The organism is Arthrobacter sp. BPSS-3, from assembly GCF_044628475.1.
Classification (GTDB): domain Bacteria; phylum Actinomycetota; class Actinomycetes; order Actinomycetales; family Micrococcaceae; genus Arthrobacter.
Map to the genome: position 1 here is coordinate 222378 of NZ_JBIMMV010000005.1, position 45497 is coordinate 267874.

44 protein-coding genes and 1 rRNA gene (1 of these 45 only partly in view) are annotated in these 45497 nt (G+C 70.1%); 24 read left to right on the top strand and 21 right to left on the bottom strand.

Going from position 1 to position 45497, the window contains the following annotated elements; translation table 11 throughout:
• The 9 genes from ACFVY3_RS10265 to ACFVY3_RS10305 form a co-directional block, all read right to left on the bottom strand.
• Positions 1–852: the 5' portion of an ATP-binding protein gene (locus ACFVY3_RS10265; protein ID WP_400159629.1), read on the bottom strand. Its footprint begins 462 nt before the window's first position; only the first 852 of its 1314 coding nucleotides appear in the window; it begins with the start codon at positions 850–852; the stop codon falls past the left edge of the window.
• Positions 853–918: 66 nt separating this feature from the next.
• Complete coding sequence (locus ACFVY3_RS10270; RefSeq protein WP_400159630.1) at positions 919–2472, bottom strand: amino acid permease; 1554 nt, start codon at positions 2470–2472, stop codon at positions 919–921.
• A 28-nt stretch (positions 2473–2500) separates the two neighbouring features.
• Positions 2501–3913 carry an aspartate ammonia-lyase gene (locus tag ACFVY3_RS10275; RefSeq protein WP_290257251.1) on the bottom strand — a complete coding sequence of 471 codons (1413 nt, stop codon included), beginning with the start codon at positions 3911–3913 and terminating at the stop codon, positions 2501–2503.
• A gap of 8 nt (positions 3914–3921) precedes the next feature.
• Complete coding sequence (locus ACFVY3_RS10280; protein ID WP_400159631.1) at positions 3922–4965, bottom strand: asparaginase; 1044 nt, start codon at positions 4963–4965, stop codon at positions 3922–3924.
• Between the two features lie 48 nt (positions 4966–5013).
• On the bottom strand, positions 5014–5721 hold the full coding sequence (locus ACFVY3_RS10285) for a FadR/GntR family transcriptional regulator (protein ID WP_400159632.1): 708 nt from the start codon (positions 5719–5721) through the stop codon (positions 5014–5016).
• A gap of 74 nt (positions 5722–5795) precedes the next feature.
• Positions 5796–6758 (bottom strand): L-lactate dehydrogenase, encoded by a 963-nt coding sequence (locus ACFVY3_RS10290; RefSeq protein WP_400159633.1) that lies wholly within the window; start codon positions 6756–6758, stop codon positions 5796–5798.
• A gap of 27 nt (positions 6759–6785) precedes the next feature.
• Complete coding sequence (locus tag ACFVY3_RS10295) at positions 6786–7529, bottom strand: SDR family oxidoreductase (protein WP_400159634.1); 744 nt, start codon at positions 7527–7529, stop codon at positions 6786–6788.
• A gap of 114 nt (positions 7530–7643) precedes the next feature.
• On the bottom strand, positions 7644–8261 hold the full coding sequence (locus ACFVY3_RS10300) for a uracil-DNA glycosylase (RefSeq protein ID WP_400159635.1): 618 nt from the start codon (positions 8259–8261) through the stop codon (positions 7644–7646).
• A 397-nt stretch (positions 8262–8658) separates the two neighbouring features.
• Positions 8659–10167 carry an HNH endonuclease gene (locus tag ACFVY3_RS10305; RefSeq protein ID WP_400159636.1) on the bottom strand — a complete coding sequence of 503 codons (1509 nt, stop codon included), beginning with the start codon at positions 10165–10167 and terminating at the stop codon, positions 8659–8661.
• A 349-nt stretch (positions 10168–10516) separates the two neighbouring features.
• Here ACFVY3_RS10305 and ACFVY3_RS10310 point away from each other — a divergent pair, with 349 nt between their 5' ends.
• Positions 10517–11038: a hypothetical protein gene (locus tag ACFVY3_RS10310; RefSeq protein ID WP_400159637.1), complete on the top strand. Its 522-nt coding sequence runs from the start codon at positions 10517–10519 to the stop codon at positions 11036–11038.
• On the opposite strand, the gene ACFVY3_RS10315 is transcribed toward ACFVY3_RS10310, so the two are convergent.
• Positions 11022–12545, bottom strand: a complete 1524-nt coding sequence (locus tag ACFVY3_RS10315) for an amidohydrolase (RefSeq protein ID WP_400159638.1) — start codon at positions 12543–12545, stop codon at positions 11022–11024. The genes ACFVY3_RS10310 and ACFVY3_RS10315 overlap by 17 nt on opposite strands.
• A 408-nt stretch (positions 12546–12953) precedes the next feature.
• Between ACFVY3_RS10315 and ACFVY3_RS10320 the strand changes: the two genes are divergently transcribed.
• From ACFVY3_RS10320 to ACFVY3_RS10345, 6 genes are all read left to right on the top strand, one after another.
• Entirely contained in the window at positions 12954–13286 is a 333-nt protein-coding gene (locus ACFVY3_RS10320) for a hypothetical protein (RefSeq protein WP_290257260.1), read from the top strand.
• Positions 13283–14338 carry a zinc-dependent alcohol dehydrogenase family protein gene (locus ACFVY3_RS10325; protein ID WP_400159639.1) on the top strand — a complete coding sequence of 352 codons (1056 nt, stop codon included), beginning with the start codon at positions 13283–13285 and terminating at the stop codon, positions 14336–14338. Before ACFVY3_RS10320 ends, ACFVY3_RS10325 begins: the two co-directional genes overlap by 4 nt.
• The gene (locus ACFVY3_RS10330; RefSeq protein WP_290257262.1) at positions 14335–14775 is read left to right on the top strand and encodes a flavodoxin domain-containing protein; all 441 of its coding nucleotides are present in this window, start codon (positions 14335–14337) and stop codon (positions 14773–14775) included. Before ACFVY3_RS10325 ends, ACFVY3_RS10330 begins: the two co-directional genes overlap by 4 nt.
• Complete coding sequence (locus ACFVY3_RS10335; protein ID WP_400159640.1) at positions 14772–16385, top strand: DUF4389 domain-containing protein; 1614 nt, start codon at positions 14772–14774, stop codon at positions 16383–16385. The genes ACFVY3_RS10330 and ACFVY3_RS10335 overlap by 4 nt, the downstream gene beginning before the upstream one ends.
• 122 nt (positions 16386–16507) lie before the next feature.
• On the top strand, positions 16508–17227 hold the full coding sequence (locus ACFVY3_RS10340; protein ID WP_290257264.1) for an SGNH/GDSL hydrolase family protein: 720 nt from the start codon (positions 16508–16510) through the stop codon (positions 17225–17227).
• Positions 17228–17278: 51 nt separating this feature from the next.
• Positions 17279–18160: a cytochrome c oxidase assembly protein gene (locus tag ACFVY3_RS10345; protein ID WP_290257265.1), complete on the top strand. Its 882-nt coding sequence runs from the start codon at positions 17279–17281 to the stop codon at positions 18158–18160.
• 45 nt (positions 18161–18205) lie between these two features.
• Here the strand turns inward: ACFVY3_RS10345 and ACFVY3_RS10350 are convergent, their stop codons facing one another.
• The 3 genes from ACFVY3_RS10350 to ACFVY3_RS10360 all read right to left on the bottom strand — a co-directional run bounded on the left by ACFVY3_RS10350 (position 18206) and on the right by ACFVY3_RS10360 (position 20250).
• Complete coding sequence (locus ACFVY3_RS10350) at positions 18206–18661, bottom strand: DUF4282 domain-containing protein (protein WP_400159641.1); 456 nt, start codon at positions 18659–18661, stop codon at positions 18206–18208.
• A gap of 163 nt (positions 18662–18824) precedes the next feature.
• Positions 18825–19829: an aldo/keto reductase family protein gene (locus ACFVY3_RS10355; RefSeq protein ID WP_290257267.1), complete on the bottom strand. Its 1005-nt coding sequence runs from the start codon at positions 19827–19829 to the stop codon at positions 18825–18827.
• 40 nt (positions 19830–19869) lie between these two features.
• Complete coding sequence (locus ACFVY3_RS10360; protein ID WP_400159642.1) at positions 19870–20250, bottom strand: hypothetical protein; 381 nt, start codon at positions 20248–20250, stop codon at positions 19870–19872.
• 203 nt (positions 20251–20453) lie between these two features.
• Between ACFVY3_RS10360 and ACFVY3_RS10365 the strand changes: the two genes are divergently transcribed.
• The gene (locus ACFVY3_RS10365) at positions 20454–20852 is read left to right on the top strand and encodes a YchJ family protein (RefSeq protein WP_400159643.1); all 399 of its coding nucleotides are present in this window, start codon (positions 20454–20456) and stop codon (positions 20850–20852) included.
• Positions 20853–20880: 28 nt separating this feature from the next.
• On the opposite strand, the gene ACFVY3_RS10370 is transcribed toward ACFVY3_RS10365, so the two are convergent.
• The 3 genes from ACFVY3_RS10370 to ACFVY3_RS10380 all read right to left on the bottom strand — a co-directional run bounded on the left by ACFVY3_RS10370 (position 20881) and on the right by ACFVY3_RS10380 (position 24467).
• Positions 20881–21621: a hypothetical protein gene (locus tag ACFVY3_RS10370; protein WP_290257319.1), complete on the bottom strand. Its 741-nt coding sequence runs from the start codon at positions 21619–21621 to the stop codon at positions 20881–20883.
• A gap of 433 nt (positions 21622–22054) precedes the next feature.
• Positions 22055–24073 carry an acyl-CoA dehydrogenase family protein gene (locus tag ACFVY3_RS10375; protein WP_400159644.1) on the bottom strand — a complete coding sequence of 673 codons (2019 nt, stop codon included), beginning with the start codon at positions 24071–24073 and terminating at the stop codon, positions 22055–22057.
• A gap of 64 nt (positions 24074–24137) precedes the next feature.
• Positions 24138–24467 carry a hypothetical protein gene (locus tag ACFVY3_RS10380; protein ID WP_290257270.1) on the bottom strand — a complete coding sequence of 110 codons (330 nt, stop codon included), beginning with the start codon at positions 24465–24467 and terminating at the stop codon, positions 24138–24140.
• A 286-nt stretch (positions 24468–24753) separates the two neighbouring features.
• On the opposite strand from ACFVY3_RS10380, the gene ACFVY3_RS10385 reads away from it, so the two are divergent.
• Genes ACFVY3_RS10385 through ACFVY3_RS10395 form a run of 3 tightly spaced genes read left to right on the top strand, consistent with a single transcriptional unit; the run spans position 24754 to position 30631 of the window.
• A complete protein-coding gene (locus ACFVY3_RS10385) occupies positions 24754–26202 on the top strand; it encodes a DUF3375 family protein (protein ID WP_400159645.1) in 1449 nt (482 codons plus the stop codon).
• Positions 26203–26204: 2 nt separating this feature from the next.
• Positions 26205–27152, top strand: coding sequence for a DUF4194 domain-containing protein (locus tag ACFVY3_RS10390; protein ID WP_400159646.1), 948 nt, complete (start codon positions 26205–26207; stop codon positions 27150–27152).
• Positions 27149–30631 carry an ATP-binding protein gene (locus ACFVY3_RS10395; protein WP_400159647.1) on the top strand — a complete coding sequence of 1161 codons (3483 nt, stop codon included), beginning with the start codon at positions 27149–27151 and terminating at the stop codon, positions 30629–30631. Before ACFVY3_RS10390 ends, ACFVY3_RS10395 begins: the two co-directional genes overlap by 4 nt.
• A 56-nt stretch (positions 30632–30687) precedes the next feature.
• Here the strand turns inward: ACFVY3_RS10395 and ACFVY3_RS10400 are convergent, their stop codons facing one another.
• Entirely contained in the window at positions 30688–31182 is a 495-nt protein-coding gene (locus tag ACFVY3_RS10400; RefSeq protein WP_290257273.1) for an FBP domain-containing protein, read from the bottom strand.
• 438 nt (positions 31183–31620) lie between these two features.
• Here ACFVY3_RS10400 and ACFVY3_RS10405 point away from each other — a divergent pair, with 438 nt between their 5' ends.
• The 6 genes from ACFVY3_RS10405 (at position 31621) to ACFVY3_RS10430 (ending at position 37591) form a co-directional block, all read left to right on the top strand.
• The gene (locus ACFVY3_RS10405; protein ID WP_400159648.1) at positions 31621–32733 is read left to right on the top strand and encodes an iron-siderophore ABC transporter substrate-binding protein; all 1113 of its coding nucleotides are present in this window, start codon (positions 31621–31623) and stop codon (positions 32731–32733) included.
• An 8-nt stretch (positions 32734–32741) separates the two neighbouring features.
• Positions 32742–33752 carry a FecCD family ABC transporter permease gene (locus tag ACFVY3_RS10410; RefSeq protein ID WP_400159649.1) on the top strand — a complete coding sequence of 337 codons (1011 nt, stop codon included), beginning with the start codon at positions 32742–32744 and terminating at the stop codon, positions 33750–33752.
• 38 nt (positions 33753–33790) lie between these two features.
• Positions 33791–34783 (top strand): FecCD family ABC transporter permease, encoded by a 993-nt coding sequence (locus ACFVY3_RS10415; protein WP_400159664.1) that lies wholly within the window; start codon positions 33791–33793, stop codon positions 34781–34783.
• 1 nt (position 34784) lies between these two features.
• On the top strand, positions 34785–35615 hold the full coding sequence (locus ACFVY3_RS10420) for an ABC transporter ATP-binding protein (protein WP_400159650.1): 831 nt from the start codon (positions 34785–34787) through the stop codon (positions 35613–35615).
• A gap of 53 nt (positions 35616–35668) precedes the next feature.
• The gene (locus tag ACFVY3_RS10425; RefSeq protein WP_400159665.1) at positions 35669–36664 is read left to right on the top strand and encodes a siderophore-interacting protein; all 996 of its coding nucleotides are present in this window, start codon (positions 35669–35671) and stop codon (positions 36662–36664) included.
• A gap of 105 nt (positions 36665–36769) precedes the next feature.
• Positions 36770–37591 carry an SGNH/GDSL hydrolase family protein gene (locus ACFVY3_RS10430; RefSeq protein ID WP_400159651.1) on the top strand — a complete coding sequence of 274 codons (822 nt, stop codon included), beginning with the start codon at positions 36770–36772 and terminating at the stop codon, positions 37589–37591.
• Positions 37592–37600: 9 nt separating this feature from the next.
• Here the strand turns inward: ACFVY3_RS10430 and ACFVY3_RS10435 are convergent, their stop codons facing one another.
• Entirely contained in the window at positions 37601–37888 is a 288-nt protein-coding gene (locus tag ACFVY3_RS10435) for a YciI family protein (protein ID WP_400159652.1), read from the bottom strand.
• A 94-nt stretch (positions 37889–37982) separates the two neighbouring features.
• Here ACFVY3_RS10435 and ACFVY3_RS10440 point away from each other — a divergent pair, with 94 nt between their 5' ends.
• From ACFVY3_RS10440 to ACFVY3_RS10450, 3 genes are all read left to right on the top strand, one after another.
• A complete protein-coding gene (locus ACFVY3_RS10440) occupies positions 37983–38480 on the top strand; it encodes a MarR family winged helix-turn-helix transcriptional regulator (protein WP_290257278.1) in 498 nt (165 codons plus the stop codon).
• A 49-nt stretch (positions 38481–38529) separates the two neighbouring features.
• A complete protein-coding gene (locus ACFVY3_RS10445; RefSeq protein ID WP_400159653.1) occupies positions 38530–39291 on the top strand; it encodes an SGNH/GDSL hydrolase family protein in 762 nt (253 codons plus the stop codon).
• 67 nt (positions 39292–39358) lie between these two features.
• Complete coding sequence (locus tag ACFVY3_RS10450; RefSeq protein WP_400159654.1) at positions 39359–40747, top strand: GH1 family beta-glucosidase; 1389 nt, start codon at positions 39359–39361, stop codon at positions 40745–40747.
• 12 nt (positions 40748–40759) lie between these two features.
• On the opposite strand, the gene ACFVY3_RS10455 is transcribed toward ACFVY3_RS10450, so the two are convergent.
• Genes ACFVY3_RS10455 through ACFVY3_RS10465 form a run of 3 tightly spaced genes read right to left on the bottom strand, consistent with a single transcriptional unit; the run spans position 40760 to position 43567 of the window.
• Positions 40760–41518, bottom strand: coding sequence for an FAD:protein FMN transferase (locus tag ACFVY3_RS10455; protein WP_400159655.1), 759 nt, complete (start codon positions 41516–41518; stop codon positions 40760–40762).
• A gap of 40 nt (positions 41519–41558) precedes the next feature.
• Positions 41559–42128 (bottom strand): FMN-binding protein, encoded by a 570-nt coding sequence (locus ACFVY3_RS10460; RefSeq protein ID WP_400159656.1) that lies wholly within the window; start codon positions 42126–42128, stop codon positions 41559–41561.
• Positions 42125–43567 carry a ferric reductase-like transmembrane domain-containing protein gene (locus tag ACFVY3_RS10465; protein ID WP_400159657.1) on the bottom strand — a complete coding sequence of 481 codons (1443 nt, stop codon included), beginning with the start codon at positions 43565–43567 and terminating at the stop codon, positions 42125–42127. The genes ACFVY3_RS10460 and ACFVY3_RS10465 overlap by 4 nt, the downstream gene beginning before the upstream one ends.
• 462 nt (positions 43568–44029) lie before the next feature.
• On the opposite strand from ACFVY3_RS10465, the gene rpmB reads away from it, so the two are divergent.
• The 4 genes from rpmB to ACFVY3_RS10485 form a co-directional block, all read left to right on the top strand.
• Positions 44030–44266: a 50S ribosomal protein L28 gene (gene rpmB / locus ACFVY3_RS10470; RefSeq protein ID WP_056737118.1), complete on the top strand. Its 237-nt coding sequence runs from the start codon at positions 44030–44032 to the stop codon at positions 44264–44266.
• Positions 44266–44433, top strand: a complete 168-nt coding sequence (rpmG, locus tag ACFVY3_RS10475) for a 50S ribosomal protein L33 (RefSeq protein WP_290257284.1) — start codon at positions 44266–44268, stop codon at positions 44431–44433. Before rpmB ends, rpmG begins: the two co-directional genes overlap by 1 nt.
• A gap of 4 nt (positions 44434–44437) precedes the next feature.
• On the top strand, positions 44438–44743 hold the full coding sequence (rpsN, locus tag ACFVY3_RS10480; RefSeq protein WP_043485315.1) for a 30S ribosomal protein S14: 306 nt from the start codon (positions 44438–44440) through the stop codon (positions 44741–44743).
• Between the two features lie 668 nt (positions 44744–45411).
• A 16S ribosomal RNA gene (locus tag ACFVY3_RS10485) occupies positions 45412–45497 on the top strand; the annotation flags it as partial.

Sequence of the window (45497 nt, forward strand, 5' to 3'; positions counted from 1 at the left end):
CAGCTCGTTGGTCACGCCCTGCAGCGGCGACGGCGGATCCCCCGCGCGCTGGGAGGCGATTTCTTCCACCTCGTCGATGAAGACAACAGCGTGTTCCAGCTCCGCGATCTCCAGGAACGTCTCCCGCAGCGCCCCGGCCAGGCCCAGCGGGTCCGCGGCCAGCCGGGACGGGAAGACCTCCACGAAGGGCCACTCCAGCCGGGACGCGATCGCCTTGGCGAAGGTGGTCTTGCCGGTGCCGGGCGGGCCGAAGAGGACGACGGCCCGCGGCGGGACCACGCCGAACTCGTCGGCCAGCTCGGCTTCCGCCAGCGGCAGCACCAGCCGCCGCTCCAGCAGCTCCTTCTCGTTGCGCATCCCGGCGACGTTCTCCCAGAGGTCCCGCGCCAGGATCCGGCCGCCCAGCTGGCTCAGCGGCTCCAGCTCCTGGCGCTGGACCGGGATCCGGCGCTCGAAGTACCGGAGGTTCTTCTTCAGCACGAACCCGCGGCCCAGGAACGCCTCCACCCGGGTCTCGGACTCCGGCATGAGCGCGGAGAGCTTGTTCAGCCCGTGCGGGGCCATCCGGTTTTCCACCGCGGCCAGCAGCGAGGTGCCGATGCCGCGGCCGCGGTACTCGGGCAGGGTGGCCAGGAAGACGATCCAGCCCTGGTCGTGGGCGGCGCGGCCGACGGCGGCGCCCACCACCTGCTCGCCCTGCACCGCCACCACCGCGTGGTCCTTTTCGCAGGATGCGAGGACCTCGGAGAGGGCGTAGACCGGCTCGACGTTCGAGGCCTTCAGGGTCTCCCACAGGTGCAGGATCCCGTCCAGGTCCGCGGAGTGGAAGTCCCGGATGCGCCAGCTGGTCATGTGTCTCTCCCGGTGGATCGTCGTTGAGCCCGAAGGAATGCCTGGTCCGAGCTTAGGCGATCCGGCCTAGACGCTCCCGCCGCCGGCCCCCGGACCCGGCCGGTTCGCCACCAGCGGGGCGGGGCCGGTGAAGCCGTCACGCACCGCGGCGATCTCCAGGATGCGGTGCTTGCAGAGGCGCCAGCCGAGCATCAGGAGCGGGATGATGACCACCAGGGAGGCGATGGTCCACGTGCCCACGGGCGAGTCGAAAGCCATCAGGACCAGGACGGCCAGCAGGAACGCCAGGGTGATCCAGCCGGTGACGGGCGCGCCGGGCATCCGGAAGGAGGGGCGGAGGAGTTCGCCGCGGGCTGCGAGTTTCGCCAGCTGCATCTGGCAGAGCACGATCATGCCCCAGGTGCTGATGATGCCCAGCGACGCGACGTTCAGGACGATCTCGAAGGCCTCGGCCGGGACCACGGCGTTGAGGATGACGCCGAGGACGGCCACGCCGGCGGTCAGGGCGATGCCGCCGTAGGGCACGCCTGCCTTGTTCATCCGGGCGGCGAACTTCGGGGCCGAGCCGGAGACGGACATGGAGCGCATGATCCGGCCGGTGGAGTACAGGCCGGCGTTGAGGGAGGACAGTGCGGCGGTGAGGACCACCAGGTTCATGATGGCGTCCACGCCGTCGACGCCGATGGAGCCGAAGAAGGTCACGAAGGGGCTCTCGCCGGCCTTGTAGGCGTTGAAGGGCAGCAGCAGGGAGAGCAGGATCAGCGAGCCGACGTAGAATACCGCGATCCGCACGATCACCGTGTTGATGGCCCGGGGCATGATCTTCTCCGGGTTCTCGGTTTCACCGGCGGCGGTGCCGATCAGCTCGATGGAGGCATAGGCGAAGACGACGCCCTGCATCACCACGACGGCGGGCAGCAGCCCGTTCGGGAAGAATCCGCCGTTGTCCGCGATCAGGGTGAAGCCCACCTCGTGGCCGGGGACCGGGGTGCCGAAGATGACGAAGTAGATCCCGACCAGCAGGAAGGAGACCAGGGCCACCACCTTGATCAGTGCGAACCAGAACTCCATCTCACCGAAGACCTTGACGCTGATCAGGTTCAGGCCCAGGACCAGGATCAGAGCCGCCAGGGCCCAGGTCCACTGCGGCACGTCGGCGATCGGCGCCCAGTACTTCTTGAAGAAGTTCATGTAGAGCGCGACGGCGGTGATGTCCACGATCGCGGTCATCGCCCAGTTCAGCCAGTACAGCCAGCCGGTGACGAAGGCGGCCTTCTCTCCGAAGAATTCGCGGGCGTAGGAGACGAAGGATCCCGAGGAGGGCCGGTGCATGACCAGTTCGCCGAGGGCGCGCAGGATCATGAAGGCGAAGAAGCCGCAGACGGCGTAGCTGATGATCAGGGCGGGTCCGGCCGCGGCGAGTCGGCCGCCGGCGCCCATGAACAGGCCGGTGCCGATCGCGCCGCCGATCGCGATCATCTGGACCTGACGGGGTTTGAGGCTCTTGTGGTAGCCCTGGTCCTCGGCATGCAGGGCCGCCTCGGTGGCGTGGGCGTGCAGCGGGATGGTGTGGTCCGTGACCGTGGGCTGGGGGGAGCGTGCTGTTCCGGGAGATGACATGGGGGTCCTTATGGGGATTCGGGGGACGCTATTTGCTCAGGTTGGCCAGGCGCTGCGGGCTGAGGAGGTCGGCGAGCTGCTCGGCGGTGAGCAGCCCGTGTTCGAGGACCAGTTCCGCGACTCCCTTGCCGGTGGCGAGGGCTTCCTGGGCGATGGCCGTGGCGGTCGCGTAGCCCAGGTGCGGGTTCAGTGCGGTGACCAGGCCGATTGACTGCTCCACGGTGAGGCGGAGCCGTTCGGTGTTGGCGGTGATGCCCCGGACGCAGCGTGCCGTGAGGGTGCGGCAGGCGGCTTCCAGGTGCGAGATGCTCTTGTGGAGGCTGTGGACGATGATCGGTTCGAAGGCGTTCAGCTGCAGCTGACCCGCTTCGGCGGCCATGGTGATGGTGACGTCGTTGCCGATCACCTCGTAGGCGACCTGGCTGACCACCTCGGGGATGACCGGGTTGATCTTGCCGGGCATGATCGAGGAGCCGGACTGCACGGCGGGCAGGTTGATCTCGCCCAGGCCGGCGCGGGGGCCGGAGGAGAGCAGGCGGAGGTCGTTGCAGATCTTGGACAGCTTCACGGCCACCCGCTTGAGCACGCCGGAGAGGTGCACGAACGCGCCCACGTCCTGGGTGGCCTCGATCAGGTCGACGGCGGTGACCAGCGGCAGGCCGGTGATCCGGGCGAGGTGCCGGCAGGCGGCCTCGGCGTAGCCGGCCGGGGCGTTCAGCCCGGTGCCGATCGCGGTGGCGCCGAGGTTGATCTCGTGGATCAGCAGGTCCGCCTCGGCCAGCCGGAGCCGGTCCTCGCCGATGGTGACGGCGTAGGTGCCGAACTCCTGGCCCAGGGTCATCGGGACGGCGTCCTGGAGCTGGGTGCGGCCCATCTTGACGACGGTGCGGAACTCCATGGCCTTCGCGGCGAACGCGTCCTCGAGTTCGGTGAGGGCCTCGAGCAGTTCCCGGGCGGCGAAGATGGTGCCGAGCTTCACCGCGGTGGGGTACACGTCATTGGTGGACTGGCTGAGGTTGACGTGGTCGTTGGGGTGAAGCTGCCCGTAGTCGCCCTTGGGGTAGCCCAGGATTTCCAGCGCCCGGTTGGCGATCACCTCGTTGGCGTTCATGTTCGACGACGTTCCGGCGCCGCCCTGGATGACGTCGACGACGAACTGCTCGCTGAGCTTGCCGCTCATGACGTCGGTGCAGGCCTCCTCGATGGCGTCCGCGCGGCGGGCGTCCAGCAGGCCCAGCTCGTGGTTGGCGCGGGCGGCGGCCAGTTTCACGGCGGCGAGTCCCCGGACCAGGTACATGTTCGAGGACAGCGGCTGGCCCGTGATGGGAAAGTTCTCGACGGCGCGGAGGGTGTGGACGCCCCAGTAGGCGTCGGCGGGGACGTCCCGGTCGCCCAGGAGGTCGTGTTCCGAGCGGAAGTCTGCGGTGGCGGGGGTGGTCATGGCGTTCCTTAGCGTGCGTCGGTGCTGGGGGTGATGGAGGAGAGGAAGTCGGTGGCCTGGAGCAGCCCCACGGGGTGGCCGCCGCCCAGGACGGGTGCCGTGGCGAGGCCGGACAGGGTCTCCGCGTCGACGCCGAAGGCCGTCAGGATCCGGACGGTGACGGGCATGCGGGCGCGGTCCCCGCCGTCGGAGATCTTCACGGCGACGCCGCGGCCGTCCGGAAGGCCAGCGAGCTGGACGCCCTCGAAGCCGTCCTTGGCCACCAGGCCGGGGACCAGGCGCATCAGGGCGGTGACGTCCCGGTCCCGGCCGGCCACCATCTCCGGGTGGCGGCGCATCGCGACGGCCACGGCGGCCTCGGCTGTGTCGCTTTCAGCGGTGCCGGTCCCGGCGGCGATCCGACCGAAGGCGCGGGCCATGCCGCCGAGAGTCAGGGCGAACAGCGGGGTGCCGCAGCCGTCGGTGGAGGTCCGTTCCGGTTCCTCGCCGGTCAGTTCCACCACGGTCCGGGCCACCTGCTGCTGCAGCGGGTGGGCGGGGTCGAGGTAGCCGGCCACGGGCCAGCCGTTGATAACGCAGGTGGCGGCCATCGCGGCGTGCTTACCGGAGCAGTTCTGGGCCAGCTGGGTGGCGGTGCCGCCGGCGCGGAGCCATTCCTCTCGCTCGCGGACGCCGTAGGGCAGGTCGGTACTGTTTTCCAGCGCGTCCGGGCCGAGGCCGTGCAGTTCCAGGATGCGCAGCGCGCCGTCGCGGTGCTCGGGGCCGCCGGAGTGGCTGGCCGCGGCGAGGGCCAGGAGGTCGGCCGGGAGTTCGAGGCCGGCGCGGACCATGGCCACCGCCTGCAGCGGCTTCAGGGCCGAGCGGGGGTAGAACGGGGCCCGCGGGTCGCCGGCGGAGAGCAACAAGGAACCGTCGGCCGCGGTGGCCGCCGCCGAGCCGTAGTGGATGCTTTCCACCAGCCCGTCGCGGGTCTGGGCCGCCAGGGCGGCGTGCTGAGGCAGGCCGGCCGGGTCCAGGCGGTCCGGGGCGAGGGCGGGGGAAGGCAAAGTCATGGTGTCCTTTGGATCGGGTGGGCGTGGGTGGTGCCCGAAGGTGGCCGGTTAGACGGCGCTGGTGGGGTGCAGGATGGAGGCGAGGGCCTCGCCGACGGCGTTCAGGTGCTGGCTCATGGCCACCCGGGCGGTCGCGGCGTCGCCGGCCTCGATGGCGGCGAGGATCTTACGGTGCTCGTCGTTGGAGGCGTGCTGGCGGTCGGCCACCATGTTCAGGGTTTCCGACTGGGAGGCAAGGGCCTCGCGGATCTCCGCGACGACGTTCTCGAAGACCTTGTTCCGGCTGGCCTTGGCGATCAGGGCATGGAAGTTCGAGTCCAGCCCCACCCATACCTCGGGATCGTCCTCGCCGGCCATCTCGGCGACGATGTCCCGCATGGTTTCCAGCTCCTCGGCGGATCGCCGTTCCGCGGCCAGGCCGGCGGCGGGGACCTCGATGTGGGGCCGGGCCTCGGTCAGATCCAGGGCCGAGTACTGGCCGAGGACCAGGTCCGTGGCCACGCGGTCCGCAACCACGAAGGTGCCGCGCCCGGTGCGGGTCACGGTCAGGCCCAGGGCGGTGCAGGAGCGCAGGGCTTCCCGGACCACGGAACGGCTGACGCCGTACTGCTGGGCGAGGGTGGCCTCGGAGTTGAGTTTCGCGCCGACGGGGAGCTTCCCGGATTCGATATCCGAGCGGAGGACGTTGAAGACGGCTTCGGCGGCGCTAAGGCGGGCGAGAGGCTGTCCAGCTGTCCGGCTGTCTGACAGGTTCACACTTCAAATATGGCAGGGGTCACATCGGGCTGTCAATACGCGGGGCCGGATGACGAGGGATCTGCGGCGGGACCCTAGATCCCCAGGGAAGCCAGGCTCTGCCGCAGCGTCTCGGCGCTGTGGTGCAGCGAGGCGATCTCGCCGTCGTCCATGGGCGTCTCCAGCACCGTCCGCACGCCGCCTCGGCCCACGACGCTGGGCAGGGACAGTGCGACGCCGGTGATGCCGTGCTGGCCGTCCAGCACCGTGGAGACGGGCAGGACCGCGTTCTCGGAGCGGAGCAGGGCCTCGACGATCCGGGCGCCGGAAAGCCCGATCGCGTAGTTCGTGGCGCCCTTCCCGGCGATCACCTTGTAGGCCGCCTGCGTGACCTCCCGGGCGGTGTCGGCGAGGGAAGCGTCGGTGAAGACGCGGGCGCCGTCGACCGTCCACTCCCGGATGGGAACCGGCCCGATTGTGGCGCCGGACCAGACCGGGAACTCGGTGTCCCCGTGTTCGCCCACCATGCTGGCGTGGACGCTGCTGACGGAGACGCCCGCCCGGTGCCCCAGCAGCCACCGCAGCCGGGAGGTGTCCAGCACGGTGCCGGAGGAGAAAATGCGCGACGACGGCAGGCCCGTGATCTTCCGGGCCGCGACCGTGAGCACGTCGCAGGGATTGGTCACCAGGACGTAGACGGCGTCCGGGGCGTGGTCAATGAGCCGGGGCATGAGCCGCTCGAGGATCCGGACGTTGGTTCCGGCGAGGTCCAGCCGGGTCTGGCCCGGCGACTGCTTCGCCCCGGCGGTGATGACCACGACGTCGGCGCCGGCCACCGCGGCGATGTCCCCGCCGCCGTCGACCGTGACGGCCGCGGCCGAAAACTGGGTGCCGTGGGCCAGGTCCTGGACCTCCGCCTCGGCCTTCGCGGCGTTGACGTCGTAAAGCGCGACGTGGCTGGCCGAGCCCCGGATCAGGGCGGCATAGGCCAGCGAGGTGCCGACGCTGCCGGCGCCGACGACGGCGAGTTTGGTGCCGGAGCGCGCTGTGCCGGACATGGCTGCCGGGGGCGTTGCCATGGGCGGTCAGCCGGCCGGGGTGACGACGGTGCCGGCGGTCTCGCCGCCGTCGATGACGAACTCGGCGCCGGTGACGTAGGAGGACTCGTCGCCGGCCAAATAGACGGCCAGGTCCGCCACCTCCACGGGCTCGCCGATCCGGTGCAGGGCGACGTGCCCGGTGTCGAAGGTCATGCCGTCGGTCATGGGGGTCCGGACCACGCCTGGATGGATCGAGTTGACCCGGGTGCCGTCGCGGCCGAGGTCCAGGGCCGCGGCCTTGGTCAGGCCGCGGACGCCGAACTTGGCGGCGGTGTAGCCGGGAAGGTTCTCGTAGCCGCGGATGCCCGCTATCGAGGAGACGTTAATGATCGAGGAGCGGCCGGAGCGGGCGAGGGCGGGGGCGGCGGCCTTGATGCCGTTGAAGACGCCGGTGAGGTTGACGTCGATGATGCGGGCCCACTGCTCGTGCGGGTATTCGTCGATGCGGCCGAAGTTTACGATGCCGGCATTGTTGACCAGGATGCTGAGGCCGCCGAAGGCGGTGACGGCCTGGTTTACGGCGGCGTCCCAGTCTTCGGGCCGGGTCACGTCGAGGTGGACGTACCGCAGCCGCTCGCCGAGCCCGGCCGCCAGCGCGGCGCCGTCGTCGTCAAGGACATCCCCGACGACGGCGCTGGCGCCCTCCTCGAGGAAGCGCCGGGCCATGGCCGCGCCGATGCCGCGGGCGCCACCGCTGATCAGGGCCACCTTGCCGTCCAACCGTCCCATCCCGCACCCGCCCTTCCGGCGCCGTCCGGCCGCCACTGTGGACCGGCCGCGCGGCCGGCCCTCCCAGCATGCCCGCCGGGGGCGGGACGGGGGAGGGCCGTTGTGCCCGGGGGATCAGAGGTGCTGGATGCCCGCCCGCTGCATCGCGTCCTTGTAGACCGCGACGTTCTTGGCGAGCAGTTCCTCCTGCTTGGCCGGAGAGACGGCGAAGGCGCGGCCGCCGAGGGCGGTGGCCTTGTAGATCTTGATGCCGCGGTTCTTCAGCGAGGAGTGGTACGTCTTCTCGAAGAGGGTGAGGAAGGAGTGGGCGTCGGCGCCGTGGGCAATGACGGCGGAGGCGCGCTTGTTGACCTTCATGAACTGGCGGAACGGGCGGAGGCCATCGGTCTTTTCCTGGACGTTGAGCGCCGTGGGAAGGCCGGGGTCGCGGACCCAGGGGTAGGCGTTCCAGGGCATGACGTAGCGGGGGTCGAGTTCCACGGCCTCGTAGATGGACGTGGCGCGCTGGGCGGCCTCATCGTCGTTGAAGTGGGAGAGGAAACCCGATTCGCAGCCCTTGCCAGGCGAGATATGGAGGCTGACGATCCGGCATTCATCCTCGTCATGGACGGGGTCGATATAGGGGACCACCGAGCCCGGCTTCTTCTCCCTGAGCTCATCACAGAGTTGGGTGACGGCGGCGATGTTCGGTTCCTGCAGCAGGGTCTTCTTCTCGTCCCAGTCAATCGTCACGATTTCTCCCTCAGCACTTGGCGTCCAGAATCAGGCGTCTCTGTCCACTCTACGCCGCTAGGCTGGGAGCCATTTCCCGGGGCCGGGCAAGAGTCCACGGACCCCTTGGCCCCGGGTTCGACGGCGGCGTACGCTTTAAGTGCCTGCAGGTAACCATCTGATTTTCACGGGCCGTTCAGGGCATTTCGATTCCCGGGCCAGCTCATAGCGAGATCGCGAAGGTACCTGCAGGTTCTGCGTTTGAGGGGTGCTTTCCCCGGGCCGGGGTACCTCACGCGGCTGCCGGTGTCCGGTCAGGCACCGCGCGATCGACTCCGCCGGGCACCCGCACCAGGTTCCGCCGCCCGCCCGACTCTGGCCGAGCCCGCCAGGCTGCCTGCGCCAGGCTCGTTGCGGCTCAAGCCGGCACCTTTTTCTTCCGCCCGAGCCGTCGTGCTCTCATTCGATGTCGCTCCGCCCTCAACTCCGGCTCTCCCAGAGACCGGGAATCATGGGCGTGATCCGACGCGGCCTCCGTTCCCTGTCCTGATCTGCCCCACGCTCCTTTTCCCGTTGCACTGCCGGGAAGAGGTGGCGCAGTTGAGGTGTAGGTGTGACCGGTGGGGGTGGTGAGTTCCAGGGTGTGGAGGCCAACTTGGAATTTGCCGCCGGGCTTGCCTCCCTGGTTCGCTCCGGGTTCGGCGGCCGGTAGGGCCCTGGTTAAGGTCGCGGTCCGGTTTCTCGGTCCAGCACGGGTGACCGATTCTGTCCTATCTACGGGCTGGGCGGTCCAGCCGGGGGTTTCTTTGGTGTGGTTGCAGGCTTCGCAAAGTCCGGCGCCGTTGGCTGCGGTTGTTTCTCCGCCCCGGCGCCAGGGAACGATGTGGTCGAGGTGCCGGATGGGTGCGTCGCAATACGGCGTGCGGCAGGTGTCGTCGCGGGTTTCGATGAACCGGCGCAGCCCGGCGGGGAAGAGCCGGGCCCGGGAGTCCAAGCCGATGAGTTCGCCGGTGCTGGGCGCGGTGTAGAGCCGCCGGACCCAGGTCGTGAACTCTGGATTGTCGCCTTTGCCGGCCACGAGTTCCCTGGCCCATCCGGCCGGCACAATGCCGTAGCCGGCGAGCCTGGCTGGTTCACTGTCGCCGGCGAGGAGGGTCCGGTCGGTCATGACGAGCTGGATCTCGATGCCGGTGATCCCGCCGGGTGCCCCGGTGACCCGCTCAACGAGGGCGTCGGCCATGAGTTGTCCGCGGGACCTGGGGTCTCCGGTGGCGCGGGCGGTGTCAGCGTGCCGGGTCAGGGCCGCGTAGGCGGCGACTCCGGCGGCGACGGGGAGCAGAGCGGTGAGGTAGCACATGGTGTCCGGGGCCGGGCGGAGACTGACCGTCCGTTCGGTTTCGGCGTGAGCTGCGCGTTGGGTGACGGAGCGCGGGTCGTGCCGGTAGGCGGCGGCTTTGGCGGCGGAGATGATGGCCCGGTCGCCGGCGCCGTCGAAGGTGCCGGTGTCGGCGGCGAGTTCCCCGTCCACGGCGGCCCGGTCGGCGCCGTCCAGGCAGGCGGTTTCCCGGACCAGGAGCGTGGCGCGCCATTCGTTCAACTGACCTTTTTCGAGGGCGGCCAGGGTGTGAGGCATCTCGGTCACCAGCGCCCGGGCCAAACCCAGCAACCGTGAGCCTTTGGCCGGGGATTCCCGCCGCGCCAACGCGACCTCCGCCCCCACCCCGGCGCCGAGCTGATCAGCGGGCAAGCCAAGCGCGGCTTGTTCCCGCCGCCGGACCAGGTCCAGCGCCACGGCCAACCTCGCCTGCCGGGCTGAGATCGCCGACTTCCGGTCCTCCAGCGCACGGAGCTCATCGATGATCGCCGCCGCATCTCCCACCAGGTCCGCGGCGACCACATTCTCGAAAAGCTTCCGACTGCCTTCCATGAACCCATTCAATCGGAAGGGTCTGACATTTAAAGGCAGAACGCGGAGAGATCCCTAGCGGCGAAGGGAACTACGCGAATGCCGCCGGTGGAGCACTTCCGGTCCGAGGCGCAGGACGGGCGCGCGTATCGCCGTCGTCCGTTCAGGCGCCCGCTGGCCGCGGGGCCCGAAGACCAACCGCCCCAGCGCCTCTCGTCATCTGTACGGAACGGGGGTCCCGGCCGGTGCTCCGGGAGAGCATGCACGGCCCGTGGCGCCGTCAGCCGTCAGCCTCAACCCCGACTGCACCCGCAGCACTCCCACCGTTCATACTGGAACTTGCCGTATCCAAGCACTCCCCGAGGAATCCATGCCCCTGAACAGAGCGTCACTGAAGCGTGACGGCTTCACCGGATTTCGGCCCCTGGGCGAGCTTGAGATCAACCGCATCCCGCAGAAGCCCGGGATTTTCGCCGTTCTACTACCCGCGGGCGGCCAGGAGCCAGTCGAACCACAGTTCCTCGCCAAGAGCACCGCTGGAGTCTTCAAGAAAAAGAACCCCGGCCTCCCGCAGGAAACACTGAAGGCCGAGTGGGTCGAGGGCGCCGATATCCTCTACCTGGGCAAGGCCGGCCCTGGCAGCAAGAGCAACCGGGGGCTCCGCCGGCAAATCCAGGAATTCGTCGACTTCGGCCGGGGCCGGCCGCCCGGTCACTGGGACGGCCGGCTCATCTGGCAGCTGGCGTCCGCGGACCGGCTCATCATCGCCTGGCGCGAACTCCCGGTCGACGAGTTATCCCCGGCCCTGGCCTCCTACCAGGCGGCCTTCGTCGAGGAGTTTGGCCGGCTGCCGTTCGCGAACCTGGTCCAGGCGCCTAGCCGCCGAAGCTGAACCGGCCCGCCACCAGCGTCGCGGCCACCGGCATCGCGGCGAATGCGGCGTCGTCCACGGTGAGCGGATCGCCCTCCAGGACGACGACGTCGGCCGGGTCGCCGACGCGGATGCGGCAGCGCCCGCGGGCTGAAGCCGCCAGTGCCTCCCGCCGCGTCAGCGCCTGCTCCGGATGCCACGGCTCCCGCCCGTCGCCGCGTGCCCGGGTGGTCGCGGCGGACATCGTTGTCCACGGCTCCAGCGGGGCCACGGGCGCGTCCGAGCCGAGCGCCAGCGTGGCCCCAGCGTCGAGCAGGGACCGCAGCGGGAAGGCCCGGTCCGTCCGACCCGCCCAGTTGGCGTCGGCGGCGTCGCGGTCATCCAGCGCGTGCGCCGGCTGGACACTGGCGGTCAGCCCCAGCTCGCCGAAGCGCGCAAAGTCCTGCCGCCGGACGAACTGGGCGTGTTCGATGCGTCCCTTCACGCCCGCGGCGGCGAAGGCGTTCAGCGCGACCTCGTTGGCACCGTCGCCGATCGCGTGAACCGCGGGCACGAACCCGGTATCACGGGCCCGCACCAGCAATTCCAGCAACTCCGACTCGCTCACCGTCAGCAACCCGCGGCCGCCGTGCGGATAGGGGTCCACGCAGTACGCAGTGCGAGTGTTCAGGGACCCGTCGATCAGCACCTTTAGCGGCCCGGCGCTGAGCAGGCCGGCGCCGCCCGGAACCTGCTGGCCGGTCCGCATCCCCTCCGCCACGGCCCGGTCCAGGTCCTGCGGGTATACCCCCGCCTCCACCCGGAACGAGTCGAACCCGTCGGCGATCCGGCGCAGCCAGGGATCCCGGTTCCACACCATCTCGAGGTCCACGATCCCCACGATGCCCCGTGCCGCGGCCGCCGCACCCGCGGAGCGGACCAATGCGTCGACGTCGGAATCCGGTAGGCGGCCCAGCTCGCGGGTCAGCGCGAACGCCGGCTCCTCCCGCAGCAGTCCGTCTGGGCCCGGGTTCACCCCGTAGCGCACAGCCGCGGCGGAATTCAGCCAGACGCAGTGCAGGTCGTGGCTGATCAGCGCCACGGGGACACAGCCGGTCGTCCCGTCCAGCAGCTCCAAGCTGGGGGCGTCGGCCCAGACGGCGTCCCGGAAGCCGACGCCGACCAGCGTCCGGCCGCCGGAGGATGCGCCGCCGTCGCGCACGCCGCCGTCGCGCACGCCGCCAACGTGAGCCCCGACGACGGCGGCGGCCTCCCGCGCCGACGCGGCCCCCGAGAGATCCACCCTGCCCAAGGTCAGCGCCCACTGGTTCATGTGCACGTGCTCGTCCCACAGCCCGGGAATCACGAACCGGCCGTCGAACTCCACCCGCCGTGTCCCGGGCGGAACCATTGCGTGGGACCCCGCGGGGGCGATGGCCGCGACCCGCCCGCCGCTCAGGAGGATGTCACACGGCGTCATATCGTCCGGCTGGTGGACGCCGGTGAGAAGAAGGTCCGGCGCGCCGCCGTCGGGGGCTGTTTTAGGCATAGCAGCAAGGCTAAAGGGGTCCCCGGACGGCGGCAATCCACGTAGCAACAGCCACACAACGCACACCCGTATCAGCACCCGCCGGCGGCGGCAGTCCAAGGGACCTTTGTCCCCTTGCCCGGGCAGAACGGCACCCTCACTCTGGGTATGAGGCGAATCCAGCACGGCAATTTTGGGGAATTGGGGAAGCGCCTGCGAGGAAATTTCGGTCTCGCTATGACCCTGGGGTGAGGAAATGGCAGTTGCACTTTCCAGCTTGGGCAGGAAAGGCAGGAGATCCGCCATGGTGAATGACCGGCAGCAGGAGACGCGGCAGCGGGGACCGGCGACGCCGGGCTTCGCGGGGAGCGCTGAGGCGCCATGAGCCCCTTGGGACACGCTCATCACAGCAGCCGCGCGAGGTCCTTTTTGGCGCATCCGTCCCACGGGGACCCGCGCATCAAGGTGGTGCTGCACGCTGACCCGGCGTCCGAGACGGTCCGGGTGGACGTGCGCGGCGTCGTGACGACGACGAACATCCGCGCGCTCTATGTCGTCTGCCGGCGGGTGGTCGCCAAGTTCGTGGGCTTCGAAATCGTCGTGGACCTCGGCCATGCCCGGGTTACCGCGGCCGCCTTCGACGAACTCCGCGAGCACGCCCGCCAGTCGATCGTCTCCTCGGGGATCGATGCCTCCGTCACGCCCTGCCGCCTGCGGATTGTCGATCCGCCGGTGGTCCTTCGAGTCAAGGAGTCTGCATGAAAGCCCTCGTCTATGGCGGCCCCGGCAAGAAATCCTGGACCGACGTCCCGGATCCGGTGATCACCAACCCGAGCGACGCGATCGTCCGGGTGGACACCACCACCATCTGCGGCACGGACCTGCACATCCTCAAGGGCGACGTGCCCGCCGTGACCGAGGGGCGGATCCTGGGTCACGAGGGCGTCGGCACCATCACCGAGGTGGGGTCCTCGGTGACCAGCCTCAAGGTGGGGGACCGGGTGATCATCTCCTGCATCAAGTCCTGCGGGCATTGCGCCAATTGCAGGACCGGCCTGTACTCGCACTGCCTGGGGGACGAGGGGAAGTCCGGGACTGGCTGGGTGTTCGGGCATCTGATCGACGGAACCCAGGCCGAGTTCGTCCGGGTTCCCTACGCGGAGAACTCGCTGCACCTGCTGCCGGAGGGCGTCAGCGACGAGGAAGCCGTGATGCTCTCCGACATCCTGCCCACGGGCTTCGAGATCGGCGTGCAGTACGGCCGGGTCAAGCCGGGGGACACCGTTGCGGTGATCGGGACCGGGCCGGTGGGCCTCGCGGCGATCGCCACGGCCGGGCTCTACGGGGCGGCCACCATCATCGCCGTCGACCTGGACGCGAACCGGCTGGAGAAGGCCCGGGAATTCGGGGCCACCGACGCCGTCCTCTCCAGCGACGTCGACTGGAAGGACCAGGTCCTGGCCCGCACCGACGGGCTGGGCGTGGACGTGGCAATCGAGGCTGTTGGCGTCCCGGCGACCTTCGGCATGTGCACGGACATCGTCCGTCCCGGCGGCACGGTGGCCAACGTGGGCGTGCACGGCAAACCCGTGGAACTGCACGTTGAGAACCTCTGGATCCAGAACATCAACATCAGCATGGGCCTGGTGAACGCCAACACGACGCCCATGCTGCTGAAGCTGGTGGCCCGGCACAAGATCCCCGCGGCCAAGTTCGCCACCCACCGGTTCCGCTTCGACCAGTTCCTGGACGCCTACGACACCTTCGCCCGGGCGGCCGACACCAAGGCGCTGAAGGTGGTGATCAGCGGATGAGGGCCCACGTCGTCTACGACTCCGCCTACGGCAACACCAAGTCGGTGGCCGAAGCCGTGGCCGAGGTCTTCCACGCGGACCCCATCCCGGTCACCGACTTCCGGCCCTCCGACCTCCTGGCCGGAGACCTGCTGGTCCTGGGCAGTCCGATCAACGGCTGGCGCCCCACGCCCAAGGTCACCGAGCTGCTCTCCGGCCTGGGCGACGGCGACCTGGCCGGCGTAAAGGCAGCCGCGTTCGACACCCGCGTGAGGATGTTCATCCACGGGGATGCGGCCAAGAAAATGGCCCAGTCATTGAAGGACCATGGGGCGGACATCATCTCCGAACCCATGCCGTTCTACGTCCGCGGCAGTGAGGGCCCGCTGCGGCCCGGAGAGATCGAAAAGGCGACCCGTTGGGGCCAGTCGCTACTGGAGGCGGCGGAAAGGCCATGAAGCCCGGGCGGGTAGTCCTGCTGGTCCTCGGCTCGCTTGCCGCGCTGCTGGGCCTGGGCCTGCTCGCCGGTGCCGCCGCGACCGGCTGGGCCAACTACCAGCAGCGCGACGGCGGCTACTTCACCACCCCCACGGAACGGTTCGCGGCGGACGGCTACGCGCTGACGCTTCCCCGGATCAACATCCTGGACGACGGCGGCATGCGCCCCGACGGGACACTTCCCGGGACGGAGGCGACGCCGGGCAGCATCCTGCTGCGCGGTTCGGCCGCGGATCCGTCCCGGCCGGTGTTCATCGGAATCGCCCGCCAGGCCGACGTCGCGGGCTACCTCGCCGGCGTCCCGCACGCCGAGCTCGCCGACGTCCGGTTCTCGCCCTTCCAGGCCGACTACCGCACCGTCGCCGGAACGAAGGCCCCCGGGCGGCCGGCGGAGCAGACCTTCTGGGCCGCCTCCGTCTCCGGGACGGGCAGCCAGGACCTGCGCTGGGACATCCGGCCGGGCAACTGGGCCGTCGTCATCATGAACGCCGACGCGGCGAGCCCGGTGGCCGTGGACCTGAGCGGCGGGGTCCGTTCGGAGCTCCTGCTGCCGATCTTCATCGGCCTGCTGATCGCCGGAGTGGTGCTGCTGGGGGTCGGGGTGCTGCTGATTGTTTTGGGCGCGGCGGGGCTGGGGGCCGCAGGGCCGGGCGGCCCCGGCCCGGGCGGGGTCGGTTCGGGCGGGGGTCCGCCGCCGCCCGGGTATCCCGTGCCGCCGCCACCCTATGGTTACGCGCCGCCGTCGCGCATTTATCCTGCCCGGCTCAGCGGCCACCTGGACCCGCAGCTGTCGCGGTGGCTGTGGCTGGTGAAGTGGTTCCTGGCCATCCCGCACTACGTCGTGCTGTTCTTCCTGTGGTTCGCGCTGGTGGTCACCACGATCGTGGCCGGGTTCGCCATCCTGTTCACCGGCCGGTATCCGCGCTCGCTGTTTGCCTTCAACGTGGGCGTGATCCGCTGGAACTGGCGGGTGGCGTTCTATGCCTACTCGGCGCTGGGCACGGACCGGTACCCGCCCTTCACCCTGGCCCGGACCGACTATCCCGCCGACTTCGACGTCGACTACCCGGAGCGGCTCTCCCGCGGCCTGGTGCTGGTGAAGTCCTGGCTGCTGGCGATTCCGCATCTGCTGATCGTGGGGATCCTGACCGGCACCGTGCGCGGCTGGGGCGGCCGGGAGCGCTACTGGGACGGCACCGAATGGGTGCAGGAGAACGCTGGGATCTCCCTGATCGGGCTGCTGGTGCTCATCGCGGGGGTGGTGCTCCTGTTCACCGGCCGATACTGGCCGGGCCTCTTTGACCTGCTGATGGGGCTCAACCGGTGGGTCTACCGGGTCATCGCCTACGTGGCCCTGCTCAGGGACGAGTATCCGCCGTTCCACCTGGACCTCGGCCCCGCCGACCCCGGCGACGCGCAGCCGGCGCCGGCACCCGGCCCGACCTGGCCGGCGCCGATCCCGCCCGGACCAGTCCCACCCGCCCCGGTCCCGCCGTCGCCCGCCCCGGTCCCGCCGTCGCCCGGTCCGGTCCCGCCGTCGCCCGGTCCGGTCCCGCCGCCGGCTTCCTGAACCCGTTTGCCCAGGGGGTGGCGTCCACAGCGGGCGCGGCTACACTGGCAACAGTCGGCAACGTTGCTGTATCCAGCGTCCCTGCGGGGGCGGACACGGCAGGTTCCAGGCAGGAGGCGATCATGGCAGTCACCTTCTTTTCGCGCGGTGGTCACGGACGGCACGTCGCCGTTGGTATTGCGGCCTGCCTGGTAGCGGCGGCCCTCGCCAGTTCCTCGCAGCCGGCGGTCACAGCGGCACCCGCGGTGCGCGTGGTGGTGGTCGGCGATTCGCTCAGCACCGGCCACGGCACGTCCCCCGATCACGCTTGGCCGGCCCTGATCCGAACGGATCCCGCCCTGTCCGGGTTCCAGGTGATCAATGCCGCGGAAAACGGCAGCGGCTACGTCCGCCCAGGCGATGCCGACGGCACCTTCGGGAGCCAGGTGGACCAGTTCGTCACCCCGGACACCGGCGTCGTGGTGTTCTTTGGTTCAGAGAACGATCTTGGCTACGCCCCCGACGACGTCGGCGAGGCGGCCTCGACGGCGCTGGCCCACGCGGAGGTCGTGGCGCCTTCGGCCAAGCTGATCGTGGTGGGGCCGCCGTCGTACACCACGGACCCCGACCCCGGCCTTCTCGATATCCGGGCCCAGCTCAGGAGCGCCGCGCAGGGTGCCGGCGCCGAGTTCGTGGACCCCATCGCCGAGGGCTGGATCAGCGACGACGTCGAGGACCTGATCGGGCCCGACGGCGACCACCCCACCGTGGCCGGACAGGAATACCTGCTCCAGCACATCGCCGCCGTGATCGAGCACGCCGCGCCGGAACAGAACCCGCAGCCGGGCCGCCCGGCCGAATAGCGCCGCCGCCGATCCCGGGGAATTCCTAGGAAACGCCCGTAGGGTGGGCGCGTGCCACCTCTCGACGTCGTTATTTCCGCTTGGCAGGTCGACTGGACCGCGCTGGTCCTCGCGCTGATCGCCGGCACCCTCTACGGCCTGGGACTTCGGGCCGCGGCGGCAAAGGGAGGCAGCTGGCCGCTCTGGCGCACGATCGCCTTCTATCTCCTGGGCCTCGGCTCATTCCTGCTGCTGACCTGCGGATTCACGGGCGTCTACAGCGCCGGGCTGCGGTGGGCGTTTACGGTCAAGATCACGCTGCTGCTCTTCGTCGTCCCACTCCTGATCGGCCTCGGAAAACCCATCGGACTGGCTCGCGCCGCCTTGTCGGAGCGCGGCGCCGGACGCCTGGACTTCGTGCTGGGCCACCGCCTGGTCCGCTTCGTCAGCAATTCCCTGGTGGCCCCGCTGCTGGGCCTGGCGCTCTTCTCGACGTTCCTGACCCCGGCGTTCTATGTGCTGCGGGCCAACCCGCTGGCGGAGGCCCTGCTGACCGTGGTCATCCCGCTGTTGGGCCTGCTGATGGCGCTGCCCATCATCGAGGAGGCCGACTTCCACCGCTCCAGTGCCTTCATCACGCTGGAGTTCGTCTTCGTCTTCATCGAGTTGCTGGTGGACGCCGTCCCCGGCATCCTGCTCCGGCTGAACGGCCAGGTTCTGGACCTGATGACGGCGCGGCAGGCCGGCCCCGGCTGGTTCCCCGACGCGCTCCGGGACCAGCAACTGGCCGGGGACGCGCTCTGGTTCATCTGCGAGGCCGTGGACCTGCCACTGATCATCCTGATGTTCATGCGGTTCTCCCGCACGGACAAGCGCGAGGCGCGGAGCTTCGACGACCTGACGGACAGCGAACTGGAAGCCCTCAACGCCGAACACCTGCGCCGGGGCCGCTAGGCCTGTACTGCCGCGCGGCTGCCGCGCCGGGCCGCGTCCGCCGGGTTACTGTGCCGGCGGGGCGGGAGGCTGCCCGGAGCCCGGGTACTGCTGGGGCTGCTGCGGTGCCGGGTACTGCTGGGGTTGCTGCGGTGCCGGGTACTGGCCGCCGTGGGTCTCCCAGGACTGCGGACCCACCGGGCCGTGCTGCTGCGGGCCCATGTGGGCGCCCGGAGGGGTGCCGCCCTGCAGCCGGATCAGTTCCGCGGTGTTCTCCGCGGTCCGGATGCCGGCCACCAGGGACTCGAGCCCGATCCGGGCCAGGGCCAGGTAGATGATCACGATCAGCGGGCCGATCACCAACAGCACCAGCACCCCGAGGAAGGGGTTCCGGCTGGCGAAGGCCGAGATGACGAAGAAGAGGTACATCACGCCGAGGGCGATCATGATCAGGATGTAGACGATCCTGGCGATCGACGGCGCGACGAACCGGGTGAAGGAAAAATCGAAGAGGTTTTTCATTGGCTCCCCCAAGGAGTGGCCCGCCGCCTGCGGGGCGGGATCGTGTCGGTTGTGCAGAGCCTAACCGAAACACGCTCCCGCCACGGCAAGGCGGCCCGGCGCGCCAGCCCCGGGTCGTGCCGGCCCCGCCGCGCCACCCCCCGAGCGGGGTGAACAGCCCCCGTCAGGCCTCGCGCGACGCCGGGGACTTGGTCTGCGCCGGATCGCGCTCGGCCAGCGAACCGATGGCCGCATCGATCTTGTCCATGATGCCCTGGTCCAGCTTCACGCCGGCCGCAGCGACGTTCTTCTCGATCTGTTCGGGGCGGGAAGCGCCCATGATGGCGGAGGCGACGTTCTTGTTCTGCAGCACCCAGGCGATGCTCAGCTGCGCCATGGTCAGCCCGGCCTCGTCGGCGATGGGCTTGAGTTGCTGCACCCCGGTGAGCACCTCGTCGGACATCCAGCGCTCGATCATCCGCGCGCCACCCTTGGAATCGGTGGCGCGGCTGCCCTCCGGCGCGGGCTTGCCCGGGTGGTACTTGCCGCTGAGCACGCCCTGGGCCATGGGGGACCAGACGATCTGGGACAGGCCGAGCTCCTCGGACGTGGGGACCACCTCTGCCTCGATGACGCGCCAGAGCATAGAGTACTGCGGCTGGTTGGAGATCAGCTGGAAGCCGAGCTCCTTGGCTAGGGCGTGGCCGTCGCGGATCTGCTGCGCGGTCCATTCGCTCACGCCGATGTACAGCGCCTTGCCCTGCCGGACGATGTCGGCGAAGGCCTGCATGGTCTCTTCCAGCGGGGTCTCGAAGTCGTACCGGTGGGCCTGGTAGAGGTCGACGTAGTCGGTCTGCAGCCGGGACAGGGAGCCGTTAATGGACTCCATGATGTGCTTGCGGGACAGCCCCAGATCGTTGTGGCCCTTGGGGCCGGTGGGGCCGAAGACCTTGGTGAAGATTTCCAGGGATTCGCGCCGCTCGCCCTTGAGCGCCTCGCCGAGGACGGTCTCGGCGGCCGTGTTGGCGTAGACGTCGGCCGTGTCGAAGGTGCTGATTCCGGCGTCGAGCGCCGCCCGCACGCACTGGGTGGCGACGTCGTTTTCCACCTGCGAGCCGTGGGTGAGCCAGTTGCCGAAGGTGATTTCCGAGATCTTGAAGCCGCTGTGGCCGAGGTATCTGAATTCCATGGGTCCCAACGTAGCCCAGATACCCGGGCCCGGTAAGGGCTCAGCTGGCCTTGCGCTCCGGGTGGCCGGCGGCGGGGAGCTCGCGGACGGAGACGGTGACCTCGGGTGCCGCGGCCGCCTCGGCCCGTGCTCGGGCCCGGGCATCGGCGCGTTCGACGGCGGCCGCCCATTCCGGGGAAATCTGTGGTTCCTTGCGGGCCGGCTTCAGTTTCGGGCTGATTTTCGTTGCAGGTTTCTGAAAAGCGGGTGCGCCGGCGCGGCGCCCGAAGAGGGCCATGCCCAGCGTGGCGATGAGCCTGCCGAGGCCGGCGAGCAGGAGGGTGATGACGAAGGCCGCCGCGACGCCGACGAACATGACGACGCCGATCACGAGGGTGCCGGCGTAGGTCAGATTCATGGCGGTGGTCGTCGGGTCTTCCACGTCGCCTCTCCCTTCCAAGCCTGCTGCGGGCCGTTCCCGGCCACCGTTAACCTTACGGAGAATCGGCCGCCGACGCGCCGGGAAACGTCGGCGGACCCAGGATGTGTCCAAGCCGATACCTTCGGTCCCTCGGTGGCGCGGCAGCGGCATATAGTCGGTGTCAGCTCCGGACCACGAGGGATCGGGCGAGGAAAGGGAATCACGTGCAGCAGTCAGGGTTCGAGGGCCGGTGCCCGTGCCTCTCCGGTGAGCAGTACGGACAGTGCTGCGGCCGGTACCACCGCGGGGAAGCGGAGGCACCGACCGCCGAGCAGCTGATGCGGTCCCGGTACAGCGCGTTCGTGGTCCTGGATCCGGGTTACCTGCTCCGCACCTGGCACCCGGAGACCCGGCCGGCGGAGCTGGACCTGGATTCGGAGATCCAGTGGCGGCGGCTGGACATCCTCGCAACCCACCGCGGCGGTCCCCTGGACAGCGAGGGAACGGTCGAGTTCGCGGCCCATTACCGGGTGGGCGGGGAGCGCGGCGTCCAGCGCGAGACCAGCCGGTTCCGCCGGCTGGACCGGCGCTGGTACTACCTCGACGGCGTCGAAGGCCGCTAGCGGTGCCGTTCCCCGAAGAGGGCTGGAGCTAGCGCTCCACGACCGTTTCCACCGGGGTGAAGCCCGCGCGGTCCACCTTGCGGTGGAAGCGCATGCCCGCGAGGCCGCCCAGCATGGCGCCGACCAGGGCCACGACGGCCACCACGACGGCGGCGATCACGCTGGTGGTGGTGAGGTCGCCCTCGTTGACCGGGATGCGCGGGAAGCTGTTCAGGTTGGCCAGGACGTCGAACTTCTGGCCGGCGGTCATGGCGAGGATGGCGACGACGACGGCGGCGATCAGCGCCCAGATCCACACCATGAGGCCCTGCCGCGCGCCGTTGAACCGCGCCATCCGGCCGGCCACGTAGCCGCCGCAGTAGTACGACAGGAACAGGATCACCAGAAGGGTGATGATGCCGGCGAGGCCCACGGTCTGGTTGCCGGAGGCCTGGTTCACGGCATCGTTCACGTTGGTGTTGGTGGCGAGGCCGACGGCGGTACCGGCGGCGGCCACCAGTGCGGTCAGGATCACGGCCATGCCGGTGGCGGCGAGCCAGCCGAAGAAGGCGGAGCCGACCTTGATGCCGCCGAACTGTTCCTTTTCACGGGCCACGACCGTTTCGCGGGTGGGGACCTCCTCGACGACGGTCTCCCGGTCCAGTCGGTCGGGGCGGTCCAGGCCGTCCTGGCGGGGGTCGCGCGAGCCGTGGATGGGCCGGTTGTCGTGGTGGTCCCGGGCGGCCGTTGCGGCGGCGGCACCCGTTGCGGCGCCGGCGGCGGCGGGCATGGCGCGGGTCTCGGTGGAGTGGCCAGCCCTGTCTTCCGCCCGGAGTTCACGGTTCTCGGCGCGCGTCTCGGCTGCGGCCGCGGCGGGAGTCTCCGCGCGGTGCTCGGCGTGGTGGCCGGCGTGCTCTTCGGCGGGCCGGACGGTCTCGGTCCCGGCGGGGCGGACGGGCTCGGCGGTGTCCTGCCGGGCGTCGTGGATCCGGGCGTCGTGGCCCGGTTCGATGTCCGCCGTGCTCTCGCGGCGGGGGGTGCGGTCTTCGGGGCCTGCTGTGCTGCTCATGATGGCTGCTCGCTTTCATTGGGGAACCCGTGCCGGCTGTTCCGGCCGGGCACGGCAATGCTTCGACCGTCATCAGGTCTTGCCATACCTAACCACGCAAACACACCTAATAGCAAGGTTGCTTATTATTAGGGAACGCGGACGTCGCCGCAGGTCAGCGGTAGCTCCGATGCAGGTTTTCCGCCCTCGACTCGCGTGGGGAGGCGTCGGCGATCCAGGGGCCGGTGCCCTCCGACTGATCCAGCACCCCGGCCTCCAGCCACTCGTAGTCGCCGGCCAGCACCCTCGCCGTCAGGCCGCGGTCGCCGTCGTCGGTGTTCCGCCAGAGCTGGTCGAAGTATTCCTCGACCCGCACCCGGGCCTGCGCGCAGTAGGCGTCGGCCAGTTCGTAGGCGGAGGCCCCGCGCTCCGGCGCGGTGCGCAGCAGCATCTCGGCCCGGGAGCAGCAGGCGGAGATGGCGAACAGCTCGGCGCCGATGTCCACGATCCGGCCTAGGAACGCCTGCTTGTGCTCCAGCCCCGCCTGCCAGCGGCCCATCCCGTAGAAGGTCTGCCGCGCCAGCTTCCGTGAGGCGCGCTCGACGTACCGAAGGTGCCGTGCCAGCCGGCCGAATTCGCCGTAGGACCGCGGGTCCATGCCGTTGCCGGCGAGCAGTTTCGGCAGCCAGCGGGCGTAGAACCCGGAGGCGCCGACGGCGGCCCGGGCCTTGTCCGGCAGGCTGGCGTCCGCGGTGGCCAGCGCGCCCGCGGCGGCCAGGTGCGCGTCCACGGCCTCCCGCGCGATCAGCAGCCGCATGATTTCCGAGGATCCCTCGAAGATCCGGTTGATCCGCATATCACGCAGCTGTTGCTCGGCCGGCACCGCCCGCTCACCGCGTGCCTGCAGGGAGTCCGCCGTCTCGAAGCCGCGGCCGCCTCGGATCTGCACCAGCTCGTCCGCGATCCGGCAGCTGATCTCCGTAGACCAGAGCTTCGCCAGCGCCGCCTCGATCCGGACGTCTTTCTGCCCGGCGTCGGCCAGCTCGGCGCACAGTTCGAAGACCGCATCCAGGGCGAAGGCGCTCGCCGCGATGAAGGCGATCTTCTTTCCCACCGCCTCGTGCCGGCCCACCGGGCGGCCCCACTGGGTGCGGGCGTTGGACCATTCCCGCGCGATCTTGAGGCTCCAGCGACCCGACGCCACGCAGAGGGCCGGGATGCTCAAACGGCCGGTATTCAGCGTGGTCAGGGCGATCTTGAGGCCCTGGCCCTCCCGTCCCAGCCGGTTGGCGGCGGGCACCCGAACCCGGTGGAAGCGGGTGACGCCGTTCTCGATGCCCCGCAGGCCCATGAACGCGTTGCGGTTCTCCACCGTGATGCCGGGAGAGTCCATCTCCACCACGAACGCGCTGATGCCGCCCCGGTGCGCGGTGCCGTCCGGGCCCGTGCGCGGCGGCACCACGGCCATGACCACCACCAGCTCGGCAATCACCCCATTGGTGGTCCACAGCTTCACCCCGTCCAGCAGGTAGGAGGAGCCGTCGTCCGAGGGCACGGCGGTGCTGCCCATCCGCGCGGGGTCGCTGCCGACGTCGGGCTCGGTGAGCAGGAACGCGGTGATCGCGCCGGCCGCGCACCGGGGCAGGTACTCGCGCTTCTGCTCCGCTGTGCCGAAGACCTTGACCGGTTCGGGTACGCCGATCGACTGGTGGGCGGAGAGCAGCGCCCCCAGGCTCGGATGCACCGAGCCCAGCAGGGCCAGCGCGCGGCCGTAGTAGACCAGCGTGAGGCCCAGGCCGCCGTACTCGCGGGGGATCTTCATGCCGAACGCGCCCAGGTCCGCCAAGCCCTTGATGTATTCGTCCGGGATTTTCGCCTCCCGCTCGATCACCCGGCCGGACATGGTGCGGCAGTAGACCGTGAGCCGCTCCATGAACGCCTCGCCGCGTTCGACGTCGTCAGCCGGTGCCAGCGGCCAGGGATGGATCAGGCCCGGGTCGAAGCTGCCAAGGTAGAGGCCCTTCGCGAAGCTGGGCCGGTCCCAGCTGGTGTCCCGGGCGGCCTCGGCGACGGCGCGGGCGGTGTCCGCGGTGGCGCCGGCCCCCAGTTCGTCGGCCGGCGGGGCCTCGACGGCGGGGTGTCCGGTGTCCGGCCCCGGATCAGGGGCGGCTGGGTTGTCGACGGCGGAGCTCACTGGGCATCTCCCCTCACCGGACTGGCCGGCTCAAGCCCTGGATCCGCCGCGGGTGGAGGACCCTTCAGCTGTCCCGCAAGACTACTCGCGGGTAGGTGCCGGTGCTAGGGGACGAGTGCCCGATCAGTTCGCCCGGGAAGTCGCCGGGCAGTTCCACCTGGCCCGCCTGGTGGACCAGGTGCTCCCACGCCGTATTGATGCCGGAGACCATGCCCACCAGGGTCCGGATAACGAGGAACCAGGCCAGCTTGCCGACCCCCAGCAGTGCCAGGGCCACCGTCGCCGCCGTCATGATGAACAGGGCCAGGAGTGCGGCGAAGAGCAGCGTCCCGCCGAACACCAGGGTCCCGGTTTCCACCGTGGTCAGATCAAACAGGCTCGCATCGAACTGCATTCTTCCTCCTGCAACGGCGGTTCGGCTGAATCAGTAGCCCGAGCGTAGGGCGGGGGAGGGGGCCCGTTCCAGAGTCCCGGGGTGCGTCGGCCTCTCTTGATACGGGATCGAGACGCTACCCGGTGGTAGGTCACGAACAGATCGCAGGAGCCCCACCAGAAACATGAGCAACGGGGGTCGCGTATTCGGTGCGGAGCAGCGAGGTCGGCGCCGGCGTTGCCTGCGTTAACCTTGTAGCTGGCAGTTTTGCGTCGCTGCCGTCCCCCGGCAGCGAGAGGAGAGTTGCGTGCCCGGATCCGCCCTGTCCTCCGCGGACGCCATCAGCGCCCGGCTGCGCGAGCTGGAACTGCTGACCAAGGGACCCGCGTGGGCGCTGACCCGCTCCGCCCCCTGGGTGATCGCGGTCCTGCAGGCCTCCTTCACCCGCACCCGGCCGCAGCTGCCGCTGGAACAGTTCCACGCCGACGTCGACGCCTTCCTCGAGCAGCTCCGCCGCCAGGAGCCGGGCCTCGGCGGGTCGGCGAACGGCAAGGCCTTCGGCGACGAATGGACTCGGAAGAACTTCCTCACCCGCCGCAACCAGTCGGGCCAGATTGTCTACGAGGTCACCGAACCGGCGGCCCGCGTGCTGGCGTTCCTGGACAGCCTCTCCAGCGAACGCTCCACCCTCAACGGATCCCGCCTGGGCACGTTGCTGGGCGACGTCGAGAAGCTGGCCAACGAAACCAACCCGGACCAGAGCGCCCGGCTGGAGGCGCTCCAGGAAGAGATCGGCGAACGGCGTCAGCTGATCGAGGACATCAGCTCCGGGGAATTCGACGGCCTGCTCGACGACGAGGAAGCCGTCGAGGCCGCGGGCAACATCCTGGACCTCGCGGCTAGCCTGCCCGCCGACTACAAGAAGATGCGTGACCGGATCGAGGAACTGGTGGGCGAACTCCGCAACCAGATCATCGAGGAGTCGCTCAGCAAGGGCGCCACCATGGCCCAGGTCCTCGAGGCGGACAAGCGGCTCCGGCAAAGTCCCGAGGGCAGGACGTTCCGGTCCTTTACCGCCTTCCTGGAAGACCCCCAGCAGCAGCTGCGGTTCCGTTCCGCGATCGGCGAGGTGCTCAGCCGCCAGTTCGCCGACGACCTCAGCCAGGAGGAACGGGAGACGCTGAAGAACCTCGTCGCCGAGCTCCGCAGCCAGCACAGCCAGATCCAGCGGATCTACGGCAAGCTCAGCGAGAGCCTGAACACTTACGTGCAGAGCGACGACTACCGCCAGTCGGTGCGGCTGCGGAAGGTGCTGCGGGAGGCCGAGCAGGCGATCCGCTCGCTGCCGTACGAGCGCGAGCGGCCCGGCCTGGTCCGCGGGCCGGTGCTCTATAACGCGGGCTTCGAGTCGCTGGCCATGATCAAGCTCTTCGACCCGGACGAGTTCGCCGCCCCGCCCAAGCTGGCGGACCCGATCGCCTTCAGCGACTCGGACCGGGCGCGCTCGCCGCGCACCGGCAAGGCCAACCAGGCCGCCATCCGCGGCGCCGTCGCCGGGGCGGCCACCCTCGCCGAAGCCTGGGAGCAGCTCCCCGCCGACGAACGCCACATCAACTCCATCCGGGCGCTGCTCTCCCACGCGCTGCACCAGGGCGCCGGATTCGACCGCGGCGGTTGGCAGCCGCTGGACTTCGAACAAATCGACGGGTCCGCCCGCACCGCCTACCTCCCCGTCGTCACGCTTAAAGAGGACTGAAGATGACCGAATCGCCGCAGGAAACGCCCGACGCCGGGGCCGAAACGGCCGCAACCCGGGCGCAGGCGGACCCGTTCACGGTGACTCCCCGCGACACCTTCGTCGACGGCGCGGCCCTCTTCCCCGGCGACACCGGGGTGCTGCCGATGAAGGTGCGGCAGGCGCTGGTGAAGCTGCTCAAGGGCCCGTACATCGACGGCGGCCGGGACGAGAAGCTCTGGACCACGCTGCTGGACAACCAGCTGATCCTGCGCAGCCGGCTCTCCGAGCTGTTCCTGACCCTGCAGCTGGACCATGAGCGCAAGGTCGCCGTCCTGCGCCCGGTGGACCCGGAGGCCATCGGCGGCAGCGCCCGCTCCAGCATCCTGCGCCAGCAGCGGGCCCTCAGCCGGGTCGAGACGATCGTGCTGCTCCGGCTGCGGCTGCTGCTGGACCGGCACGTCACGGCCCAGACGGACCCGACCATCACGCGGGAGGAAATCGCCGACCTCGTGGCCCACTACCAGCCCGCCGGCCAGCAGGACGCCCTGCGCGACGCCGACGTCGTCAACCGCGCCATCACCAAGCTCCTGGCCCGCCAGTTGCTGCTGGGCACCGGCCTCGACGACGTCTACACCATCTCCAACGCCCTCCCGCTGGCGCTGCCCTTCGAGAACATCGGCGACATCCCCGCGCACATCGAAGCCCTGATCGCCGCCGGCACCGACCCCACCGGCACCGAACCCCTCCTCGAACTCGATGGGGACGCTGTTCCGGACGGTGAGGTTGGGGACGACGCGGATGGTGACGACGCCATAGACGACGACGGCGATGCCGCCCCGGGAGTGGCATCGGGCCTGTCGGAGCCGGACGGCCCGCTGCTTGCAGCAGAGCCGTCCGGCGAAGGGGCGGGGGCGGCATCGCCGTCGGCGTCACTCAGCCCCACCACGGAAGCGGAGGCCGCCGAATGAGCATTGCAACCATGCTGCCGATGGGCGAGCTGACGAACCCCGGACAGATGCGCCTGGCCCTGGTGCAGGTGGTCAACTGGGGTACATTCCATGGCGCGCATACGATGCACGTGGACCGCAACGGCACGCTGCTGACGGGCAACTCCGGCGTCGGCAAGTCCACGCTGTTCGACGCGATGCTGCGCGTCTTCGATGCCCGGCCGCGGTCCAATGAGGCTGCGGCGCAACGGGCCGGCGGGGCCGTGGAGGACAAGCGGACCACGTTCACGTATATGCGCGGCAAGGTGGGGGACAAGGCCGTCGGCGAGGGCTCGGCCAGTGCCTACCAGCGCCCCGGTGCCACCTGGTCCGCCGTCGCGCTGACGTTCGACAACGCCGCCGGGACCCGGGTCACCATCTCGGCGCTCTTCGACCTGCCCAAGAACGGCACCGAATCCAGCGTCGGCCGGTTCTACCTGATCGACAACAAGCCGCTGGACCTGGCCAAGGTCGAGGGGATCGCGGAGAAGCGGTTCACCAAGTCCACGCTGGATGCCATCTTCCCGGACGCCCAGATCTTCGACGTGCACAAGGCCTTCGCCGAGCGGTTCCGCCGCCTGCTGGGGATCAACTCGGACCAGGCACTGCCGCTGCTGCGCGTCATCCAGGCCGGCAAGGGCCTGGGCGGCAGCGTAAACACGTTCTTCCGCGACCAGGTGCTGGACGCCCCCGCCACCCTGGCCGCCGCGGACGACGTCGTCGAGGAATTCAGCAACCTCATGTCCATCAGGCAGCGGCTCGAGGACGTCCGCCAGCAGCGCGACCAGCTGGCCCCGGTCCCCGGCCTGAACAAGGAGTACGCCCAGTCGCTGCTGGACGCGAACCGGCTGCGGGAACTGGCCGGCGAGGAATTCGAGGCCTACCGGCAGCAGCTGGCCGTCGCCGTGCACGAGAAGACCCTGGCCCGGTTCAAGGACCTGGCGCAGGCGAAGGCCAAGGACCTGACCGCCGAGCGGGCCGTCCGGGACGGGCTGGCCAAGGAACTGCGCCAGCTCGAGGCCGAGTACAACAACCAGGGCGGAAACGCGATCTCCGCGATCGAACAGTCGCTGGAAAACGCCCGGGTGGGCCTGAAGCTCCGCGAGGAAGTGGAGGCCTCCGCCCGGAAGGCCCTCAGCGACGCCGGTCTGGAGCTCGACTGGACCGCCGCCGGCTGGGAGCAGGCCCACGAGCAGGCCGCCGCGCGCTCGGCCGAGCTCAAGGACGACTCCGAGGCGCTGAAGGAACTGCGCTTCGAGGCGTTCGACAGCCACGCGGCGCGTAAGCGTGAACTCGCCGCGGCCCAGCAGGAACTCGTCTCACTCAAGACGCGCAAGTCCCTCCTGCCGCCGTCGAGTATCGAGAACCGCACCGCCATCGCCGCCGCCACCGGGGTCCCGGAGGAGCAAATGCCGTTCGGCGGGGAGCTGATGGACCTCCCGGAGGGCCAGGAACGCTGGCGCCCGGCCGCCGAACGCGCCCTGCGGAGCCTCGCCACGACGCTCCTGGTGCCGGGCGAGCACTTCGCCGCCGTCACCCGCTACCTCAACGACCACACTGTCCGCGGTGCGCTCCGGGCAGTCGACATCTCGAAGCCGCTCGCGGGCGGGGCGCTGGCCGTGGCGGAGGCGTCCGACGGCGACCTGCTGGGCAAGCTGGACATCCTCTCCGCCGGGCCCGAGGGCAGCGCGATTGCCGAGGCCGGCCAGTGGATTCGCGAGCGGATCGCCCTGGACTTCGCCTACCCCTGCGTCGAGAACCCGGACGAGCTCGCCGGCCTGGACAAGGGCATCAGCCTGGGCGGCGTGGTCAAGCGCAACCGCCACACCGTCGAAAAGGATGACCGGTTCACCGGACGGCAGGACTACGTCCTGGGCTTCGATAACGCCGCCAAGCTGGACCTGGTGGCGGCCCAGGTGGAGGAGCTGGAATGGGAGCTGGCCCGGGCCGCGGAGCTTGCCCAAGACCGCGAGGAATCGCACCAGGGCATGACCCGGCAGCTTGAGGCGCTGCGGCGCGTCGCCGAGGACCACCGGCCCTGGGAGCAGGTGTCCGCGGCGGTCGCCGCCGAGGAACTGGCCCGGATCGAACAGCGGCTCAAGGACGCCCTCGCCGCCCAGGCGGACCTGGAACCGCTGCGGGCCACGGTGGAGACGGCCCGCCAGCGGCACCAGTCCAGCACCGAATCCGCCGCCGTGCTGCAGAGCGAATACAAGGCCCTGGACGCGCAGCTGACCACGGCCGACTCACTGCTGGACGCGGCCCGGCGCCGGCTCGCCGAGCAGCCGCCCTCCCCGGAGGCGGCCGCGGCCCTGGCGGAGTACTTCAGCGGCTTCGGCGACGTGCTGGAAATGCACGAACTGGACCTGCTGGCCAACCAGGTGCGGACCCGGCTGCTGGCCGAACTGCACGCCGCAGAGTCCCGCGGCCAGGCCACCGCCGAGCGGCTCACCCGCATCTTTGAGGGCTTCGTCCGCGAGTGGGGCACGGCCATCTCCGCCGACCACGGCACGTCCATCGGCGCCGCCGGTGAGTTCGAGGCCCGCTACCATGCGATCGTCAGCGACGGCCTGCCCGCCCAGGAGGCCGAATTCCGGCAGTTCTTCAACCAGCGCACGCACGAATCCTTCTCCACGCTGCTGCACCTGCTGGACGAGGAACGGCGCTCCATCACCAGCCGGATCCTGCCGCTGAACGGCATCCTGTCCCAGGTGAACTTCCACGAGGGCAGTTACCTGGAGCTGGACATCAAGCAGACCCTGCCGGCCACGGCCAAGCAGTTCAAGGACGCCATCCAGAACGCCCTCAAGGTCCGGCAGGCCAGGCCCGGAAAGACCGCTGGTGCGCCCACGCCGGCGGACGACGACGTCGAACTCACCACCCGGTACAAGTCGCTGGAAACCCTCGTGAAGCGGCTCGGCTCGCAGAGCCCGGAGGACCGCCGCTGGCGCGCCGAGGTGCTGGACGTCCGCGGGCACCTGTTCATCCAGTGCAAGGAACACCGCGAGGTGGCAGCCCGCGCTGACAAGTCCGGCGCGGCGAAGGGTGCGAAGAAAACCGAGGTGTTCATGCACGCGGACACCGGCTCCATGTCCGGCGGCGAGCGGCAGCGCTTCACCGCGTTCATCATGGCGGCCGCACTCAGCTACCAGCTGGGCATCGCCGAGCAGGGCTTCACCACCTACGGAACGGTCATGATGGACGAGGCGTTCGTCCTGGCCTCCGAGGAATTCGCCGGCGCCGGCATCAAGGCGCTGCACGAATTCGGGTTCCAGCTGCTGCTGGCCGCCCCGGAGAATGTGATCGACCTGTCCCGGCACCTAGGTTCGGTGACCGAGATCCTCCGGGACAAGCGCACCAACCGTTCCGGCGTGCTGACGGCCCCGGTGATCGCCCCCGACGCCGCCGACGGCGGGGCCTGGCGGTCCGAGGCGAACCCGGTGGACATCATCCTGCGCTGACGCCGGCGCGCCCGGGCAGCTCAAGGAGCCCGGGCGCGCAGGACGCGACGGGGCCGTCAGGCTCCGCGGACGCGGTCCATGAACTGCGCGGTGCGGGCAATCAGGCCCTCGACCTGGCGGGCGACGGCCGCCTCCGGGTCCGGGTTGATGTCGTTGACCGGCGGCGCCACTCGCACGTTGCGACAGCAGCCGAAGTCCGCACAGATCAAGGTGCCCACGGTGTTGCCGTTGCGCCCCGACTGGCCGGCCCGCTTGGCCACCCAGAGCAGCACGTCGTCCTTGGAATGGATGTCGCGGCACAGTTCGCACAGCACCGCGCGGTTTTTCTTGGCACCGCCCTCGGGGGCGCGGAGCATGATGCCGACGGGCCCGTTGGCGCCGGGAAGCATTAGGTAGCCGCGCAGCGGCATCTTCCCGTCGCGCCAGCCGAGGAAGTCGAGGCTATCCCAGTCCAGGCTGTCGAAGTTCCTGGGCAGGGTCAGCTTGGCGGCTTCGGAGCGGCTGGCGTTGATGAAGGAGGAGCGGATGCGGGCAGCGGTGATTTCGTACATGGGAAGGTCTTTCGGGATCGGAGAGCTCCGGCCGGCGCGTTGGACGCGCGGGGGGAGGGGGCAGGCAGCTGCCGGCCTGCGATTCCGGTGGGGAGGCGCGGCGGCGTTAGGCCGCTGCGGATCCGTACATGGTGGAGAAGGCCGGCGACGGCGCGGGCGCGATGCAGGCCGCAACGGCCACCCCGCTGACTGCGGCTGGAGTCATCGCCATGATGTCCGCCCACTTTCCCTCGTCGCATCCGGAGGTGGTTTCTGACCTTCCGGCGCCGGTTTCCGATGCCCGGCCCCGCCATCCTCGCAAACGCGGAACCCGGTGTCCAGTCCGCCCTTCGCGGGCAGGCGAGGTGCCCGAGGCAATTACGTCACTCAAAGCTTGCGTAATCAGCATGAGGATAGGTTAGCCTTACTTAGGTTTGCATCACCTACCTAAGGATCATCGTGACGTCCCCGCTCGCTACGCCTCCCACCCGCTCCGCCGGCCCCCTCCTGAGCCCGCGCTCCTTCTCCCGGCGCGGACTCGCCGCCGCCGCCCTCGCCGTCGTCGCCGGCCTAGGCCTGGCCGGCTGCTCCACCGGCCCCGCCGGCGCGCAGGAGGCTGGGACCGCCCCGACCGCCACCGCCGGGTACCCCGTGACCATCAAGCACGCCTTCGGTGAGACGACGCTGGAGCACCAGCCGCGGCGCGTGGTCACCGTGTCCTGGGTCAACGACGACGTCGCCCTCGCCCTGGGCGTCGTGCCGGTGGGCCTGCCGAAGAATGACTGGGGCGGCAACAGCCGGGCGTCGACGCCGTGGAAGGACGCCGCGCTGGACCGGCTGGGCGCCGGAGCCGGCTCCGCCACCGCCCCCACGCAGTACTCGGAGGCTGACGGCATCAACTTCGCCGAAATCGCCAAGCTCAACCCGGACGTGATCCTCGGCGCCTACTCCGGCCTCAGCGAGGAGGATTACCGCAAGCTCAGCGACATCGCCCCCGTGGTGGCGCAGCCCGGCGTCGCCTACGGAACCGCCTGGCAGGACTCCACCGCCATGATCGGCAAGGCTTTGGGCAAGGAGGCCGAGGCCGCCAGCCTGGTCGCGAAGACCGAGGCCACGGTCAGGGACAAGGCCGCCGCCTACCCCCAGCTGGCCGGCAAGACCTTCATCTACGGCAACCTGGAGCCGGCCAAGAGCGACGGCGTGAACATCTACACCGCCAACGACAACCGTCCCCGGTTCCTCTCCAGCCTGGGAATGACCCTGGCCCCCGTGGTGGTCTCAAACACCAAGGATTCCAAGGAGTTCTTCATCCCCTGGTCCGCCGAAAAAGCCAACGAGCTCGACTCGGACCTCTTCGTCACCTGGATCCCCGACGCCAAGACCGCGGACTCGATCAAGCAGCACCCCCTGCTCGGCCAGATCCCCGCGATCAGGAAAGGTGCCCTGGTCGCGGACCCGGACAACACCCTGACGCTCTCCATCTCCGCGGCCTCCCCGCTGAGCCTGCCGTGGGCGCTGGACCGCTTCCTTCCCCAACTCGCGGCCGCGGCGGACGCCGCCGCGGCAAAGTAGGGCGCCCCATGCCTTCGGCCCGGGGGCGGAGCGTCCGCGCCGGCTGGCTGCTCGCCGCTGTCGCCGCGTTGGTCCTGGTGTCCGCGGCCTCGCTGGCGGTGGGGGCCCGGCAACTCAGCCCCGGCACCGTCGTCGCGGCCCTGACCGGGTTCGACCCGGGCAACGGGGATCACGCCGTGGTGCAGGCCCGGGTGCCTCGCACGGTCCTGGGACTCCTGGCGGGCGGCGCGCTGGGCCTGGCCGGGGCCGCCATGCAGGGGGTGGCCCGCAACCCGCTGGCGGACCCGGGCATCCTGGGCGTCAACGCGGGGGCGGCGCTGGCCGTGGTCGCCGGCATCCACCTCGCGGGGGTGACCTCGCTGACCGGGTACCTCTGGCTCGCGTTCGCCGGGGCCGCGGCGGCCGCCGTCGTGGTCTACCTGATCGCCGCGGCGGGCCGGGGCGGTGCCACCCCGGTGAAGCTCGCCCTCGCCGGTGCCGCCCTGAGCGCCGCTTTGTTCTCGCTGATGAACGTGCTCCTGATCTCCAGCCAGGACACCCTGGACCGGTTCCGGTTCTGGCAGGTGGGGGGACTCGCCGGACGGGACTGGTCCGTGGTGCTGGCCGGGCTGCCGTTCCTGGCCGCAGGCGCCGTGATTGTGGTGGGTGCCGGGCGCGCCCTGAATGGCCTGGCCCTGGGGGACGACGTGGCCCGCGGCCTCGGCCAGCGCGTTGGTCTCACCCGCGGGGTCACCGCGTTCGGGGTGGTGCTGCTCTGTGGGACGGCGACGGCGCTGGCCGGCCCGATCGGCTTCGTGGGCCTGGTGGTGCCGCACGCGGTCCGGCTCCTCTCCGGCCCGGATTACCGGTGGATCCTGCCGCTGTCCCTGGTGCTGGGTCCGTGCCTGCTGCTGCTCGCGGACCTGGCCGGCCGCGTGGTCCTGCTTCCGGGTGAGGTGCCCGCCGGGATCATGACCGCCCTGGTGGGCGCCCCCGTCTTCGTCTGGCTGGTCCGCCGGAGCAAGGGGGCCGCGCTGTGAGTGCCCGGCTGCTGCCCCCGAGGCCGTCCCGCCCGGCGGTGCTGCTGGCATTCGCCGCCGTTGGGGTGTTCACGGCGGCGGTCCTGCTGGGCAGCTACACCGTCACCGTTCCGGACCTGTGGAGGGTCCTGGCCGCGCACCTCAGCGGTGCCCCCAGGATCCCGACGGTGAGTTTCATGGTGATGGAGCTGAAACTGCCGCGCGCGGTCACGGGCGCTATGGTCGGCGCCGCCTTCGGCCTCTCGGGGGCGCTGTTCCAGACGCTGCTGCGGAACCCGCTGGCCAGCCCGGATGTCATCGGCATCAGCTACGGTGCCAGCGCCGCGGCGGTCACGGCCATCGTCGTCTTCGGGGCCTCCGGCGCCGCAGTATCCGGGGCCGCGCTCGCGGGCGCCCTCGCCGTCGCCCTCCTGATCTACGCGATCTCCCGCCGCGGTACCGGCGGGAGCGGGGCGGCGGGCGGGCGGCTGATCCTGGCCGGCGTCGGAATCGCCGCGGCGCTGCAGGCGGTGGTCAGTTTCCTCATGACCCGTTCCGACATCCGGACCGCGGCGGATGCCCTGGTCTGGCTCAGCGGCTCGCTGAACTCCGCGGGATGGGAACGGGCGGGGGTTCTGGCCGCGGCCCTGCTGGTGCTGATCCCGGCGGCCGCCGCCCTGGCGCGGCCCCTGCGGATGGTCGAACTCGGCGACGACGCCGCCGCGGGGCTCGGCGTGCGGGTCGGTGCCACCCGGCTGGGCGTCGTGGCGGTGGGCGTCGCCCTCTCGGCCTGCGCGACGGCGGCGGCCGGCCCGGTGGCGTTCGTCGCCTTCCTCGCCGGCCCGATTTCCCGACGCTTGAGCCGCCGCAGCAGCCTGCCGGCCGCGGCCCTGACCGGGATGCTGATCGTCCTCTCCGCCGACTTTCTCGCCGCGAACCTCGCCCCGCTGCTCCTGGCCGGGACCGTCCTCCCCGTGGGGGTTGTGACCGGTGCCCTGGGCGCACCCTTCCTGCTGTGGCTGCTGGCCACCGCCAACCGAAAGGACACCTGAGATGGCAGAACTCGCCGCACAGGATCTCACCCTCGAGTACGGAGCCACGCCGGTGGTGGCCGGCCTCAGCTGCACGATTCCGCCCCGGAAGGTGACCATGATTGTGGGCGCCAACGCCTGCGGCAAGTCCACCCTGCTCCGCGGCCTGTCCCGGCTGCTCAAGCCCGCGGGCGGCGCGGTCACCCTCGACGGCCAGGACATCCGGTCCCGTCCGGCCCGGGACCTCGCCCGGCAGATGGGACTGCTCCCGCAGCATCCCTCCGCGCCGGCCGGACTCCTCGTCCGGGACCTCGTCGGCCGTGGCCGCTATCCCCACCGCGGCGCCTTCGGCGGGTGGAGCCGGGCGGATGGGGAGGCCGTCGACCGGGCGCTGGCGGCCACGGACACCGCGCACCTTGCCGGCCGCGACGTCGACGAGCTCTCCGGCGGCCAGCGCCAGCGGGTCTGGATTGCCATGGCCCTGGCACAGGAGACCGGGCTGCTGCTGCTGGACGAACCCACCACCTACCTGGACCTCGCGCATCAGGTGGAGGTGCTGGACCTGCTGACCGACCTGAACCGACGCCGCGGCACCACGGTGGTGGTCGTGCTGCACGACCTGAACCTGGCCGCACGGTACGCGGACCACCTCATCGCCCTCAAGGCGGGGCGGATCGTGGCCGAGGGCGTGCCCGCGGCGGTGGTCACGGAGAAGTTGATTCGGGAGGTGTTCGGCCTGGAATGCCGGGTGATGCCCGACCCGGTGTCCGGCACCCCGCTGGTGCTGCCGATCGGGCGCCACCACACCGTGCTTGCCCCGGCCGGCGGCAACGGGATGGTGACGGTCCCGTGACCGCGCAGCGCACGGCACCCCGGCCGGTCCCCGAAACCCTCGCAGAGCAGCCGATGTCCCGCGCCTTCGACGTCACCGTCTCCGCAGTGCGGGACCTCAGTCCCGGCTTCCGGCGGATCACCCTCGGCGGCTACGCGCTGCGCGACTTCGGCGTGCACGGCCCCACCCTGGACCTCCGGGTGAAGCTGGTGCTCCCGTCGCGGGCGGCGGACGGAACCGCGATGCCCCTCCCGGCCTTCCGGGTCGAGGAACCCGGCTGGTACCGCCAATGGCTGGCCATGGACCCGGACGTCCGCGGGACCATGCGGACCTACACCGTCCGGCGGGCCCGGCTGGACGCCGTCTACCCCGAGATCGACGTCGACATCGTGCTGCACGCTCACGGGGGCGCCGGAATGGACGGCAGCGGAGCGGACGCCGAAGGCCCGGGTGCCACGTGGGCCCGGCAGACCCGGCCCGGGGACCGCGTCACCCTGATCGGCCCGAACAGCCGCGCCGCACACTGCGTGCTGGAGGAGACCTACGCCGGCATCGAGTGGCGGCCCGGCGCCGCCCGGCGGATCCTGCTGGCCGGGGACGAGACTGCGGTCCCGGCAATCTGCGCGATCCTCGAGAGCCTGCCCCCGCACCTGAGCGGCGACGCCGTCCTGGAGGTCCCCGACGCCGGCGACATCCGGCACATCACCACGGAGGCCGACGTCGCCGTCACCTGGCTCCCGCGCCGCACCGCGGCCGCGGGGAAACCTTCCGACGGAGGCCGGCCGCACGGCGAACTGCTCCGGGACGCCGTCCGGGACATCGTCTCCCGCCGGGATGGCGCCGGCGCCCTGGCGGGGACGGCCGCCCCGGAGGTTGAAGCGGTGACGGAAGACGCGGACCTCCTGTGGGAGACCCCGGAAAGTGTCCCGGCCAGCCCGTTCTACGCCTGGATCGCCGGCGAGGCGGGCACCGTCCGGGAGCTGCGGCGCTATCTGGTCCGCGAGGCGGGGATCGACCGGGCGAACGTCGCCTTCATGGGGTACTGGCGGCGGGGCCGGGCGGAGCTCTAGGCAGGGGTAAGGGAGAGCGGCTTGGCACCGTCCCGGTGCCAAGCCGCCGCCCGCAGTTCACCCTCCCGGCACCGGCTGGTTGGCCGGCGGGGCTACCGTGGCGGCATGGCCGCGAACCTCTTGCATCCGGGCCCGGACGGGCGGCGGGTTTACGTCGCCCTCGGCGATTCCTTCACCGAGGGCGTGGGGGACCGCAGCAAGCACCTGCCCAACGGCGTCCGGGGTTGGGCGGATCGGGTGGCCGAAAGGCTGGCGAAGGCGGACCCAGGCTGGGAATACGCCAACCTCGCCATCCGCAGCAAGCGACTCCGGCAGATCATCGCCGAGCAGCTGGAACCGGCGCTGGCGATGAAGCCCACCCTGGTGACCCTGTACGCCGGCGGCAACGACCTGCTGGACCTCGGCACCGACATCGAGGACCTGATGGACGACTACGAGGTCCTGGTCCAGCGGCTTACCGCCTCGGGGACCACCGTGGTGCTCTTCACCGGCTTCGACGTCAAGGTCTCCGTGCTGCTCGAACCCTTCAAGCGCCGCAACACCCTCTATAACCGCCGGGTCCGGGAACTGGCCGACTGGTACGGAGCCGTACTGGTGGACTACTGGGCCTTCGAGGCGTTTCAGGACCCCAGGATGTGGGACAGCGACCGGCTCCACATGTCCAAGGCCGGCCACAAATACCTCGCCGCGCAGGTCCTGGACCATCTGGGCGTACCGCACAGCATCAGCCCCAAGGAATGGGAACCGCCTGCCCCGCTGGGGTTCCGCGACTGGGAACGGCGGCAGCGGCGCTGGGTGCACGACTGGGTGCTGCCGCTGTTCGGCCGGAAACTGCGCGGCGTCACCCTGGGGGACCAGCTCACCCCGCGCTGGCCGCAGCCGGTGCGGGTGCCCGAGAAGGGCGGGCTGAAGAAGCTGTTGGCCTGACGCTCCGGCCTAGGCGTCCAGCAGGTTCTCGAAGCCGGGGGCCACCCGGCTGGCGTGGAACTCCTCGACGTCGTAGTCGGCCACGCCGTTGACGTAGAACGGATCCGCGAGCAGCGCCGCGTCCAGGTCCGCGCGCTCGGCATTGGAGAGCAGCAGCCCTCCGGTCCGGGGAATCTTGCGCCCGGCCACCATGAAGACGCCCCGGTCGAAGGCGTCCTGCAGCCACTGAACGTGCGCGGGCAGGTGGAAATCGACGATCTCGTCGGGGACCTTGTAGGTGAGCGACACGACGTACATAGCGTCAGCGTACCCCCTGTCCCGGGCGAGCCGGCAGGGATAGAAAACCATGGAGGGTTGAACCGTCAAGCTTCGCGGCTCCTAGAATGGAGCCATGACCGATCCGCGCTGGCTCAACGCCGAGGAACGCCGTGCCTGGCTGGCACAGCTGAGCATCAACACCCTGCTGCCGGCCGCGCTGGACACCCAGCTGCACTCGGCCGGGAAGCTCTCCCTCTTCGACTACAACGTCCTGGCCATGCTGTCCGAGGCGGAGGGCCGCTACCTGCCGATGAGCGAACTCGCCGCCCGCACCAGCGCCTCGCTGTCCCGGCTCTCGCACGTGGTCACCAAGCTGCAGAACCGGGGATGGGTGGAACGCCAGCCCCACCCGGGGGACGCCCGCGTCACCACGGCGCACCTGACCGACGCCGGGCTGGAAACCCTGGTGGGGCTCGCCCCCGCCCACGTGGAGGCGGTACGCGAGTTGTTCCTCGACGCCCTGGACCCCGACGACGTCGCCGCCCTCGCCCGGATCGGCGAGAAGGTGGTGGCCCGGCTGGACCCCTGCCACTGGATCCTGCGTGAGAACGGACCCGTCGAGGCCGGGTAGGCCTTCGCGCCCCTTGGTTGCTTCCGGCAACGGGTGACAGACTGTCTGCATGGATTTCAGCACCCGGTATGTGGCCCTCGGAGACTCCTTTACCGAAGGCGTCGGCGACGATGATCCGTCCCGCCCCAACGGGGTGCGCGGTTGGGCCGACCGGGTCGCCGAGCAGCTCGGGGCCGCGGACCCCGGATTCGGCTACGCCAACCTGGCCATCCGCGGCCGGAAACTGCGGCAGATCCTGGCCGAACAGGTGGACGCCGCCGTCGCGCTCAACCCCACGCTGGTGACCATCTACGCCGGCGCCAACGACATCCTCCGGCCCACCATCGACATTGACGGGCTGCTCGTGGAGTACAACGAGGCCGTCGCCAAGTTGACCGCCACCGGCGCCACCGTGGTGATGTTCACCGGCTTCGACGCCCGCGGGTCCAAGGTCTTCAGCACCATGCGCGGCCGCACCGCCATCTACAACGAACTGGTCCGCGGCATCGCCGGCGACCACGGGGCACTCCTGGTGGACTACTGGCGCTTCAGCGAATACTACGACTGGGGCATGTGGGCCACGGACCGGATGCACATGTCCCCGGCCGGGCACGCCACCATGGCCCGGCGGGTCCTCGACGTCCTGGCCCACGAGCACTCCATCGACGTGCCGCCCATGACCCCGGTCCCGGAACTCAGCCGCTCCGAAGCGCTCGCCGCCAACGCCCGCTGGGTCCGCGAATTCGCCGGACCCTGGGTGATGCGGCGGGTCACCGGGAAGTCCTCCGGCGACGGCCTCTCGCCGCGGTATCCTCAGCTGACCCACCTCTAGGCCCTGCGGGGCAGCGGCCGCCGCCCCTCTTTCAAAAGAGCGGCACCGTTCAAAGGAGCAGCACCGGATGAACAGCACCCCAGTGACCTTCCCGCCCGGCTTCCTCTGGGGCGCCGCCACCGCCGCGTACCAGATCGAGGGCGCGGCCCGGGAGGGCGGGCGCGGCGAATCGATCTGGGACGTCTTCAGCCGGGTGCCCGGCGCCGTGGCTGACGGGCACAACGGCGACGTCGCCTGCGACCACTACCACCGCACGGCGCAGGACATCGCGCTGATGCAGGATTTGAACCTGGCCGCCTACCGGTTCTCGGTCTCCTGGGCCCGCTGCGTGCCCGACGGCGTCACCCCCAACCCGGAGGGAATCGCCTTCTACTCGGACCTGGTCGACCGGCTGCTGGCGGCCGGAATCACGCCCTGGATCACCCTCTACCACTGGGACCTGCCCCAGGCGCTGGAGGACAAGGGCGGCTGGGCAGCCCGGGAGACCGCCGAACGCTTCGCCGAGTTCGCGGCCCTCATGCATGATGCGCTGGGGGACCGGGTCCGGTTCTGGACCACCCTCAACGAACCCTGGGTTTCGGCCTTCCTGGGCTACGCCGCCGGCCTCCACGCCCCCGGCCGCAAGGACCCGGCGGCCGCCCTCGCCGCCGTCCACCACCTGCTGCTGGGCCACGGTTTGGCGGTGCGGGAGATCCGGAGCCGGAACGCCGCCGCGACCGTGGGCATCACCCTGAACCTGACCGTCGCGGACCCCGCGGACGCGGACCGTGAACTGGACCGCGACGCCGCCCGGCGCGCGGACGGCCAGTCCAACCGGCTGTTCCTGGATCCGCTCTTCCGGGGCGAATACCCCGAGGACGTCCTGGCCGACGTCGCGCACCTGGGCATGGCCGACGTCGTCCGGCCCGGAGACCTCGAACTGATCGCCGCGCCGCTGGACGTCCTGGGCGTCAACTACTACCACGGGAGCGCCTTCACGGCGGAGGCCGGCCGGGACCCCGACCCGTCCTCCCCAATGGTGGCCGCCGACGGCGTGCACACCGTTCCCCGCGGCCTCCCCGTCACCGGCATGGGCTGGGAAGTCCAGCCCGACGGGCTGCGCCGGCTGCTGGTGCGGCTGCAACGCGAATACACGGGGCCGGCAGGGATCCCGATCTGCATCACCGAGAACGGCGCCGCCTACGACGACGAACCGGACGCGGCGGGCTTCGTCAACGACGAGGACCGCCGGAACTTCTTCGAACAGCACCTCCGTGCGCTGCACGCGGCGATTGCCGAGGGCGTGGACGTGCGCGGCTACTTCGCCTGGTCCCTGCTGGATAACTTCGAGTGGGCCTTCGGCTACCACCAGCGCTTCGGCCTGGTCCGGGTGGAGTACGACACGCAGCGCCGGATCCCCAAGGCCAGCGGGCTTTGGTACGCCCGGGTCGCGGCGTCGAATGCCCTGCCGGGCTGACGGCCGGGAGCGCTAGGCGCGGAAACCGGGTGTGGCGAGCAGGCCGCCGTCGCGCCTGACCGCGAGGATCTGGACGTCCCAGCCGTCGGTGGCGCGGTTCAGCATCGGGAGCCCACCCGCCACGATCGCGGTGGCCAGTACGTCGGCGGTCACGATGTCCGCCGCGGCGACCGAGACCTGGAGGAATTCGCTCGGCCCGGTGGCCCGCGTCCAGATGTGGTCGCCGCGTTCGGCCGACCCGGAGGTGGCCAGCGCCCGCGCCGTGTGGCCGCCGCCCAGCGGGTAGGCGGCCAGCAGGGTGCCGCGGTCCTGCGGGTCCACGATGCCGGCCTGCCAGGTGGCCGCGGTCCCGACGATCGGCGAGCCGGAGACCAGCACGTCGCCGCCGGCGTTGAGGCACCAGTCCCTCAGCCCCAGCGACGCCAGGGCGGCCCCGGCCTCCTGGACCGCATAGCCCTTGACCAACCCGGACAGATCCGGGGCCCCGTCGGGACGTTCCGGGGTGAAGGAGCCCTCGGTCAGCAGCCGCCAGTTCGCGGCCTCGGCGTAGCGGTCCCGGAAGCCGGCCGAGGTTTCCTTAGGCGTCACCTCCCGGCGGGCCACCCGGCTGGCCTCCGAATCCGGCCGGTAGAGGCTGAACTGCCCGTCGAGCTCCCGGAAGATGCGTTCGACGGCGTCCGCTGCCGAGCCGAGGGCCTCCTCCGTCGCGGCCGGGGAGGCGGCGTCGTCGTTCCCCGCCATCGGGACGGTGAGGCCGATGACGGTACCCATGCACTGGAATGTCCGGGCCTTCAATGCCGGGCTTTCCGGCTTAGAGGTGGGCAGCATCGAGGGCCGCCTGCAGCGAGGTCAGGTACGCGGAGCTGGTGACGGTGGCCCCGCTGATGGTCTGGACGTTGGCGGACTGGGCCTGGAGCACCTCGGAGCGCAGCAGGGGAGCGGCGCGGTTGCTGATCTGCACCGAGCGGCGGTCCTCGTCCGTGAGCTGCAGCGCCTTGACGTCCGTGATCTTGCCGCCGCTGACGCTGATCTGCACCTGGACCGAGCCGAACCGGGTCTGCACCGAGTCCCCGGTGAAGGTGCCGCCGGCACTGGAGGAACCGGAGGAGCTGCCGGAGGATCCTGACGACCCGCTGCCGCTGCCGCTGGTGCCGGTGCCGGAGGACGTGTCCCCGGAGGCTGCGGACCCGGAGGTCGAGCCGCCGGCGGAACTGCCCAGCCCGGACTTGGCGGACCCGGTGCCGGTGGCCCCGGTACCGGCGGTTCCCGCCGTCGTGCCGACCGCGCTGGCCGATTCGGCCACGTGGGCGCCGGACTGCCAGCCGGCCAAAAGGATCCCGGCGGAAGCCAGGGTCGCGGAAACTACTGCGCGAATTCTCACCAGTCAAACCTTTCGTAGTGGAGTTGTTCTTCCCGCACGCCGGCCTGGCGTGCGTCGTCGAGGACGTTCCGGGCCCAGGCATCCGGGCCGCAGACGTAGATGTCGGTGCCGGCCAGGTCGGGAGCGTAGCTGGCCAGCCGGTAGCCGGCGCGGGACTCGCTCTCGGGCAGCCAGGTGCTCACGCCCCGGGGCCGTCGGCCGGTCAGGTGGAACAGGGTGGCCCCGCGCCGCTGGCAGAGGTCCAGGATCTCGTCGCCCAGGTACAGGCCGGACTGATTGTGGCCGCGAAGGATCACCGTGGCTTCCCCCGGGGCGAAGGGCGTGTTCTCGAGCAGCGCCCGGATGGGGGTAATGCCGATCCCGGCGCCGATGAGGACCACCTTTCGCCGGCTGCGGGAGGCCGAGCTGAACAGCCCGTACGGTCCCTCCACCGCTACCCGGGTGCCCGGCCGCAGGCGGGCGAGGGCGGCGGAGCCGCGGCCCAGGTTCCGGACCGTGATCCGGAGCCGGCCGCCGCCGTCGGCCCCGAACGTCACGGGCTCGGCGGAGAGGCTGAAGGGGTGCGGGTGCCACCACTGGCCGGGGGCCAGGAACCGCCAGATAAAGAAACGGCCGCCGCTGCCGGCCAGTTCGTCAAGGTGCCGGCCCGTCATTTCGATGCTGACCACGCCGTGGCCGGCGGAGACGACGCGGCTGACCGTCAGCTGGTGCCGGAAGGTGGCAACGATCGGCTCCAGGACCCGGTAGTGGGCCAGGGCTGCGCCGGTCCCGATGCAGACGGCCAGCCAGTACCAGCGCTGCCAGGTCCCCTCGGCGAAGAGCCCGCCGACGCTGAACTGGTGCGGAATGGCGGTCAGGACCGCGGCGTAGGTCAGCAGGTGTACCGCGTACCAGAACTCGTAGGGGAAGCGGCGGCGCACGGCCACCAGGGAGGTGACGACGACGGCGATGAACAGCAGGATGGAGATGTACGCCAGCCACATGTCCGGCACCTGTACCCAGAGGGACACGGCCTCGCTGACGGGGTCCAGGCCGTCCGCCATCCCGTAGCCGACCGCCAGCAGGACGCCGTGGGCCAGGAGCAGGTACAGGGCGGGTTTCCCCAGCTTGCGGTGGAATTCGAGGGCCCGGTCGTGGCCGACGGCCCCGTCGATGATGGGCAGCCGCGCCGCGAGCAGCAACATCAGCAGCACCAGGTCCATGCCGGCGAGTCCGGCCACGATGCCCAGGGCCGTGAAGGCGCCGCCGGGAGTGGAGAGGCCGGACGCGCCGCCGTCGGCGAGCCACAGGGCGATGGCGGCTGCGACGGAGGACCAGGCGATGACCGTGAGCAGGTCGCCCCTGAACATCCGCCGGCGGTGCTGCGCCGCGAACGGGTTGCCGCTGGCCCCGGCCCGCCGGGCGAGGGGCTGCTGAGCAGTCTGGGTCGATGTGTTCATGGATCCAGAATCTGCCCGTTCCCTTTCGTTTTGCTGTGAAAGAACTGCGCCCCGCTTAAGTCTTCGCTGCAGGCCGGGCGGACCGCCTTATACACCCTCGGACCCCCGGATTGGTCTTTAATTCCGCGAGATCGTAGACTTGGTAGGCGCTAGGTGGCGCGGAGCGTGGGCAATTGCTCCGGTTGACGGGAAAGTCTGCAGTGCAGGCTGCTCCGGAGGCCGGTAGTTAGGGGCTCAAGTTGCGCGCGTTCCTGTATTCGCCCGGCATCCCGGTACCGCAGTGATGGCTTACGAGTTCTCCCTGACGGTTGTCCCGGACTCCTTCATCAGTTCCCTCGCAGCACGGTTTCGGCCGTCGTCGTGAGGGGCCCGTTCGAGGGGAGCTGGCGGCGGACGCTGCCTATCGCACGGTAACGCGGAACTCCGCCTGCCGTTTCATTTATTTTCATGAGGAGAGTCGTCATGGCAGCACACTGCCAGGTGACCGGAGCCGAGCCGGGCTTTGGACACAGCATTTCGCACTCGCACCGCCGCAACAAGCGCCGGTTCGACCCGAACATCCAGAAGAAGCGCTACTGGGTTCCGTCCCTGCGCCGTAATGTCACCCTGCAGGTCTCTGCACGTGGCATCAAGACCATCGACGTACGCGGCATCGACGTTGTCGTCGCCGACATCCTGGCACGAGGAGTGAAGCTCTAGTGGCAAAGGACAAGGACGTACGTCCGATCATCAAGCTCAAGTCGACCGCGGGCACGGGTTACACCTACGTGACGCGCAAGAACCGTCGTAACGACCCGGACCGCATGGTCCTGCGGAAGTACGATCCCAAGATCCGCAAGCACGTCGAATTCCGAGAGGAGCGCTAAGCACATGGCTAAGAAGTCAATGATCGCTAAGAACGAACAGCGTAAAGTCATCGTCGAGCGCTACGCTGCAAAGCGCCTCGAACTGAAGAAGGCCCTGGTCGACCCCAACTCGACCGACGAAGCCCGCGAAGCTGCACGCCTCGGCCTGCAGAAGCTGCCGCGCAACGCTTCCCCGGTCCGCCTCCGCAACCGCGACATCATCGATGGCCGCCCGCGTGGCACCTTCCAGAAGTTCGGCATCTCCCGTGTTCGCTTCCGCGACATGGCTCACCGCGGTGAGCTCCCGGGCATCACGAAGTCTTCCTGGTAATTCAGCACTCCTGAAGCCAGTGGCTTGAGAGGGGCCGGCAACCGTCATGGTTGCCGGCCCCTTGCGCGTTAAGCCGCCGGCTGCCGTGGGGCTGCTGGCGCCGGGTCCGCGGGGTGGTGACCGAGCGCACACGGAGCGGTTTTGGGTACGACGGCGGTTGATTGGGCCCCGAAGAAGCGCTGAGTCCCGGGTTTCCGGGGGTTTTCGGGGCGGTGGATGGCCTTGGGGGTGCGATTTGTGTGGTCCGGTGTTCGTGTGTAAAGTTATTCGAGTCGCCGCCGCTGAAGCGGAAAGATAGCGACCGACCCCCTTGTTGAACGGCCTGAAAAATGGTGCGGAATTGTGCGCCGGTTTTTCGGGTGGGGACCCTTCCATTGCGTGGGATTCGGCGGTTACGCCGGTTTGCATTGCGGTTGGTGATCGGGTAAGTTTGAAAAGTTGCTCCGGAGCGAGTCAGGACCCTGTGGGGTTGTGGTGGTGCCGGGTGTGTCTGTTGTTTGAGAACTCAATAGTGTGCCAAGTTTGTTGATACCGATTGTTTTATTGATTGGTTGAAATTGCCGAATCGTGCCGCCCCTGTGGTGTGGTTTGGTGTTTTAGCTGGTTTCAAATTTTGTGCAGCCTTCTTTCCTCGTTTTCCCGGGGTTGTTGGTTGTGTCTGTTTGTTTTCAACGGAGAGTTTGATCCTGGCTCAGGATGAACGCTGGCGGCGTGCTTAACACATGCAAGTCGAACGATGATCCGGTGCTTGCAC

Excerpts from the sequence above, each read along its gene's own strand:
- ACFVY3_RS10410 (WP_400159649.1), top strand. The coding sequence starts at position 32,742 with ATGCCTTCGGCCCGGGGGCGGAGCGTCCGCGCCGGCTGGCTGCTCGCC.
- ACFVY3_RS10340 (WP_290257264.1), top strand. The coding sequence starts at position 16,508 with ATGGCAGTCACCTTCTTTTCGCGCGGTGGTCACGGACGGCACGTCGCC.
- ACFVY3_RS10290 (WP_400159633.1), bottom strand. The coding sequence starts at position 6,758 with ATGTCCGGCACAGCGCGCTCCGGCACCAAACTCGCCGTCGTCGGCGCC.
- ACFVY3_RS10275 (WP_290257251.1), bottom strand. The coding sequence starts at position 3,913 with ATGACCACCCCCGCCACCGCAGACTTCCGCTCGGAACACGACCTCCTG.
- ACFVY3_RS10450 (WP_400159654.1), top strand. The coding sequence starts at position 39,359 with ATGAACAGCACCCCAGTGACCTTCCCGCCCGGCTTCCTCTGGGGCGCC.
- ACFVY3_RS10395 (WP_400159647.1), top strand. The coding sequence starts at position 27,149 with ATGAGCATTGCAACCATGCTGCCGATGGGCGAGCTGACGAACCCCGGA.
- ACFVY3_RS10310 (WP_400159637.1), top strand. The coding sequence starts at position 10,517 with ATGCCCCTGAACAGAGCGTCACTGAAGCGTGACGGCTTCACCGGATTT.
- ACFVY3_RS10390 (WP_400159646.1), top strand. The coding sequence starts at position 26,205 with ATGACCGAATCGCCGCAGGAAACGCCCGACGCCGGGGCCGAAACGGCC.
- ACFVY3_RS10420 (WP_400159650.1), top strand. The coding sequence starts at position 34,785 with ATGGCAGAACTCGCCGCACAGGATCTCACCCTCGAGTACGGAGCCACG.
- ACFVY3_RS10430 (WP_400159651.1), top strand. The coding sequence starts at position 36,770 with ATGGCCGCGAACCTCTTGCATCCGGGCCCGGACGGGCGGCGGGTTTAC.
- ACFVY3_RS10435 (WP_400159652.1), bottom strand. The coding sequence starts at position 37,888 with ATGTACGTCGTGTCGCTCACCTACAAGGTCCCCGACGAGATCGTCGAT.
- ACFVY3_RS10315 (WP_400159638.1), bottom strand. The coding sequence starts at position 12,545 with ATGCCTAAAACAGCCCCCGACGGCGGCGCGCCGGACCTTCTTCTCACC.
- ACFVY3_RS10400 (WP_290257273.1), bottom strand. The coding sequence starts at position 31,182 with ATGTACGAAATCACCGCTGCCCGCATCCGCTCCTCCTTCATCAACGCC.
- ACFVY3_RS10380 (WP_290257270.1), bottom strand. The coding sequence starts at position 24,467 with ATGCAGTTCGATGCGAGCCTGTTTGATCTGACCACGGTGGAAACCGGG.
- ACFVY3_RS10465 (WP_400159657.1), bottom strand. The coding sequence starts at position 43,567 with ATGAACACATCGACCCAGACTGCTCAGCAGCCCCTCGCCCGGCGGGCC.
- ACFVY3_RS10295 (WP_400159634.1), bottom strand. The coding sequence starts at position 7,529 with ATGGGACGGTTGGACGGCAAGGTGGCCCTGATCAGCGGTGGCGCCCGC.
- ACFVY3_RS10455 (WP_400159655.1), bottom strand. The coding sequence starts at position 41,518 with ATGGGTACCGTCATCGGCCTCACCGTCCCGATGGCGGGGAACGACGAC.
- ACFVY3_RS10355 (WP_290257267.1), bottom strand. The coding sequence starts at position 19,829 with ATGGAATTCAGATACCTCGGCCACAGCGGCTTCAAGATCTCGGAAATC.
- ACFVY3_RS10330 (WP_290257262.1), top strand. The coding sequence starts at position 14,335 with ATGAGGGCCCACGTCGTCTACGACTCCGCCTACGGCAACACCAAGTCG.
- rpsN (WP_043485315.1), top strand. The coding sequence starts at position 44,438 with ATGGCTAAGAAGTCAATGATCGCTAAGAACGAACAGCGTAAAGTCATC.
- ACFVY3_RS10350 (WP_400159641.1), bottom strand. The coding sequence starts at position 18,661 with ATGAAAAACCTCTTCGATTTTTCCTTCACCCGGTTCGTCGCGCCGTCG.
- ACFVY3_RS10445 (WP_400159653.1), top strand. The coding sequence starts at position 38,530 with ATGGATTTCAGCACCCGGTATGTGGCCCTCGGAGACTCCTTTACCGAA.
- ACFVY3_RS10335 (WP_400159640.1), top strand. The coding sequence starts at position 14,772 with ATGAAGCCCGGGCGGGTAGTCCTGCTGGTCCTCGGCTCGCTTGCCGCG.
- rpmB (WP_056737118.1), top strand. The coding sequence starts at position 44,030 with ATGGCAGCACACTGCCAGGTGACCGGAGCCGAGCCGGGCTTTGGACAC.
- ACFVY3_RS10305 (WP_400159636.1), bottom strand. The coding sequence starts at position 10,167 with ATGGAAGGCAGTCGGAAGCTTTTCGAGAATGTGGTCGCCGCGGACCTG.
- ACFVY3_RS10325 (WP_400159639.1), top strand. The coding sequence starts at position 13,283 with ATGAAAGCCCTCGTCTATGGCGGCCCCGGCAAGAAATCCTGGACCGAC.
- ACFVY3_RS10280 (WP_400159631.1), bottom strand. The coding sequence starts at position 4,965 with ATGACTTTGCCTTCCCCCGCCCTCGCCCCGGACCGCCTGGACCCGGCC.
- ACFVY3_RS10440 (WP_290257278.1), top strand. The coding sequence starts at position 37,983 with ATGACCGATCCGCGCTGGCTCAACGCCGAGGAACGCCGTGCCTGGCTG.
- ACFVY3_RS10370 (WP_290257319.1), bottom strand. The coding sequence starts at position 21,621 with ATGCCCGCCGCCGCCGGCGCCGCAACGGGTGCCGCCGCCGCAACGGCC.
- ACFVY3_RS10425 (WP_400159665.1), top strand. The coding sequence starts at position 35,669 with ATGTCCCGCGCCTTCGACGTCACCGTCTCCGCAGTGCGGGACCTCAGT.
- ACFVY3_RS10270 (WP_400159630.1), bottom strand. The coding sequence starts at position 2,472 with ATGTCATCTCCCGGAACAGCACGCTCCCCCCAGCCCACGGTCACGGAC.